This window comes from Thalassospira mesophila (assembly GCF_002115755.1).
GTDB classification, from domain to species: Bacteria; Pseudomonadota; Alphaproteobacteria; order Rhodospirillales; family Thalassospiraceae; genus Thalassospira; species Thalassospira mesophila.
Window position 1 is genome coordinate 115,343 of record NZ_JFKA01000001.1, and the last position, 55,025, is coordinate 170,367.

Below are 55,025 nucleotides of genomic sequence, written 5' to 3' on the forward strand. Positions count from 1 at the left end.
ATGTTCCAGCATGGCTTTCACATAATCTTTCTGGCGTTTGGATCGCGGCGAAATGCGACGTTTTTTGGTCTGAATCACCAGTTCCGAGCCGCCAAACATATTGGCTGTCGGGGCGGCAGGATCATCCCACGGGTTGCCTTCATCGGGTTCGGACAGCCGAATGGCAGCATCGACCGTTTCAACATCAACCCGGTCAATTTCGTGATCGCGCAAACGGGCATAAAGCTGCGATAAAACCGTTTTCGCCTGGCTGACCTTTTGCGGCGCACCGCGCACAACAACAATCGATCCCCGGCTGGAAATTTCGGTACCGGTCCCTTCGGCAAGACGCACCAGATTTTGCGCCTGTGGCCCGTAAAGCAGCTGGGACAGGGCGTTATCGCCAAATTCTATCTGATCAGTATCAAGCGGAGTCTGTTTTTGTTTCTTGATCGGGCTCTTGGCCTTTTCAGTGGTAGCACTCACGCAACATTCCTTTCCGAACTGCCATCTTCTACCAGTTCCCCCGCCAGGGAGAACGGCTTGGCAGCTGTAATTTTCAAACGCACGACACGGCCCAGATCGGCCTTCGTCAGGCCGTCCACATGAACCGGCTGCATATAGGGGCTGCGCCCCACAATCTGGCCTTCAAACTTGCCAATCCGGTCCAGCAGCACATCCATTTCGCGGCCAACGCAGCTTTGGTTAAAGGCCAGCTGCTGTTCAGCCAGCAGGTCCTGCAACCGGGCCAGACGGTCCGCCTTGACCTCCTCGGGTACCTGCAATTCCATGGCTGACGCCGGTGTGCCGGGACGGGGGCTGTATTTAAAGCTGAAAGTCTGGATGAAGCCGACCTGGCGCACCAGATCCAGCGTATCTTCGAAATCCTTTTCCGACTCGCCGGGAAACCCGACAATAAAGTCGGACGACAACGCCAGATCGGGCTGGGCTTCGCGGAAGCGTTTGACAATGTCGAAATAGGTTTCGCGGTCGTGCTTGCGGTTCATGGCCTGCAAAATACGGTTCGATCCTGACTGAACCGGCAAGTGCAAAAACGGCATCACCTTGGGCAAATCGCGATGGGCAAAAATCAGGTCGTCATCCACATCGCGCGGATGCGATGTAATATAACGAATGCGTTCCAGCCCGTCGATCTCGGACAATTCGCGCAGCAAGCGCCCTAATGTCCATTCATCACCGTCCGGTCCGGCACCGTGATAGGCATTCACATTTTGCCCCAGCAAGGTAATTTCACACGTACCATGCGCCACAATCTGGCGGGTTTCGGTGATAATATCCATGCCCGGGCGCGAATATTCCGCGCCGCGGGTATAGGGCACCACACAGAAGGTGCAAAATTTGTCACAGCCTTCCTGAATGGCGATAAAGGCCGAATATCCGCGCTTGGAAACCTGGGCGGGCAAATGGTCGAATTTTTCCTCGACCGGGAAATCGGTATCAATGATCCGGTCATTGCCAATGGCACGGTTGGCACGCGCCACCATTTCGGGCAGGCGATGATAGGTTTGCGGCCCGAAAACCATATCGACAATCGGTTCACGACGCATCAGTTCGGCACCCTCGGCCTGGGCAACACACCCGGCGACGGCGACGATCATCTTATCGATCCCGTTGGCTTCCTTGGCTTTTTTATGTTTGCGGATCCGGCCCAGATCGGAAAAAACCTTTTCGGCGGCTTTTTCACGAATATGGCAGGTATTGAGGATAACCATATCCGCACCGGCGGCCTCGTCGACCGGCTCATAGCCCAGCGGGGCCAGCACATCTTGCATGCGCTGGCTGTCATAGACATTCATCTGGCAGCCATAGGTCTTCACAAAAAGCTTTTTCGTCGCGCTCACTTTAATGATCCGTTCCGCTCGTTTCATACGCCGAAAGCGGCGTGAAACTCACGCCGCATCTCGAACATCTTTTATATCTGAGATGAGGTGGCACAATTTTGCGATCATGCAACCCGTTTTTCGGCGAAACGGAAAAAAAGCCAACATCGCGATGCGCTGGAAAATTCAGCCAAACAGGCGGAAATCTTCAAAAACGACCGCCAGCGGCGAGCACCCGATCAAATCCCCCGGACGCTTTGTGTCGAGAAGCGGTACCGAGGCACCGTGATTTGCGCCGGTCAATGCCGCCTGATGCCCCTGAATAACCAGAGACTCGCATCTGCGGGCCATTTCCTTGCGCGATCCTGCCTGCGCCAGCGTCATCGGCGGATGAATAACCACTTCCACCGTAACCTTGCCGAGGGCGAGAAACTGCCACAAATGCGGCGCCAAGTCCATATCCCCGTACCAGGAATAAAATGCCCGCAAATCCCGGCCCATCGGTGCCCCGTCCAAACGGGTGGCTGCAATCGAAACCGGCTGGATTTTCACCTGTGATCCATCGGGCAAAACGCTTTCGGCCACACCAAACAATGTCGATTTGAACGGCAAGATACGGTTGCCGTCATTACTGGTCCCTTCGGGAAACAGGATCAGCTTGTGCCCGCTGGCCAGGCGCTGGCTGATCTGGTCGGTTTGTTCACGCGCCCGCACCGGCCGCCGTTCAACAAAGGTGCTGCGCTGCAGCTTGGCCAACAGGCCAAATATCGGCCAGCTTGCCACTTCCTTTTTGGCAATAAAGCTGCCTTTGGTCATTGCACCCAATATCGGAATATCAAGATAGGACGCATGATTGGCCACCAGAACGCCCCCCCCTTCGATCAGGGGTTCACCGGAAAGCCGCACTTCGATATGCATGATTTTCAGGCATAGCGCGTGGTAAAAACGCGGTAAATCGTCTGCCAGCTTCAAATTAAAGGCAACCGCCACCATTTGAACCGGGATCAGCGAAAAAGTCAGTAAGGCATACATCAGCAGCCTTATAGCGGCACAGGGATAGCAGGTCACGATACCCTCGCGGTCCGTTCATAATGCTTGTAATAGCGTTCGGTCACTTTTTCGGTCGGCAGCACGATGCAAATATCAGTTGTGTTAAACTGATGATCAACCACCGCCCCGTCGCCAACATAACCGCCCAGCCGCAAATAACCCTTGATCAGGGGCGGCAGGTCACGCAGGGCCTGACGGGCATCGACAGCCTCGATACTGGCGCGCGCCATGCTTTCATAGCGCTCGGCCACGGCCCGCGGGCGCATATCTTCCGGCGCAAGGTGGTTATGATGCAAATAGGTCAAAACATCGCTAAACGCATCAGGGTCGGTGCCATGGAACGAGGCACATCCAAACATCAGCTTGATGTCATATTCAAAAACATAAGCCGCAATCCCCTGCCATAACAGTTGCAGGGTCGGCATGGTGCGATAACCTTCCTCGACACAGGAGCGGCCCAGCTCCATGATCTCGCCGGATTTGACCGTCGAAAGCATCGATTCGATCTGATATTCGTCCGCGCTGTAAAAGCCGCCATTCTGATTGGCAACCGACTGGCGCAACAAACGATAGGTTCCCACAACGCCGTCGGCCCCTTCGCCACGGCTGTGATCGATCACGAGAAGATGGTCGCAAAGCGGATCATAATGATCAAAATCACGTTTGGATTCCGCCATTTCAGCAGTCGGCTGTGCCCCGCGCTCTTCGTAAAAGACCTGGTAACGCAAGCGCTGGCTGGCCAGAATTTCCGCTTCGCTTTGCGCAAGGCGGACTTCCAATCGCTGCTGTCGAACGTCGCTCATCGCAACTCCCTTTCGTTCAGTTACGTTAATCTTGCGCAAGATTAACAATAAGAGCGAGTGAAGGCTTTGTTAAGAACACGTAACAAAAATATGAAAAGCCATCCGCACGTTAACACGGATGGCTTTTTTTTACACCTATTGCGCGCAGACAGCTAGAAAACCGTCATTTCCCGTCTTTAACAGGAACGCCATAAAGCTCCAGTCGATGACCGACCAGCTCGTAGCCAAGCTCGCGGGCGATCTCTTCTTGCAACTTTTCGATCTTTTCGTTCGAAAATTCAATCACCCGCCCCGAACGCATATCGATCAAATGATCATGATGTTCTTCGGTCAGCTCTTCGTAACGCGCACGTCCGTCACCAAAATCGTGCTTCTCAAGAATATCTGCTTCTTCAAACAGACGCACGGTCCGGTAAACGGTGGCGATCGAAATCTTCGGGTCAATTTCAGTGGCCCGACGATACACCAGTTCAACATCCGGGTGATCTTCAGACTCGGACAATACTCTGGCGATCACGCGGCGCTGCCCGGTCATTTTCAGGCCCGCGTCAATGCATTTTTGCTCGATGGTTGATTCTGCCAACATACTCTTGTTCTCGTTTCCGGTTCCGCCTGTCCCCAAGGCCCGCAGGCTACATACGCTCTGAAGCCTCAATATCGAGAAATCCTTGCCTGGTCGCAAGGCCGATTTCACGAAATTAACCCGGGCACCTTGCCGTTTTAATTATATATGGTTACCTCGTCATCAGATGCACCGATTACGAGGATGGAATGTCTAACAGCAGCCAAATTCTAACGCCCGATATCACAATAGATATCACAAACGATGTCTGTCCCATGACTTTCGTCAAAACGCGTCTGAAACTTGAAAAAATGACCCCGGGCCAAATTCTGGAAGTCATCCTCAAGGACGGCGAACCGCTTAAAAATGTTCCGCGTTCAGTAACCGAGATGGGCGACGTCGTTCTGGACCTGACAAAAATGGCAAATGACACCGGCACATACCGGCTGACAATCCGAAAAAACTAGCCGGTCGGGCGTTCTTCACAGGCAAAGGCCGCCAAACCATGGTTCATGCCGGGAATATTATAACAATTTAAAGATCAAGACCACACCCATTATGTGGTTTATTTTACGCCTTATTTCAATGACTTATCAATATTATTGGAAAAATTAAAAACATACCTTCACCGCACATCAAACCCGCTCCATCACCAGCGCATCCATCGCGGGCCCGCCATTGCGCCGGTAATATCCGCGCCGTCGGCCAATTTCAGCAAATCCCGATTTGCGATACAGGGCAATTGCAGCTTCATTGTCGCAGGCCACTTCCAACAGCAAGCGCTCTACACCTTGCTTTTGCAGATGTGAAAACACGTTTTCCATCAAAATATTGCCAACCCCGCGCCGCCGGGCCGCTGGCCCGACAACAATCGTGTTAATTTCCGCTTCACCCACAACGGTTTGAACCAGCACAAACCCCAGCGGAATATCATCCACGGTCGCAGTGCCATCCCCATCCCTATCGTCATGCCCGCTGCCCGGCACAAACGCCAGCAAGCCAAAAGCACCCGGTACATTTAGCAAATCGCAAATGGCATTTTCATCCCAGCAATCGTCAAACCCGGTTTGATGCAAAGCCGCCGCCACCGGCGCAAAGGCCGGGGTCAAGGCAATCACTTCGATGCGGGCGGTTTCATCCATTGCCATCACCTCTTTATCCCTTGCCCGGTCACATCCATTGCACGATACCCGCCTTCACCATCATCTCGCATCGCTCTGCTTCGCGGTCTCTGTCCGCGCAAAAACGCCATCGGGTCGAGTACCTACAACGTTTTGCGCGACCCGGCCTATGTGCCGTCCGGGTCCATACGCTGCAATTTTGCCTGTTTTTCAGCCGCCAGCTCATCCATGCGTTTGGCATCGGGCGCGCGCAAATAAAGCGGCACCGGGGGCAGGTTTTCGCCTTTTTTCCAGCGCTGGGCGGCAATCAGGGCAACATTGCCCGCACGCGGCAAACCCGGTGCCGTTCCGGCAAAAAAGTCACCCCCGCCATTGGCGGCGGCGGTTAATAAACGCGCAGTGGCATCGCCCACTAAAATGGTTGGTCCGGGCGGGGCCAGCATCAGGGCCTGGCGCGGCCCCAGACATTCGGGCGGGCTGATCGGGTTTTTGCGGGCATCAAAAGCCTGGGCAAAAATTTCGTTTCGCTTGCTATCAAGGGCAACCAGAATATTACGGCCCTGATGGTCGCGTTCGCTCACACCATAGGCCACCGCTTCAAGCGAGCTAACACCCAACACCGGAATTTTTCGCGCCAGTCCCAAACCGCGTGCGGTCGACAGGCCAATGCGCATGCCGGTAAAGGCCCCCGGCCCAACGGTAACAGCAATGCCGTCAATATCGGCAAAATCAAGCGCGGCCTCTTGCAGGCTTTTCATAATGAACGGCAAAAGATGCTCGGCCTGTCCGCGCTCCATATTTTCAAACAGCTCGCCTTTAACCTCGCCATTAACCAGAACGGCCGTGGACAGCGAGGTTGATGCCGTATCAATCGCCAGCAGGGTCGGGCCAACAGGTTTTTGGGCACCATCGCCGTCCGCCGGCATTTGCGCCGCGTTGCGATCTGCGCTATGCGATGATTTAACCATCTGCCCGGTCAGCATCTTTTTGATGTAGTCGGTAAACGTCAAGAACAGGGAGCCTCCGCCAATGGCGCTGGTCGAAATTACGCCGCAAGAATATGATGTCGAAATCGACATTGTTTATGCCACCGATCGCAATTTTACCGGGGCACCGATTTATACGCGGCCAGCATGTTATCTGCATCAGGATGCGGCGGCTTGCCTTAAAAAGGCAAGCCTGATCGCCAGACGGCAGGGTGTTAAATTTCGCCTGCTTGATGCGTTCCGCCCGCAAGAAGCCCAGCGCGCTTTGTGGAACCACACCCCGAATGCCGATTTTGTCGCCAATCCCGATTTCGGATCACCGCATGGCCGCGGTGTCGCCATTGATCTAACGCTGTTAGACGAAAACGGCAAGGAACTGGATATGGGAACCGGCTTTGATGAAATGGATATTAAATCCTGTCACGGGGCAGACGGCCTTTCACATGGCGCCGAAGCCAACCGCCTTTTGCTGCTGGGCATCATGGTCAGCGCCGGGTTCGAGTTTTACGATCACGAATGGTGGCATTACCAATTACCCAATGCCCGCAGCCGTTACCCGCTTTTTTCCGACAGTTCCCTTCGCAGTCCCATGATGGGTTAATGCACCAGCCTGAAATACCATCGTCGCCATATTATGGCTGACCCAGCCGCAAGCCACTGGCAAGGGCGCAGAACGCCTCTCGCGCCTTTGGTAACACATCTGCCGGGCTGTCGCTGGCAGCGATCCACAAGGCCGCATTTAACGCAGCCCCGCTTAACAGGCGGGCGGCGGCATCGGCATCGACCGGTTTTAAAACACCCTGATCAATCAATTGTGCCACCCGGTTGCGGGTTTCGATCAAACACTGGTTCTGGCTGGGCCATTGTGACGGGTCCCCCAGTACAGCCGGGCCGTCCAGCAGCACAATGCGCTGCACTTCCGGGTCCAGCGCCATTTCAATATAAGCAACGCCTTCGGCCAGCAGCCCGTCCCACGGGTCGGTTTTCTGGGCGCCGGTTTTTTGCGCCCGTGTCGCCATTTCACCATCAATCTGGTTAACCACGGCGGCCAGCAAACCGCGTTTGTCGCCAAAATTATGGTAAAGCGCGCCCCGCGTCAGGCCAGCTTGCGCCGTCAAATCATCCATCGATGCGCCCGCAAAGCCCTTTTCGGCAAAGGATTTTCGGGCCGCCGCAATCAACCGGGCGCGGTTTTCCGCCATCATTTCTGTTCGTTTTTTGGCGACCATGCCACGCCTCCACTCATATACGTAACGTATATTAATTGACATACGCTTCGTATCTATATATTTCACATACCTACCGTATATGAAATTCAGGCCGTCGCGGGGTGCTTAACCGCCACCCGTGCCTGTACCAAACCCCAAAGGACTTATCATTATGACGCAGCGTGAAGCAATTTTTCCCGACAATCAAAATCGCCATGCCCTTTATGACGCGCATGGTTATTCGGCGGCCATTCGGTCGGGCGACCTTTTATTTGTTTCAGGCCAGGTTGGCAGCCGCGAAGACGGCACGCCCGAACCCGATTTCAAGGCCCAGGTCGAACGGGCCTTTGACAACCTGAAAGCCACCCTGAATGCCGCCGGTGCCAGCTTTGATGACCTGATTGACGTCACCACCTTTCATACCGACCCGCAAACCCAGTTTGACACCATTATGGACGTCAAAAACAAGATATTCCCCCAGCCTCCCTATCCCAACTGGACAGCCGTGGGGGTAACCTGGCTGGCCGGGTTTGATTTTGAAATCAAGGTCATTGCCCGCATTCCTGTGCAGGCCTGAACACCACAATTGGCCGGGACACGCCAGGTCACATGGCATATCCCGGTCACCCGCGACGGCGCAACGACTCCATGACTCCATAGGGTATCGACGATGTAACTAATCGTCTTCCTTGACCGCTTCAGGATCGCCGCCAAACAAGCGCACCAAAAACAGTTCGACCGGTTTTAAAACAACCAGCACAAAAAAGGTCAGGACACTGGCCACCAGCACGATTTGCCAGGCCGCCAGCGCGCAGGCGATGCCAAGGGCCGCTGTAATCCATACTGTGGCCGCTGTTGTCAGGCCGGTAACCGTTTTATCCTTTGGCTGACGCATGATCACACCGGCACCAATAAAACCGATGCCGGTTAAAACGCCTTGCAAAATCCCCTGCACCACCCGCGAAAGGGCGTCGGGATTGTCGATCAGCCCCTCGAAATGAACCGCAACCACCGATACCACCGCCGCGCCAAGCGACACCAGGGCCAGCGTTCGCATCCCGGTGGGTTTGTCGTTAATGTCACGGTTCAGCCCGATCATCATGCCAATCACCGTCGCGGCAAGCAGCCGCAAAATCACGTCGATCAGTTCAATGTCAAAATACTGGCTGGCCGTGGCAAAATAGGGCAACTCGAACATGCTGAAATTTTCCGCAATTATTGGGTTACGCCCTGTAACGCCCCATGTTGCCGGTATGTTCCGTGCTGGTCCAAATGACACCCCATCGTCTTTATCCGAAAATTTTGCAAAACCGGCATAAAACCCGACTTAAATGCCCAAAAATCACCCGAAAACAGCATCAAAATCAAACCGGCCGCTTAGGGCGAACAACACATTGGTTAGCCAATTGTCGAAGACAGAACAAAACCGGACCATTTTGTCGATCAGATCAGGCGTTCCCGAATTTGCACAACCCCGGTTGGCCCCGGCAGAAACCGAAAGTGAAAGCGCTTTCACTTTCGGCCCAACGATGCCGTTCCCGCGCATCAGAAATTACCCGATAACGGCTTTCGAGCTTGCTTCTGTCGCCTGTGCTTCTGCTGCCAGCCAATGTGCAAAACGGGTAATCCGGCGATCCTTTTTCGGATCATCCAAACTCAGCATCACATAATCCACCCCGGTTGGGGCCATGCCCATGGGTGCGCACAGGCGCCCGGCGGCAAGGTCATCAATCACCAGTGGCAAGGACCCAATGGCGGTACCCAGCCGGTTCACCGCCGCTTGCAAGGCAAAAAAGAAATGATCAAAATATTGCTCGCTGGCCGGGCGGCCCTTAAAGCCGCTGGCTTTTTTCCAGATATCCCACGCGTCAGACCGGGTGCGGCTGTGTAACCAGCGGGCATTGCTTAAATCGCAGGCCAATATGTTTTGCCAACAATCGGGGTCGCACACCGGCCCGGCCATTTCCGCCCACAGCAGGGTGACATAATAATCATCGGGCAGGCCAAAATCACGGCGGCGGATGGCAATGTCATAACCCGATGCCAGCAAATCAACCGGGCCGCCCGCCATATGCATTTCCACATTCAAATCGGGGTTTTGTTCGCGAAAACTCCCCAAACGCGGCATTAACCAGCGCATCGCCAAACTGGGTTCGCACGACACCGACAAAATCGGCGACTGTGCATCATGGCGATGAATATCCTCGACCGCGCGGTCAAGATCCTGCAGCACCGTTTCTGCCGTGCGCAGCAACCTTTCGCCCGCGCGCGTTAAATAAACCCGCCGGTTTCGTCGCACAAACAAATCCACGCCCAGGCGTTCTTCAATCTGGGCAACAGCGCGGCTAATCGCGCCGTGGGTCAGGTTCAATTCCTCGGCCGCGCGTGAAAAACTTTGATGGCGGGCGGCGGCCTCAAACGCGGGCAGGGATGCAAGGGGTAAAAACCCGCGCTTTATGTGAATATTATTCACCATAAATCCTATTTTATTTCGATTTCCCAAGAGAAAATTTAAACTGATAATCGATTTTCTCACAGATTAAGGAAAATCAAAATGGCCGATAGTGCCTCTGTCGAAATTGTCGCTGTTGCCATTATCACGGTGCTGGCCGTCATCAGCCCCGGACCGGACTTTGCCATGGTCACCCGTATTGCCATCGCCCGTGGGCGCAAGGCCGGGGTTTTATGCGCCATTGGCATTGGCAGCGGCATTTCGGTGCATATTACCTATACCATGATCGGGCTGGGCGTGGTTTTTGCCCATAATGTGTGGGTGTTAAACACCATTCGCATTCTGGGTGCGTCCTATCTGATCTGGCTGGGAATCAGTGCGTTTTTGCCCGATTTATGGCAAAGGGCAAAACGTCACCTTGGCGTGCAGACCCCCGCTGCGGCCATTCTGGCCCATTCCGCCCCGACAGCACACCAGGCCCAAACCCCGCCACCAGCACCAGCACCAGCCCACCAAAGAAATTCGTCATCTTTCTGGGCGGGGTTCGCCTGTAACGCGTTAAACCCAAAGGCTATGTTGTTTATTGTTTCGCTGTTCAGCCAGGTCATATCGGCCGATACCAGTGCCGCTATGCAGCTTGGCTATGGTGTTTTTATCGCCCTGTGCCACATGGTGTGGTTCGCCATTGTTGCCGCCGCGCTAACCTTGCCCGCAATACAGGCAAAAATCGGCAAGGCGCGGGTCTGGATCGAACGCGGGGTGGGGGTGTGTCTGGCCGGGCTGGGCATCAAAATTCTGGCGAGCGGCTAAACCCGTACGTCATGCCAACAAGTGCTGTTTATGCCTTCGTTCAAATAAACAGCATCTCGCCATCTTTGCGGGCATCATTAAGAAATGTCACCACACCGCCCACTTCAATCGTCATCTCCGCCCGGCGTTTTTCCTGTTCCAGCCCCAACGCGCGCAGCCCCATTTCGCAGACCATAAATTTGGCCCCCAGCTCCACACAGGCCGATAACAATTCTTCAAACGTCGCCACCCCGCGTTCAGAATAGCCAAAATCAAGGCTGGTGGCGGTGGCTCCCTGGACATCGGGCCGCAAATGACGCCAGCCCGATGGCGCCAACAACGCCCGGCTGGCTTCCATGGTGAAAAACAGGGTCACCTCACGCCCGGTGGCCAGTGCCGCACTGGCCATCACCAGCGCATAATGCACCTTTTCAAAACTGCCGGAAAAAACCACCAGCGACAGTTTTTCAACGGTTTTTGTCGGCGCGGCATCAATGCTCATGGCAGCTTAGATCCTTGATTGTGGCAGCGTCGGAACATAACGGGCAGCCGGGGTCCCGCGGGACGCGGATTTTGCGAAAACTGGCCGCAAGCGCATCAACAATCACCAATTGCCCCGACAAACTGTCGCCAATCGCCATCAGCTCCTTAAGCACTTCGGTTGCCTGCATGCCGCCAATGGTGCCGACCACCGCACCTAAAACACCCCCTTGCGAGCACGATGGAATGGCATCGGGCGGGGGTGGCGCGTGATAGATACAGCGATAACACGGGTGCGGCGCGCCCAAATGGGCCTTAAATGTTGAAACCTGCCCGTCAAAGCGCAACGCCGCACCGCTGACCAGAGTTTTACCGGCCAAATAGCAGGCATCGTTTAGCAAAAAACGGGTTTCAAAATTGTCCGATCCATCGGCAATCACGTCATATTGCCCGATCAGCTCCAGAACATTTTTGGCATTCAGCCGCATCTGATGCGTCTGAACCGTGACTTCCGGGTTCATGTTCAGCATCGTCGCCCGCGCACTATCAACCTTGGGGGCGCCAATGTCGCTCATGCCATGGGCAATCTGGCGTTGCAGGTTGGAAAGTTCGACCACATCGTCATCCACAATGCCAATTGTGCCCACACCGGCCGCCGCCAGATACATCGCCAGCGGCGAGCCCAACCCGCCAGCACCCACCACCAGCACGCGCCCGCGCTTCAGCTTCATCTGCCCGGTGCCGCCCACATCCTTTAAAACGATATGGCGGGCATAACGCTGTATTTCGCTGTCGCTGAAGTCAAAATCCATATTCAGGCCTCACTGGTTACCGCCCTAGAGATAGGGTGCTGCCCCCCATTGCTCAACCACAAACTTGCATGCCAACTGTTTTATTAACATGCCGGCCAAGCGGACATTTACCCGGACATGCCAAAGGCCACCATTTCACACAACATATTGTAATTTAACACTATATCAGCGACGATTTGCCGGACATCAAAGCGGACACCAAAAATGACAAGGCCCGGAAACATTCTGGTTTCCGGGCCTTGTTTTATCCAATCATACCAACGGGAAAAAGGCTGGCTTACAGCCCTTCAAACAGCGGGGTCGACAGGTAACGTTCGGCGAAGGACGGAATGATAACAACAATCCGTTTGCCTTCATTTTCCGGCATCTGGCCCAGTTCAATGGCAGCGGCCACCGCCGCACCCGACGAAATACCCGTCGGCAGGCCTTCAAGGGCGGCCAGCTTGCGCGCCGTTGAAAACGCGGTTTCATTGCCGATTGTCATTACCCGGTCAATCAGTTTGGTATCAAGGTTGCCGGGGATAAAACCGGCGCCAATGCCCTGAATTTTATGCGGGCCGGGCGCGCCACCGGAAATAACCGGGCTGTCTTCGGGTTCAACGGCAATGATCTGCACATCGGGGTTATGTTTTTTCAACACATCGGCTACACCGGTCAGCGTGCCGCCGGTGCCCACACCGGCGACAAAAATATCAACCTTGCCGTCGGTATCTTTCAAAATTTCCTGGGCTGTGGTGGTGCGGTGAATTTCCGGGTTGGCCGGGTTGTCAAACTGCTGAAGCATTACGGCACCGTCAATTTCAGCAACCAGTTCCTCGGCCCGGGCAACCGCGCCCTTCATGCCTTTGGCAGCCGGGGTCAGGTCAATTTTGGCCCCGAGCAACATCAGCATTTTGCGCCGTTCCAGCGACATGCTTTCGGGCATGGTCAAAATCAGCTTATAGCCCTTGGCAGCAGCAACAAAGGCCAGCGCAATGCCGGTATTTCCCGATGTCGGCTCAACAAGGGTGGCGCCCGGTTTGATCTTGCCGTCTTTTTCGGCGGCGGTGATCATGGCCAGACCAATGCGGTCCTTGACCGAAGCCAGCGGGTTGAAAAATTCCAGCTTGCCCAGAATCTCAGCTTTCGCCCCTTCGGCAGCCGCAATCCGCGAAAGGCGAACCAGCGGCGTTGCACCGATGGTATCGATGATGCTGTCATAAATCTTGCCGCGAAACTCAGTCATGATTTCCTCGCATTTTTGTGTGCATTACAAATCAACACATATTGTATCTGTATTTATTCCAAGTTTACCGCAAGTCAAAGGGTCAACAAGGAATATTTACGGTTTTTTCGCACCGGGGTGCAATTTCGTAAATGTGCAATCAAACTGATATGCGAAAATTTTCTGTGGTTTGAAAATATCGCATATCCGCTTCGGGGCGAAAACCTCAGATGATAAAATCCGGCGATTCTTCAATCCCGCTGCGCAACCCGGCATCTCGCGCACGATTACACAAATCTTCGACCGTAATATGTTCAAGCTGCTGCATCATGGTATCTTGCAATTCGCGCCACAAGGGCCGAACCACTTCCTTGCCCAAAGGCGACCCTGCCGGATCTTCGATCGGGTCGTCCGATGTTTCCATCGACCGGATCACCGAAACAATATCGGCAAGGGTAATACGGCGACGTTCACGCGCCAACCGATAGCCACCACGCGGGCCGCGCACACCGGTTAAAATATCGGCGCGCACCAGTTGTTGCAGGGTCTGTTCCAGATAACGTTTAGGAATGCCCTGTCGTGCGGTGATATCGCGGCTTTGCACCGGTTCGCCCGCCGCATTATAGGCAATGTCCACCACGGCTTCGATGGCAAACAACATCTTCTTTGAAAGTTTAAGCATCGTCTCTCGTTTGCTCCCCTCGATTATGCCTGTCATCGCAGCCCGGAAACCGCGCAAAGCACCAATTTATATCCGGGTCATGCAACCCCGGTGGACCCGAAACCGCCTTCACCACGGTCGGTTGCGGTCAAATCCGCCACCACATTCCAGCCCACCTGGCTAACCGGCGCGATCACCATTTGCGCAATGCGCATTCCGCGTTCAATGCGAAAGGCCGCGTCGCCCAAATTAACCAGAATAACTTTGATCTCGCCGCGATAATCGGCATCAATCGTGCCCGGGCTGTTTAACACCGTGACACCATTTTTTGCGGCTAACCCGGAACGGGGCCGCACCTGGGCTTCAAACCCGGCGGGCAGGGCAATGGCAATGCCGGTTTCAACCATGGCGCGTTTGCCCGGTTCAATCACCAGCACATCTTCAATCGCGGCCACCAGATCAACCGCAGCCGCCTGCGCGGTAGCATAAGCGGGCAGGGGCAAATCGCGCCCGTGATCCAGTACTTTCAAATCAACAGATAAGCCGGTCATATATTTATCCTGTAACGCGTCTGTTTATCCGCCCGTTTGCCATACAAGGCATTCCGGGCCGGTTTGTTTTAAGAGTTAAAATGGCGGGTAATCCGCGCCACCAGCGATCTGGCAACAGCGGTTTTGCTTTGCCGCGGCCAAATCTCGTCGCGGGCGGGGTCAGAACCGCCAATCAGATGAATTTCATTGTTATCACCGCCAAAGGTGCCGGTTTCGGGGCCAACATTGTTGGCCAAAATCCAGTCGCATCCCTTGCGGTCGCGTTTGGCACGGGCGTGATCGACCACATTTTCGGTTTCGGCGGCAAAACCCACCACCAATGACGGGCGATTGGGCCCCGCTGTGCTAATCGTTGCCAGAATGTCGGGGTTTTCGGCAAATTGCAGGGCAGGGATAACACCGTCGCCGGTTTTTTTAAGCTTCTGATCCGCCCGGTGCAACACCCGCCAGTCGGCCACCGCCGCGGCACAAACCGCAATATCGGCGGGCAACTGGCCCTGAACGGCGGCCAGCATTTCCTGTGCCGTTTCCACCTGTACCACACGAACCCCGGCAGGGTTCGGCAATGTCACCGGCCCACTAACCAGCGTTACGTCGGCCCCGGCACGGGCCAGTTCGGCGGCAATGGCATGGCCCTGCTTGCCCGAAGATCGATTGGCAATAAAGCGCACCGGGTCAATCGGCTCGTGCGTCGGGCCACTGGTAACCACGGCTTTTTTACCCGCCAGCGGTTTGGGGCCATCTTGCAAGGCAAAGAAGTTTTGAACGGCAGCAATAATTTCGAAAGGTTCGGCCAAACGCCCGGTGCCGGTTTCGCCGCACGCCAAATCACCGCCTGCCGGGCCAATGCGCAAAATGCCCCGGCTTTCCAGCGTGGCAATATTGGCCTGCGTCGCGGCGTGATTCCACATTTCAACATTCATGGTCGGCGCGACCAGAACCGGTTTGTTGGTCGCCAACAGGGCGGTTGTTGCCAGATCACTGGCCATGCCCGCCGCCATTTTTGCCAGCAAATCGGCGGTCGCCGGGGCCACCAGCACCAGATCAGCCTCGCGCGACAGGCGAATGTGGCCCATTTCGGCTTCGTCGGTCAGGGAAAAAAGATCCTGGTAAACCTTGTTTTCGGTTAACGCGGCCACCGACAGCGGGGTGACAAATTCGGCACCGCCTTTGGTCAGAATGGCACGGATCGATGCCCCCTGATCGCGCAAACGCCGGATGACTTCCAACACCTTATAGGCGGCAATACCGCCCGAGATGATTAAAAGTATGTTTTTTCCTGTCAGCACTGTGGTTAGCCATTATTTACGTTATCGAAGTGTGGATAACCTAGCGCGTTGCGGTTCAACACGCAATAGCCGTTATTTGACAGGAAAAAACGAAATATAACCGTAAAAAGGAAATTTCGGCCGATCAGTCCGAATTTTTAAGCCCTTTGGGCACGGTATAAAGCATGCCCAGCCAGCGCCACCGGCCATTCGGCCCACCAGCGGTGCAATTGATCCGCCAGCGACCCGGTGAGACCGGGCCATCCAGACGCACTTCCACCCGTTCATCGCCAAGGCGGCTCATGGTGGCGGTACCTTCGGACGGGTAACATTTCACGTCCCGGGCCGGATGCTTCAGGGTAAAGCCAAAGGCCGGCGGGTTGCGTTGCAGGGTGTAATTGTTCGGGGTTAAATCACTAACCACCAGCGGCAATGAATTGGCCGCCAGTTCGAACCGGTCAAGCGACCCGTAATGTTCATTCAGGGCAAAACGCGGCAGGTAAAACATGTCGTCTGATCTATCAAAACCGCCACTTTGCTGACCAAAGGCGGCCTTGTACCCGGCATCACGCACAGCTTGCTGAACCTCGGTATCGGCTTCGCCGTACGGATAGGCAAACAGCTCGGGCACAAAACCCAGTTCCTGTTTGAAACGTTTGGCCGAATTTTCCAGTTCAGCCCTGGTTTGTGCAATTGGCACCGATGACAAATGGGCGTGGTTATCGCTATGCCCGCCCACGGTGACACCCTGCTTGACCAAATCACGCAGCATGTCCCAGGTCATATAGCTGCTATACCCGGCATCAAGCTGACTGGTGGAGACAAAAACTGTCACCGGTAAACCGGCCTTTTTAAACATCGGCCACGCGACACTGTAAAAGCTGCGATAGGCATCATCGACCGTAATGCCAATGGCACGATCGGGCAGGGCTTTGCCCGCACTGATGGCCGAAACAATATCGGCAACGCCCATCACATGATATTTCGATTTGCCCAATTCGCTAATATGGGCTGAAAGCTGGTCCACCCGGGTGTTGGTCGACGGATATTCGCCTTCGTCAAAGCGGTGATACATAAACACCACCGCAGAGGCCGCCGAACCGGCATTTTGTAACGCGGCTTTATTGTCATCTTTATTGGCCGTCTGGCTGGGCGGCGTGGCTTGATCGTTCGGCCCGGTTTGTGCTGACTGATTGGTCTGGGCAGGCGGCACAGTTTGTTCTGTTTGAGCCTGTGCAGGAGCCGACAGGATAAAGGCCAGTGCGGTCGCTGCTGTCAAAAGCGCGCCACGCATATATCCCCCCGTCATCCCGCCTTTGGCTGCAATGCCGGAATTGGGGATAATTTTATCTGTCTGCATCGCAATATCCATGCCATTCAATGATGTGTGCATCGTTTTCGGGAATGTTAGACACCGCCATTGTCGCGATATTGTGGCAAGGCACAATGTCCATTCTCCCGTTTCACCGCTGCATTATACGAATGCTCTTTCAAACCCGGCAGAGCTATACCATCGCACTATAACGCATTGGCTCACCTCATGATCCCGACCAAATTGGTGTCAAATGCTCCGCAAACCGCACGCGATCAGCAAAACGTCATAACTCCGGCCTTCTCATTGCCGTTTTAAGTGCCTAGGCTACGCGCATCATAGCGGACTCATCTCAGGAAAGCCCTCATCATGATTGATCAAAACGCCCTTGATATTCTTTTTAACAAGGCCCGCACCCACAATGGCTGGCTGAATAAAAAGGTGGATACCGCCCTTTTGCACACCGCGTGGGATCTGGCCGTGATGGGGCCGACCAGTGCCAATTGCGAACCGATGCGGGTTATATTTGTGCAAAGCGAGGCCGCCAAAGCCCGCCTTAAACCGTTTATGTCCGAAGGCAATGCCGCCAAAACCATGGCGGCCCCGGTCACGGCCATTATCGGCATGGATATGGCATTTTACGAAAAACTGCCGCAACTTTTTCCCCATGCCGATGCCCGGTCGTGGTTTGTTGGCAATGATGATTTGATCAAGGCCACCGCCTTTCGCAATGCCAGCTTGCAAGGGGCCTATCTGATTTTGGCCCTGCGCAGTCTGGGGCTTGATTGCGGGCCGATGTCGGGCTTTGATGCCGACGGGGTGGATGGTGAATTTTTCGCTGGCACAACGGTTAAAACCAATTTCATGGTCAATATTGGCTATGGCGATGCCTCGAAACTGTTTGATCGCAGCCCGCGCCTGGCATTTGATGACGGTGCCAGCATCATTTAGGCTAAAAACCCCGCCAAACCCCGCCGACTCCGCTTCAAACCGCCCCGTTTTTGGCCGGGGCGGCTTTTTTCATATGAAAAACACGAAACATTTCAACGAATTGAAAACTGTCATTTAAAGTTGATTTGATATTCGGGCCGACATCATCATGTTAGGCAAAATTATCGTCATATAAGGCAAATCTCTGCCGCTGTTTTGATCTGGAGAATCGCTTGGGATTCCGGCAATTGCTTGCGACCGCATTCGCACTGAACGTTCCCCCCGCTGCCATTTTGATATTGCTGGCAGCGTCGGATCAAATCACCTGGGGCCTTGCTGTGGTTTGCGCCCTGGCGGCGTATGCCGGTGTCATCGGGATTTTGCGGATTTATTTCAAGGATCTGCGCAGTGTGGCGCGCTATGCCTCAACCCTGCGCGACCATTTTCGCGGCACCCCGCCACAACATCTCTCGTTTGATGCCGCGGCCGAACTTTCATCGCTTTATACCCAGATCACAGCGGCCTTTCGCGAACGCATCCTGACACTTGAAGCCCAAACCAGCACGGATGCCGAAATTCTTGATCATTTGCCAAACCCGGTGGTGATGGTGAACCGCCAGCGCACCGTGACCGGATTTAACCAGGCGGCAAAATCGCTGTTTCATAATCTGGAAACCGGACATGACCTGACACGCTATATCCGCGATCCGATTTTGCTGGATGCATTTGATATGGTGTCATCGGGCCGTCGTACCTTGCAACATACCGAATTTGTCGTTGCCAGCGATGCCCAGCGCCATTTCGATGTGCTGACCGCACATTTACCCGCCGAAACCGGCAATCGTAACTTTGTTTTATCGTTTAGCGACCTGACCGAACTTCGCAAGGTGGAACAGATGCGCGCCGATTTTGCCGCCGATGCCGGGCATGAATTGCGCACACCATTATCGGTTTTGCTGGGCTTCATCGAAACACTCGAAGGCCCGGCCAAGGACGACCCCGATGCTTTGGGCCAGTTTTTGCCGGTGATGCGCGATCAGGCCCAACGCATGCAAAGTCTGGTTGAAGATTTGCTGTCACTGGCGCGGATCGAGCTGAACGAACATACCCCGCCGTCAAATGATTGCGATGTTGCCACCATCATCGACAAGGTTGCCGCAGGCCTGCGGGTAAAAGCAGACGCCAAAAACATGAATATCCGCGTGACATCGACGCTGGATCAAACCGCCACGATTGGCGAGGAAAAGGAACTGGTTCAGGTTTTCCAGAATCTGATCGAAAACGCCATTAAATATGGCCATCAGGACAGCACGGTCGATGTTAAAATCAGTCTGGTGAAAAACCCGCCAGCAGCGCTGGCCCGCTATCGTCACAGCCGCATCATGGCCGTTTCGGTTTGCGATCAGTCCGACGGTATTGCCCGCGAACATTTACCGCGCCTGACCGAACGTTTTTACCGGGTCGATACCGCACGGTCGCGCGCCGTGGGTGGCACCGGCCTTGGTCTGGCGATTGTCAAACATCTGGTGCAACGCCACCGCGGCACCATGATCATAGACAGCGAAGTCGGCAAGGGCTCGGTCTTTACCGTCTATCTGCCCGCGCAAACCGCCGATAATGTGCATAAGCTTTATCGGGCATGACAAATTCCCGGCTAACCCGGGAAGACTTATATGATCAGGTCTTCGGCATAGACCGTTAATACCCACTGAGGCAGAAGCGAAATGGCCTGTATCAGGCGCCCGCTTGTAAAGACAAGAACCTGTTGCGGTGGCTGGTTAAGTTTCGAGTTGTCATAAACCATGCCCCGGTCGGCACGCAAAACAGCTTCGCGGATCAGTGGCTGCCCACGATCATAGCGCGCACGGATCTTGTCTTCGGGAACATCATGCCCTCCTTCCAAGGTGCGTTCTTTGACGCGCATAACCGAAAGATCAGAACTGTCCACGCCGACATGCATAACAATGACGACATAACCACGAGCCTGAGCATTCTCGATAATTTCAAGTTTTGCGGGGTGCGAGAAAACAGTCTCGGTCACAAAGCTTTTGCCCGCAGCAAGCATTGCGGAACGGTGATCACGGGCAATTTCGGCGGCTTTGTATGACGCCTTCATCGAGGTATCGTTTAATATTTCGCGCTGGATAATGTCCGCATTGATGAAAGGCCCCGCGAAACTTGGTTCAACACGGGTGTGATAGAGCGTGGATTTACCCGCACCATTTGGACCAGCCAAGAGAACAAGGCTGGGTCTCATGCAGCGTCATCATCCTTCGCGTAGCATAAGTTACCACCTGCATCGAGGCCGACACCCAGGCCAAGCCTTCTGCGCTTTGCGAAGAAGGCTTTTTCATGCTCCGATGGTTCTGCCATTTTGGTGGTAAAAGCATCAAGCCAGGCGGCTTCTTCTTCCGCGCCAAGCCCGTTCGTGTCGAGCTTGCCTTCCAGAGCCGCAGTAATCCTTGCATGATCGAAGGTGCCGGAATGCTCAATCGCACGCCCAAGCTTAAGCCAATGGGTGATCTGGCCTGCAACAGACCGGCTGTGAATATCCGCCTCGTGGCGAACAAGTGCCATAATATCATCGGCAAGTTTCACGGATTGAGCCATAGACGCCTCCTGCACTACGATACAAAAGGTAGCAAAATGCCACCTGATCGTCAAGATTTACCACCAATGCAAACTGGTAATCCCGCCTCTAAACCAAAAGGCCGGAGCAAATACTGCCCCGGCCTTTTACGGTCGATCACGGATGGCAGGTTACCCCGCCAATCACAGAATGAATTTGGACAGATCGGTGTTTTTCGACAGTTCTTCGACCTGATCGCGCACATATTGTGCATCAATCTTGACCGTTTCACCCGAGCGGTCGGTTGCGGTGAAGCTGATTTCATCAAGCAGCTTTTCCAGAACCGTGTGCAGGCGACGCGCACCGATATTTTCAACCGATTCATTCACACTGGCCGAAATATGGGCGATTTCGTCAATCGCATCATCGCTAAATTCCAGCGTGACTTCTTCGGTACCCATCAAGGCAATATATTGCTTGATCAGGGATGCTTCGGGTTCAAGCAGGATGCAGCGGAAATCGGCTTCGGTCAGGGCTTTTAACTCAACCCGGATCGGCAAACGACCCTGCAATTCCGGCAACAGATCGGATGGCTTGGACAAATGAAACGCGCCCGAGCAAATAAACAAAACATGGTCGGTTTTCACCGTGCCATGTTTGGTGGCAACCGTGGTGCCTTCGATCAAAGGCAGCAAATCGCGCTGCACCCCTTCGCGTGAAACATCGCCACTGCGTTCGGACCGCGCGGTAATTTTGTCGATCTCGTCAAGAAAGACAATGCCGTTCTGCTCGACATTCTCAATCGCTTCAGCCGTCACTTTGTCCATATCAAGAAGCTTGTCAGATTCTTCCTCGATCAGGCGTTCAAAGGCCTCAACAACGCTCATGCGTTTGGGTTTGGTCTGACCGCCAAAGGCTTTGCCAAACATGTCTGACAAGTTGAGCATGCCCATCTGCGCGCCGGGCATACCGGGCACATCAATGGTCGGCATCGAGGTCGAGGCATTTTCCTGCACCTGAATCTCGATTTCCTTGTCCTGCAAGTCGCCTTCACGCAGCTTTTTACGGAATTTCTGCCGGGTTTCAGCCGAAGCATTATCGCCGACCAGACTATCAAGGATCCGTTCTTCGGCCTGCAATTCGGCCTTGGCGGTGACCTTGCGTTTCATGGTGGTGCGGGTCAGATCGATGGAAACTTCCAGCAAATCCCGAATGATCTGTTCCACATCGCGCCCAACATAACCAACTTCGGTAAATTTGGTGGCTTCGACCTTTAAAAACGGCGCATCGGCCAGTTTGGCGAGGCGGCGGGCGATTTCGGTTTTACCCACCCCGGTCGGACCGATCATAAGAATATTTTTGGGCAGGACTTCGCCGCGCATCGGCTCTTCAAGCTGCTGGCGGCGCCAACGGTTGCGCAACGCCACCGCAACGGCGCGCTTGGCGTCTTTTTGTCCAATAATGTGGCGATCAAGTTCTGAAACAATCTCGCGCGGGGTAAATTGCTGTGTCATGTATTTCGGATCCGGTTTTTGTACCGCGATGATCCCCATAATGGGCAACCATGCGCAAATGAAAACGTCCCAGGGTCAGGGGCTAGGCGACGTCCTTTGCCTCATCAATTTTTTCAAGCGTGACATTGCCATTGGTGTAAACGCAAATTTCACCGGCAATTTTCATCGACCGGCGGGCAATTTCTTCGGCATCCATGTCCTGATCGATCAGGGCACGCGCCGCCGACAAGGCATAATTCCCGCCCGAGCCAATGGCGATAATGCCGTCTTCAGGCTCAAGCACATCACCCATGCCGGTCAGAACCAGCGAAATATCGCGGTCCACTACCGCCATCATCGCTTCAAGGCGGCGCAGGTAACGATCCGTGCGCCAGTCCTTTGCCAGTTCAACACAGGCGCGCATGGTTTGGCCGGGGTGGCGTTCGAGTTTGGCTTCCAGCCGTTCAAGCAGGGTAAAGGCATCGGCAGTGGCCCCGGCAAAGCCGACAATAATGTCCTGCTTTGCGCCAATGCGGCGCACCTTGCGGGCGTTGCCCTTGATCACGGTCTGGCCCAGCGTCACCTGTCCGTCACCGGCAATCACAACCTGATTGCCCTTGCGAACGGAAAGAATCGTCGTGCCGTGCCAGCTTTGCTGCGATTGATCGCTCATAAAAACTTCCTGAAATTGGCCTTAACTCATTCGATCAAGAGTTAGCACGTAGAAAGTCAGGGTCAAGGGGCAGGGCGAGGCCGGGCGCACAGAGTGTGTTATTTTTAACGCTTCGTTATTTTTGCGGCCATTAGGTATGCGGTTAAACTGGCAATTGCGGTGCGATGTTGCTAAATAACCAGCTATCAGACGCATTGATTTTGCAGGAAAGGAGCCTTTGCATGCGCAAGGCCCGCGTAGAGCGCAACACCAACGAAACCCAAATCACCGCCGAGGTCAATCTTGACGGCACGGGCATCTATGATGTCCAGACCGGTGTGGGTTTTCTGGATCACATGCTTGAACAGCTTTCACGCCACAGCCTGATGGACCTGACCGTCCGTGCCAAAGGCGACCTGCATATCGATTTTCACCATACCACCGAAGATGCCGGCATTGCGATTGGCCAGGCTTTTGCCAAAGCACTGGGCGATAAAAAAGGCATTTACCGGTATGGCAGTTGCCTGTTGCCAATGGACGAAGCCTTAACCCGTGTGGCACTGGATATTTCCAGCCGGCCTTATCTGATCTGGAATGTCACGTTTAGCCGCGACAAGATCGGCGATATGGATACCGAACTGTTTCGCGAATGGTTTCAGGGCTTTGCCCAGGCCGCCGGGATCACGCTGCATGTGGAAAACCTTTATGGTGAAAACAATCATCATATTGTGGAAAGCTGTTTTAAGGCTCTGGCGCGGTCGCTGCGCGATGCCATCGAAATTGATGCGCGCAAGGCCGATGCCATTCCTTCGACCAAGGGCGTTCTGGGCGGGTCATTGTAACCGACCTGTTTGTTTTGGGCCTGTCCATCAGGCCGATATAGCCCAGAGCCGGTGACTGATACGGTTTTGGGGCGAAAGTCTGAATTTCGATGAAGGTTTACACCGTTCATATCCACCCCGGCCATGCTGATCCGCTTGAGGATGCAGTGCTGATCCGCGAAGGGTTTAATTTCTGGGCATTTATATTGTCCGGCCTGTGGGCGCTGTATCACCGGCAATGGCTGGCTTTTGTCGGCCTGCTGGTGGTGTCGGTTCTGTGCAATATTGCGGTAGATCTGGCCAATGGCGGCCCGGAAATGGATTTTTTGCTGGCCCTTGCCACCGGAATCGGTTTTGGCCTGATCGCCAATGATCTGCGTCGCCACAAACTGGCCCGCCAGGGCTGGAAAATGGTCGATATCATTGCCAGCCCCAATGAAACCGGCGCCCTGCACCGCTTTATCAGCAAAGCCGCCAACATCCCCAAAATCACGCCTGGCGCCGTTTCGTCCTATCATTCGTCCTATAACGGGAGCATCCCCACCCTATGACCGTCGCGATTATTGATTACGGTTCGGGCAATCTGCGTTCGTGCGCCAAGGCATTTGAGCGCGCCGCCCGTGAAAACAACCTTGCCCTTGATGTGGTGGTCACCAATGACCCGCATCAGGTTAAGGCTGCCAGCCATATCGTATTGCCCGGTGTCGGGGCCTTTGCCGATTGCCGGGCCGGGCTTGATGCCGTGGGCGGCATGGTCGAGATGCTTGAGCAACAGGTGATTAAAGGCGGCAAACCCTTTATGGGCATTTGTGTTGGTATGCAATTAATGGCCAAGGTTGGCCGCGAATTTGCCAATACCGATGGCCTGGGCTGGATTGACGGCGAAGTGGTTGCGATTGAACCCGGCGACCCGTCGCTTAAAATTCCGCATATGGGCTGGAATGAACTCGTGCTTGATGATGCCGGGGCCCGCCACCCGGTTTTAGCCGGCATTACCAATGGCGACCATGCCTATTTCGTGCATAGTTTTCACATGAAAATCACCACGCCGTCACAACGGCTGGCCAGTGTGAATTATGGCACCGCCATTACCGCCATGGTCGGTCGCGACAATATGGTCGGCACCCAGTTTCACCCTGAAAAAAGCCAGAAAACCGGATTAACCCTGATCGGGAATTTCCTGGGATGGAAACCATGAGCGGACCCAGCGTCACCATGAGCCCGAACGTCTTTGCCGAACATGTGACCGAGCTTTCAGCCGGTGATTTATCCGACATTGTTGACGCCTGCATTCAGGCGATAGTCGAAGGCGGCGGCTTTGGCTGGCTCACCCCGCCCGGCCGCCCGGAAATGGAAAAATACTGGCGCGGCGTTTTGATCATGCCGGGGCGGCATTTGTTTGTTTCGCGTGTGGACGGGGTTATTTCGGGCGCGGCCCAGTTGCTTGAAACGCCCTCCAACCTGGAAGCCCAGCGCCATTCCGCACAAATTACCGGGCATTTTGTTGCGCCATGGGCGCGCGGGCGCGGCAATGGCAAGGCGATTGTGCGCGCGATTGAATATTTCGCCCGCCATCAGGGCTACAGCGTTTTAAAGCTGGATCTGCGCGAAACGCAAACAGCTGCCATCGCCCTTTATCATGGCATGGGCTATGTCCGCTGGGGCATTAATCCCTATTACGCCATGATCGACGGCAAGATGGTCGAAGGTTATTACTACACCAAGAAAATACAGGAATGCGAGCAGTGAACCTTTATCCGGCAATCGATTTGAAAGATGGCGCCTGTGTCCGCCTGTTGCGCGGCGACATGGACAAGGCCACCGTGTTTAACAACGATCCCGGCAGCCAGGCCGCCGAATTTGTTGCCAAGGGCTGCCATTGGGTTCATGTGGTTGACCTTAACGGGGCCTTTGCCGGGGAACCGGTTAATGGTGCCGCGGTTGATTCCATTCTTGCCGCAGTTGGCGACAACGCCAAGGTGCAGCTGGGCGGCGGTATCCGCAATATGGAAACGGTCGATTACTGGCTTAACAAGGGTGTTCACCGGGTTATTCTGGGCACCGTCGCGCTCCGCAACCCCGATCTGGTCAAGGAAGCCTGTGCCAAGTGGCCGGGCCGCATTGCGGTTGGCATTGATGCGCGAAATGGCTTTGTTGCCGTTGAAGGCTGGGCCGAAACATCGGAAATTACCGCACTGGAACTGGCGCAAAAGTTTGAAGATTGCGGCGTATCGGCCATCATCTTTACCGATATTGACCGCGATGGCGCCATGGGCGGCCCGAATATAGACTCAACCGTTGCTTTGGCCCGTGCCATTTCCACCCCGGTCATTGCATCGGGCGGGGTTTCATCGCTTGAGGATCTGCTGGCGATCAAGGCGCAGGCCGATGCCGGTATTGATGGCGCCATTTCAGGCCGTGCGCTTTATGATGGCCGCATCGACCTGGCAAAAGCCATTGCCGCGCTGGCATAACGACAGGAAGCCGACATGCTGAAAACCCGTGTGATACCTTGCCTGGACGTCAAAGACGGTCGTGTCGTCAAGGGTGTTAATTTTGTCGATCTGATAGACGCTGGCGACCCGGTCGAACAGGCCCGCATTTATGATGCCGAAGGCGCGGACGAGCTGTGCTTTCTCGACATCACCGCCTCAAGCGATAACCGCGATACCATTTTTGATGTGGTGGCGCGCACCGCAGAAGCCTGCTTTATGCCCGTAACCGTGGGCGGCGGGGTGCGTACCCTTGAAGATATTCGCAAATTGCTGCTGGCCGGGGCCGATAAGGTCTCGATCAACACAGCTGCGGTGAACAACCCGGATTTTGTGCGCGAAGCCGCGCGCAAGTTTGGTTCGCAATGTATTGTGGTGTCGATTGATGCCAAATCCACCGGGCCGGACAAGTTTGAAATCTTCACCCATGGCGGTCGTAACGAAACCGGAATAGATGCTGTTTCGTTTGCAAAACAAATGACCGAATATGGCGCTGGCGAATTGCTGGTGACCTCGATGGACCGCGACGGCACCCAGTCGGGCTTTAACATTCCGCTGACCCGCACCATTGCCGATGCCGTGTCGGTACCCGTCATTGCATCAGGCGGGGTGGGCACATTGGACCATATGGTTCAAGGGGTTACCGAAGGGCACGCCTCGGCTGTGCTCGCCGCATCGATCTTTCATTTTGGCACTTATCGCATTCGCGATGTTAAAAACCACATGAAAGCGGCGGGTCTTCCGGTGCGCGACGCATAACGTTGCGACATTAAAACGATTTTTAAACAGTGACTGTTTCCACTGTTTTTCAAGGGCAGGACGGGCAAAATGACCAAAGCACTGGACGGCGAAATTCTTGACCGGCTGTACGATACAGTTGCCGCCCGCAAGGGTGCCGACCCCGAAGAAAGCTATACCGCCAAACTGTTTAGCAAGGGCACACGCAAAATCGCCCAGAAAGTGGGTGAAGAAGGGGTAGAAACCGTGATTGCCGCCCTTGCCGAAGGGCCGGAAAATGTCGCATCCGAAAGTGCCGACCTGCTGTATCATTTGCTGGTGCTATGGGCTGATCGCGGCGTAAAACCCGAACATGTCTGGGAAATTCTGGCAAAACGCGAAGGCATTTCAGGTATTGCCGAAAAGGCATCGCGTAGCGAAAGCTGATATAATCAGCAAAACGCACGGAGGTCCGCATGGCAGATAACAAGTCTGAGAGAGATACGGATAAAGTTCGTCGAGAAACGACAAAACTCGAGAAATTTGAAGCAAGCGTATCAAGTGACGGGCCGGTTCACCTTTTGGAGGACGATCAAACAGGTGATCGTTTTTTGCTCTATGCTGACTCAAAAGGAATTCAGGTTCAGATCCACTATGAAGGTAATTCCCTTTGGATGACACAAGCGCAGCTCGCAACATTATTTGGGCGAGATGTGTCCGTCATATCAAGGCATATCAATAACATCATTGATGACAACGAACTTGATGCAGAGAGCAATTTGCAAAAAATGCAAATTGCTTCCTCAACAAAGCCTGTAACGCTTTATAGCCTTGATATGGTTATTTCTGTTGGCTATCGCGTCTCATCACACAAAGCGACACTGTTTCGCAAATGGGCGACCCAAAAGCTGGTTCAGTTCGCCCTGAAAGGGTTTGTCGTTGATGTTGAACGATTAAAAGACCCAAATCAGAGAGACCACTTTACAGAACTTCGGGAAATCATCCGGGAGATCCGAGCTTCCGAGGCAAACCTTTATAAAGAAATTCGCCAGATTTGTTCCCTTTGCAGCGACTATTACGCGCTTGATGAATCTGAAAAGAACCTGTTTTTCGCAACTATTCAGAATAAACTGCATTATGCTGTAACCGGCATGACCGGGGCTGAAATACGAATGAGCAGAGCCGACGCAAACCTGCCTGCAATGGGGCTTAACAGTTGGTCAGGTTCTCGCCCTCGCACAAAAGATATTTATACAGCCAAAAACTATCTTGGTGACGCAGAGATAAGAGACTTGAACAGATTTACCGGCATGTTGCTAGATTACTTCGAACAAGAAACAGATCTTCAGCGCCTGGTTACAATGGATGATGCCCGCTCCGCACTGGACAAATTTATCCGTAATAACGAACGCGCTTTGCTTAACCGTCCGGGTTCGATATCAAAGAGCGATGCTGACGCTTACGTCAAAGAACAATATAAAATATTTGCCGACAAACTTCGTGCGCTATCGCAAGATTAATCCGACAGCTTGTCTAACGCACAAGACGAGTCATAACGGTCAAATTACCAATGGAAAATATCATGGCATATGATTCCGAAAACATTTTCGCCAAAATCCTGCGCGGCGACATTCCGTGCAACAAGTTTTTTGAAGACGATCACGTCCTTGCCTTTCACGACATCGCCCCGCAGGCGCCAACCCATATTCTGGTGATCCCCAAGGGCGCTTACACCAGCTATGACGACTTCGCGATGAATGCATCAGACGAAGAAATTCTGGCCTTTACCCGCGCGATTGGCAAAATTGCCGCCGCAGCCGGTGTGGTCGAAGACGGCTATCGTCTGATCTCGAACACCCGCGAGCATGGCCGTCAGGATGTGCCGCATCTGCATGTCCATATCATTGGCGGCAAAAAACTGGGCCTGATGCTGCCCCGGGACTAACGGCCATTATGACGATGATAGCGCGATATGCCAGTTAAGCCCGAAATTGCAGCGGAACGCATTTTTGCCGGCCTGAGCGGGGACTGGACCCTGCATCGGGCGATGGGCGAGACCGGCACCTTCACTGGCACAGCCCGATTTTTCATCGCCCCCGATAACCCCGAAAACACCCTGCGCTATCGCGAAGAAGGGGTTTTACAGCGCTTTGACGGCCAACATTTTGAGGGCTACCGCGAATATGATTTCGTCTTGCGCGGGCAGGCCATTGAAATGCTGTTTCGCGACCCGGTCGGTTTTGGCAATCGCTATGTCTTGCTAGATTTTAACAATATTTCTGACAATGACGTGCTTGCCGCGCAGGATCATCATCCCTGTGGAGACGATATGTATCACCACCGCATGTTCTGGCATCACAACGATCATTTCGAAACCAGAATTAAAGTTGTCGGCCCGAAAAAAGACTATGAACTCCACACCCTTTATCACCGGGCAAAAGCGGACGGTTAATCGCCTGTAACACCATTTGCACCATCAGCAATCGCGCCAGATACTGCAGCCTCGGCCAGCAGCCATTGGCGAAAAGCCGCTATTTCCGGGTCATTCTGCCGGGTTTCATCGCACATCAGGTAATAGGCGTCACTTGCCTGCAAGCTGCCCTCGGCAACAATTTCCAGATCCCCCTTTGCCAAGGCTGTTTCAATTAAAATACGCGGCAGCAGAGCAATGCCCATGCCGCTTTTAGCGGCTTCGATCAGCATGAAAAAATGCTCGAACCCCAGACCGGGCTCACCGTGAATGACCACGTCATTGGCCAAACCCCATTGGTGCCAGGCGCGGGGGCGGGTGGTGTGTACCAACCGCGGATAACGCGCCAGCAACGTTGCCCTGTCCACTGTATCGGACTGCTCATTTTTGGCGACCAAACCGGGGGCGGCGACAACAATTTGTTGTTCTTCCAGAATTTTAAAACTGGCAAAGCCCGGCCAGTGACCATTGCCAAAATACAGCCCCACATCCATTTGATGCACCCCCAAATCCGGCATCCGGTTTGGCGTGGCAAAATTTAACGACAGGGTTTCAATGACAGGCCGAATATTGGGAAACGCGGCTTGAAACCGGGCCAAACGCGGGATCAGCCACGCGGTTGCCAATGTTGGCAAAGCGCCGATTACCAGTTTACGATCAGACCCGCCATGGGTTAACAAATCGAGCGTGGCGGCTTCAATTTCATCAAATGCCTTTTGCAAGGCCGGTAAATAGGACCGCCCGGCATCGCGCAACATCAGTTGCGGCCCGTTGCGATCAAACAAGGATATGCCCAGCCGTGCTTCCAGATTGGCGACCTGCTGGCTGATCGCACCGGGGGTTACGGCCAGTTCCGCGGCCGCACGGGCAAAACTGCCATGTCTTGCTGCGGCCTCGAACGCGCGCAAGGCATTTAACGACGGGGTGGCAGGGCGCAGGGCCATAACGATAGTTTTCCTGTTGATATAATCAGAACTTCTGACTTTTTAGCCATTATCATTCTGATTTACAGTCATGACCAGCGATTACCGTTAATTTTTCTGGAAATTAAACCCATGCAAATCCCGCCGTTTCACCTGGCATTTCCGATTAAATCCATTGCCGATACCCGTGCGTTTTACATCGATATTCTGGGCTGTGACGAAGGAAGATCGACCGAAAACTGGATCGATTTCGACTTTTTCGGCCATCAGCTTTCCGCCCATGTCCGCGCCGATGCCGGGCAAAATGCCGGAACCGGCACCGTCGATGGCGATGCTGTGCCGATCCCGCATTTTGGCGCGGTTCTGGAATGGCAACAGTGGCATGACCTGGCGGATCGTTTGAAAAATGCCAAGGTAGCTTTTTTGCTGGAACCAAAAATCCGCTTTGTTGGCGAACCGGGCGAGCAGGGCACCTTTTTTGTCACCGACCCCGCCGGAAACGGGCTGGAATTTAAAACATTCCGCGATCCGGCCATGATTTTTGCCCATTAACCAGCCGTCGGGCTACGAAGGTCGCCCTGCGCAAATGCCACATTTCAATCTGGTCCATCTGGTCCGATGTTATGCCGGACCGGATTGCCCGCGGAGTTCAATTGCACAGGCAGTTCGTCGGCGGCATGAACAATATATCAAGCTGGTTATGGCGTGACGGCACCGGCCAAAGAAGGCTATCCTTGGCTAACAATAGCCACCGCAAAAACAGATAAATTGCCAAAAACCGCACGATGGGGGAACGCCACCAACTGGTGTGCGTTATAATTTAACCGCCCAAACAACAAACAAATTAAAAACAACCAAGGAGAGCAGCATGCCTGCGTCCGCCCCGTACAAAATCCTGATTGCCGCACAAGGCGAGGAACGACGCTGGAAAGAGGCGATGACCGCCCGGCTGCCCGATGCCACCATTTATACCCAGGATGAAACTTACGACCCGGCAGAAATTGATTTTGCCATGCTGTGGAAACAGCCCCAGGGCATGATGAAAAGTCTTGCCAATGTGCGCGGGATTTTTTCGCTGGGTGCTGGTGTGGAACATGTGTTATCCGCCCCGACCCTGCCAAAAAATGTTCCGATTGTCCGCCTTGAAGATGCTGGCATGGCCCAGCAGATGGTGGAATATCATATGTATGCCGCCCTGCATTTCATGCGCGATTTTGACCATTACATGCGCTCGCAAAATGAAGGCGACTGGCATCCGCGCGACGTGGCCGAAATTGGCGATTTCCGCGTTGGCGTGATGGGCCTGGGCGCACTGGGTGCTGCCGTTGCCTCCCGGCTTTCCGAACTGGGCTTTACCGTTTCGGGCTGGAGCCGGCGGATGAAAGCCATGGAAGGGGTCACAACCTTTGCCGGGGCCGAAACCCTTGATGAGTTTTTGGGCCAGACCGACATTCTGATTTGCCTGCTGCCGCGCACCGGGCAAACCGAAGGGCTGCTTGATACTGCGCGCCTGTCCAAATTGCCCGGAAATGCTGCCATTATCAATGCCTCACGCGGGGCGCTGATTGTTGAAGAAGACCTTTTACGCCTGCTCGATACCGGGCATTTGCGCGGGGCCTTTCTGGACGTTGCCGTCAACGAACCGCTGCCCTCTAGCCATCCGTTCTGGAACCACCCCAAAATCCGCCTGACCCCGCATATCGCGGCCGCCACCCGGATTGGCCCGGCGGTTGACCAGATCGCCGAAAATATTGCCCGCATTGATAAGGGTGAAACCCCGCTTGGCCTGGTTGATCGCGATATCGGCTATTAAAACCGCGGACCGACATACCTTGTGCGCAGCGACAGATGCACAAAAGCTGAATTTCCCCGCAATCAAACCGGTTGCGGGGATTTTTATGGTTAAAACGCCGCAAAATCGGCTTTTCCTTGCCAAAAACCCGTTTCAATCTGGAATACAGCCCCGAATTTCCGTAAAACACAGGCAATTAATGCGTTTAACAAGGGTTTTGCCATGACACAACCAACACAGCCGGTTTTTCGCTATGCCGTCCGGTCCGATTTACCCGCCATTGTCGCCTTGCTGGCCGATGACGAAAAAGGCAAAACCCGCGAAAATCTCACCGATCCCTTGCCCGATATTTATGGCAATGCCTTTGACGCCATGGAAGCCACCAACACCGATGCCTTGCCCAATAAATATCTGCTGGCCATTATCAATGATCAGATTGTCGGTTGCCTGCAACTGACCCTGATCCCCGGCCTGTCGCGGCAGGGCCGGTTGCGCGCCCAGATCGAAGGGGTTCGGGTGTCCTCATCGTGTCGCGGGCAAAAAATTGGCGAAGCCATGATTTTACGCGCCATCGACATTTCCCGCGATCTTGGCGCATCGTTGATGCAATTCACCACCGATAAAACCCGCGCCGATGCCCACCGGTTTTATCAACGCCTTGGTTTTGTTGCCAGCCATGAAGGCATGAAACGCGATCTGTAAAGGCGGTGTAAAACCGGGAAACTCGCAAGCAGAACAATGCCACATTTCGGGTTCAGGGTGTATTCTTAGCGCAAACCGGGAACACCCGGCACGTTGCAACGTTTCAGATAAACATCGCAATAGCCCGAGGAGAGCATGATGAACTTGTCAGAGTTACAAGACAATGCGGTTGAACATGGTTTTACCCACAGCTTTGTCTGCACCGAAAGCGGCGTCAAACGCGATGGCGATGGCCCGGTTTACCCGGTCAAGGATCTTCGCATTGTGCACAGCAACAGTGTCGATACCGGTACCGATCCCGGCGATGACGCCACCCTTTACATGATTGAAGCCAGCGACGGCAGCAAAGGCACGCTGATTGTTCCGGCAGGTTTTTATGCCGACCCGCACAAGGCAAAAATCATTGATCAGCTGTTGCACCGTCATTAGGACAAGACTTGAGCCATCGCAAAGGCCGCAGCAACAGGGCGCGCACAGCATGCAGCCCTAAAATCGGCAGCATTGATGACAAAATCGGCAAAAATTCATATTTAAAACAAACTATTTGCCGCAAAATCACCACCTTCTGGCGGACATATGAAAGTGCGTCATGACGAAAGCTGCGCGGGTTAAACCGCCGCCGGAGAGATGGAAAATGCGATGTCCGATTTGTTGCCGTTTTTGCGTGCCTGGGTCAGCGACCCCAGACGTGTTGCCGCGATCAGCCCGTCCGGGTCTGCCCTGACCGAACTGATGACCCGCGAAGTTAACCCCCAGCATGGCCCGGTGCTGGAACTTGGTCCTGGTACGGGTGTTTTCACCCGCGCCCTTTTGGCCCGTGGCTTTGACCAGCAGGATTTAACCCTGATCGAAGCGGGCAAGGACTTTGCCCATACCCTGGCCAACCGGTTTCCCGATGCCAGAGTGGTGTGCATGGATGCCACAAGACTGGGCAAAGCCAACCTTTACCCCGAGCATAATCTGGGCACCGTGATTAGCGGCTTGCCGTTGCTGTCGATGAATGCCCGTCAGGTGATGGGAATTTTGGGCGGGGCGTTTCGCTATGCCCGTCCGGGCGGCTATTTTTACCAGTTTACCTATGGCCCGCGATGCCCGGTTCACCCTAATATTCTCAACCGGCTGGGGCTGAAAGCCACCCGCGTGGGTCACACCATGCGCAATGTCCCGCCCTCCAGTGTCTATCGCCTGTCACGGATCGATGACACCTGGTTTGGCTAACAGGTAAATTTTAACAAAAACAATGCGTTGATAATGATCCCACCTGAACCACCCCCGCCGCCTGCTCACTCAGCCCAATAATTCGTTACACCTGCATTCAAATATCAGCCTGTCCGGCCGGATCGTGCATCGTCGTGCAATTGCCCGATGAACCATGCTTAATGCTGCGTGGCCTCGCGGGTTATTTGTGGCGATACACCATTTTTCGATAGATTAACGCCTCGGCGATGTGGCTGCGCGTCACAATATCGCTGTTGCCAAGATCGGCAATGGTGCGGGCCACACGCAAAACACGATGATAACCGCGCGCCGAAAGCTTCATGCGCCGGGTGGCATCTTGCAATAAGGCGCGGCCTTCCGGGTCGGGGGTGGCAAAGCGTGTCAAAACCTCGCCATCGGCCAGTGCATTGCAGCTTACCTTGTTGCCAGGGCCATAGCGATTGATCTGGCGGTCCCGCGCGCGCAAAACCCGGGCGCGGACCGTGGCCGTGGTTTCGCCATTGGCCGGGGCGTCAAGTTCGTCGGGGGTGACGGCGGGCACGTCGATTTGAATATCAAAGCGGTCAATTAACGGACCGGACAACCGCGACTGATAATCCTCGCCGCAGCGCGGTGCGCGGCTGCACGCCGCATGTTCATCGCCCAGATAGCCACAGCGGCACGGGTTCATCGCGGCAATTAATTGCACCCGGGCGGGATAGGTAACATGGGCATTGGCACGCGCAACCGAAACCTCGCCGGTTTCAAGCGGCTGACGCAGGGCATCAAGCACATTGCGCTGAAATTCCGGCAATTCATCAAGAAACAGCACCCCGTGATGGGCCAGTGAAATTTCACCGGGCCGTACCCGATGCCCGCCACCAACCAAAGCCGGCATGCTGGCCGAATGATGCGGTGATCGATAGGGACGCATGCGCACCAGCCCGCCTTCGGGCAAAATCCCCGATACCGAATGAATAACCGTGCTTTCAAGCGCCTCGGTAGGGGAAAGGTCGGGCAGCAAACCGGGCAAGCGCGCCGCCAACATCGATTTTCCCGAACCGGGCGGGCCGTTCATTAATAAATTATGTCCGCCTGCGGCCGCAATTTCCAGCGCCCGTTTGGCACTTTCCTGCCCCTTGATATCACGCAAATCGGGCTGATCGCTCGCCGGTGAAAGCGCTTTCACTGGTACCGGGCGCGGTAAAATCTGGCTGCCTTTAAAATGATTAATCAGGGATATCAGGCTCGGGGCGGCCAAAATGTCAAAATCCCCCGCCCACAGGGCTTCGGGCCCATTGGCCTTGGGGCAGATAATACCGCAATCGCGGCTTGCGGCCTCCATTGCCGCGGGCAATACCCCCCCCACCGCCGAGATCGAGCCATCCAGCCCCAATTCGCCCAGCACCACCCACGACGACACATCCTCAAGGCTGATCACATCCATCACAGCCAACAGACCCAAGGCTATCGGCAGATCAAAATGCGATCCTTCCTTTTGCAAATCGGCCGGGGCAAGGTTGATGGTGATGCGTTTGGGCGGCAGGGACAGACCCATAGCCGACAGCGCAGAACGGACCCGCTCACGGGCCTCGGAAACGGCTTTGTCGGGCAGGCCGACAACGGTAAAGGCAGGCAGCCCGCTGGCCATTTGCACCTGCACATCCACCGCAATGGTGTTAATGCCGGCAAAGGCCACGGTCGTTACATGTGCAGTCATGATCAAGCCTGTCTAATCCCCAAGACCATCACTTTGGCGCTAAAAGGAAAAACAGGCAACCGGCACGTGCAGATTTGAAAAATCATGCCCGGAAAGGACGGGGCGTAATGCCGTCAATGTCAGAAAAACCATCAAACAAGACGGCTTTTGAAAACCTTCGACACATTCTGCACGGCCATCTGAAATACCAAACATGCCGCATTTTACGATATAAAATCAGCAAGCTGATCTTATATCGATTCCGGGCCGCGTTGATTATTTACTATCGTCTTTGGGATCGGCAACATCATCGTCTTCGATGTCGTCATCATTTTCGTCTTCAACGTCGTCGCCAATTTCGTTGGCAACAACACCGCCTTCACGCGGCACCAGAAATTCCTTGCGGCAAGGAACGGCTTTGCCTTCAACCACGGTCCAGCCGAAATTGCGCATTTTACCGAAACTTTCGCGTTTCATGGTAATGCCGCTGGCCTTGTGCAGGCGGACTTCATCGGGGTTTTCCCCTTTGATTTTACGGGCCCGTGCCCAGGCGCGTTCACGAACAGCTTTGGAAATTGGGGTCATGACATCCTGATCATTAAATGCGGCGCAAGCCACACGTGAAAGACAGCCGCCCTGTATAGACGATTTTCAAAAATGCGACAGGGCGATTATCGGGCGATGATAACGTTTATCGCAGTATATCCCAACCATCGCGGTTGGACGAAAAATCACGGTGTCGGGTTATTTTGGCAAATAAAACCGTGTTTCAACCAGTGCGGCCCGGTTGCCAATCTCTCCGCGCCACGCCATCAGGGCTGGTGGCAAGGGAAACTGATTTTCATCGGGCCAGCGAAAAGCCAGATATTCCAGCGCCGATGCCACCGCAATTTCGCCAATGCCGGGCAATTGCGCATTAAGAATATCGACCTGTTTGTCCAGGGCTTCAATCCCCGATGTCACCGCCTCGGCCTGGCGCTGCATAACAAAATCGGATCGTTGGTCATTGGGGCGTTGCTGATCGGCAAACAAACGGCCGGTTGCGGCCATGATGCCATCGGCCAGCGCCTGAAGTTGCAAGGCCTGCCAGCGGGTGGGGCCGGTAATGGGAAACAGGCGGCGGTCGGTTTTGCCGGTGCTGCGCGCCAGTTCGTCGAGAAAATCGCAGATAACAGCCGAGTCATAAAGAACCAACCCGTCATCTGTTACCAAAGTTGGCACCTTGGCCAGCGGGTTAACCGCCCGCAGGTTTTCATCGGTCCAGGGATTGATCAGGATTTCTTCGGTATCGGCAAGCAGGCCCAGTTCACGCAGGCAAATACGAACTTTGCGCGCAAAGGGCGAGGTCGAAGCATAAAACAAACGCATCTTTTATCCTGATGAGAGTTAAACACAGAAAACGGACGGGATTATTACAATCAAAATTTAAAATTTCAGCCAAGCCCGGCTAAATCGGAAAATCCGGGGTCAACCCGGAATGTTCGAGATGCCAGTTGGCATGCCATGATGATTGATGGCGTGACAGGGTTAGATAATTGCGCTCGGCCACGTAAATGGAGGATTGACCGGGCAGGGGGCACAGCCGGGTTGGCCGACCGGGCAGCGGGTTATCACCCAGCCATGCCAGAAAGCCCAGACAGCGGGCAAAGGCATTTGCCGGGGCATTATGGGCAATGCCCGATGCCACCAGTTGATGGACAATGCGCGAGCGGGTTTCAAAAACGCCGCGGGTGGCAAGGTGGATTTCGCCCGACAGGATCGTGACATCATGATCATCGGTCGTGGCAATATCTTCGATCAGTTCCAAAAACCGGCACCATTCGCGCCGGTGTGCGCGGCTTTGCCATTGATCGCGCAGATCATCCTCGTATTTTTGCGCCCGTGGCATCACCTGCAAAATTGCTTCAACCACCGACAGGCGCGGACCAATCGCCGGGACGCTCGACATCAGCAAAATCCGGTTTGATTGCGGCACATTGCGCACCATTTTTTCCAGCATGTGCCAGCCAACATCGCCCATTAACGCATCGCGCCGCCGTTCGGATCGCAAATCAGGGGCAATAATAGTGATACCGGGATAATCATAGCGCCAGCCAAGCGAGCGCGCAGTTTTATCGTAAATGCCCTCGGGCAGGGTGCTGCCATCGGGTGGGATACATAATTGCATCAGCATAAAAGCATAACGCGCCGCATCATACATGCCGCGCGCTACCGCCATTTCCTGAAACCCGCCCGCGTGGCTGCCCCAGCCATCAAAAATATCATGGTCATCCCACATCATGACCGAGGGAACGCGCGCCATCAGATAGGCAATCTGGGGCAGAGAATAGACGATGATGTAATGATCGAGATAGAATTTCAAAACCGCATCGGCCATTTCATCGGTAAATATCGCCGATTTTTTAGCGCTGTTCGATGCCTTGTGCCACGCGGTGATATCGGGGTGACACTGCCACACCATATCGGCGTAAATCTGGTCGCCGCCATGCAATAACAGTGAAAACGGTTTCACATCGTGACCGTGACACAGATCGGCCCACAGGGCATTGCGCTGGGCAATTGGTCGGTCAAGATCGCCTTGCTCCTGCCCGTTGCACGACACAAAAGCCAGATCAAGATTGTCGCCAAAATCGGTTGAAACAGGGAAATGTTCTTCGCCCAGGTCATACCAGGCACCGGCTTGCTGGGGCAGGGTGAAATCATAACGCCAATAGCTGCGGTCAAACTTTTCCGCCAGTTTAACCGGCATGATGCGGCCTTCGCCCATTGGCGATAACACCGGCGGCGTATCGTCATGATAGGTCACAAGCAACGCCGCAATTTTGGCCGATCCGGCATAACAGCCCCGGCCAAACAAAAACGGCCCCGCCAGCCAGGGAACAGATGTATCGTCGAGCGCCTCGTCCATGTCACCGCCTTTTTAACCGGTTATATCACCTGCCCGGAACCGGTGATACGCAGCAAGACCACACCATGTTCCGTAAAAACAGCTTTGATATTGAATAAACTTTTCAAAGGCTGCCTGCCCGCTGTGACAGCATCGTGGCAAACTTTGCGGTTTAGCAGCTGAAATTGCCAGTTCTCGATAAGGTCAACTTGTGGGGAGCTGAGGAGACGGGACCAACAAAAACCCCTTTGGCCGATTACCTCGGCCAAAGGGGTTAAAATGATAGGTCGGGCAAAATTTAGCACAAAAACCGGCACATTTTGCCATCAGATCGCAAAATATTAGCCCAGACGGGTCTCAATTGCATCCCAGATCAGGGATTCCAGCTTTGATCCGTCAAACCGGTTGATTTCCTGAAGTCCGGTTGGCGAGGTGACGTTAATTTCAGTCAGGTAATCGCCAATCACGTCGATACCGACAAAAATCAGATCGCGCTTTTTAAGTTCCGGTCCGATGCGCTCGCAAATTTCATTTTCACGAGCGGTCAGCAGTGATTTTTCGGCAACACCGCCCACATGCATGTTCGACCGCGCTTCGCCATCAGCCGGCACCCGGTTAATCGCGCCTACCGGTTTGCCATCAATCAGAATGATGCGTTTATCGCCCTTGCGCACGGCAGGCACATAGGCCTGCACCATCAGGGGTTCGCGCGACTGAACGGCAAACAGCTCCACCAACGAAGCCAGGTTTTCATCATCGGGTTTGATGTGGAAAACCCCAGCCCCGCCATTGCCAAAAAGCGGCTTAACGATCAGGTCTTTGTGCTGTTTGCGAAAATCGCGAATGCGGTCAAGCGACCGGGTTATCAGGGTAGGGGGCATCAGGTCGGGAAAATCGGTGACAAACAGTTTTTCCGGCGCATTGCGCACATGACCCGGATGGTTAACCACAAAGGTTTCCGGGTGGATTGCTTCTAGCAAATGGGTGGCGGTGATGTAATTCATGTCAAAGGGCGGGTCCTGACGCATTAGGATAACGTCGGTTTCGCGCGCCAGATCAATGATTTTGGGTGCGCCCAGATCATAATGATTGCCATGTTCATAGCGCAGCATCAGTGGGCGAACCTGCGCCTTGACCCGGCCCTGATCATAAAACATGTCGTCGGGATGATAATGATAGAGCTGATAACCCCGTTCAAGGGCTTCCAGACCCATGACAAAGGTCGAATCGCCCTTGATATTGATATGTTCAACCGGGTCCATCTGGATGGCGACAATACGGCTCATCTTCCGGGTATCTCCTTGTCGCGGTTGCCAATAAAGGCGTTTTTCCGCCAATTGTGATCATTTGCAGGCACACCTTGACCAGACTGGCCTTGGTCGCCAAATGATGCGATATGTTAAACGTTTGATGAAATTACTATCACCTGCCATCGGCTTTTCGCAATCGCCATTGCGTGAAGCGGATTTGATAAACAGGCTACATAAATGGGTTCAGATTTGCGCTTCGCCAGTATTTCGAAAAAACTAGCCACAATCCTTCGTCCGCTTGCGGCATCTCGTATGCTGGTCGGCGCTGTTGTGGCCACGGTGCCATTTGCAGGTACCACATTGATGATGGCACCTTCTGCCAAGGCAGCTGATGCCGCCACCATCGTTGCGAAAAACCAGCAAGACGTTGCGCGGATCGAAGATTATTTGAACGCAATCACCACCCTGAAAGCCGATTTTGTGCAAATCTCGTCGGATGGTGGATCGGCCAAGGGCACGCTTTATATGCAGCGCCCGGGCAAGATGCGGTTTGAATATGACCCGCCTTCGCAAATTCTGCTGGTCGCGACCGGTCATGATTTCATTTATTATGACAAGGAAATCAACGCGCCGACCTATTTTGATATCGACGAAACCCCGGCCGGGCTGATTTTGGATGATAATGTGTCGCTCAGCCGCGACGTTAATATTGTCGATTTTCGCAAGACTGCGGAAACCATTCGCGTCAAGCTGGTGCGTAAGTCCGACCCCGGTGCGGGCGATGTCACCCTGGTATTTCAGGATAACCCGATGCAGTTGCGCCAATGGGTGGTCGATGATGCCACCGGTATTGAAACAACTGTCACCCTGTTTAATGCCGAAGAAGGCATGAAACTGGATCAAAAATTGTTTGAGTTTAAACGCATCTGGATTGGCAACGGTAATTAGGCTGACTTGGGCAAAAACGGGGAGGCCTGTGTTACACGGCCTGCTCAAACCGGCCACAAGGGCACTATAGCCCGCCTGCCATGCAATAAATTTATAGCCGCCATGTCAGGATCGATACTGGAAATTCTCCAGATATGTTCCCATATCAATGACTGTTACAAGGCTTCCTGATTTTCAGGAAGACCGGTTTGAGGAATGGTTTCCCCTACCGTTCCTCAACACTCCAGATTGATGGAGCGCTGGCGTCCGGTTACCCCCCTGGCCGGACGCCTCTTTTTTGTCCGCAGCATATTTATGCCCGACCATATATCGGTCGCACGCCGACCCGTTTCCCGATCAAAAAGCCGAATTTGCGCTGTCCATACCGATAAAGAATGATTTTTTTCATCTTTATTAAAGATATTGGCAAAAGCAGCATCGCGGCTTCACCGGCTGTTAATTTTCATTGCCTATCAAGTAAGATGCGTGATGAAAATTGCCTGCCCGTCCGCAAACGATGTGGACACTGGTATTATGCGTACCGCCAGACGGCCCCGAAAATGGCACCACAACAGGACCTGACCAGACAAATGATCAACGACTTCATGAAATCACTGGCCCAGTTTTCGGACCCCCGGTTTCGCCGTGTGGTCCTGATCGGGGTTGGCGGTGCCATCCTGACCATTCTGGCCTTATGGGGTGCGATTGGCTTTGGTTTGAATTCCGTCACCTTTTTCACCGATGGCGGCTGGCTAGAAACGGTGGCCGACTGGCTTCTTGGTGTCGGGCTGGCAGTTCTGGTCTTGTTGTTGTTCCCGTCCATGACCGTTCTGATCAGCAGCCTGTTGCTTGACCAGGTGGCCGAGGCGGTTGAAGACAAACATTACCCGCATTTGCCCCATCCCCGGCCTCAGCCGTTTTTTGAAGCCCTGATCAACGGCCTTAAATTTGCCCTGACGGCGTTGTTGCTCAATATTTTAATCCTGCCCTTGCTGATCACGGGGCCGGTTTATATTGTCGCCTTCTATGCGATGAACGGCTATTTGCTGTCGCGAGAATATTTTGAACTGGTGGCTGCGCGTCGGTATGATGTGCAAACCATGACGGCCTTTCGCAAACGCCGCCAGATGAAATTGTGGATTGCCGGTGTCGGCCTGACATTCCTGATGACGGTCCCGTTTGTTAATCTGGTTGCCCCGATTATTGCCACGGCCTTTATGGTTCATTACTGCATTCGTCTTGGCGCCTTTCAGCCCGATGTGGCCGCCTGACAATGTTGAACGTGATCCAATTATTTCGCAAAACCAACCCTATGGCGTTACCTCGCGCCAGAAACTGCAAGACAAGGATTGACCAATCCCATGTTCGGTAAGAAAAAAGCCAACAAAACAGTCGACAGCAGACCCGCTTCGTCGGATACATCTTTGGAACCGGCAGTTACCGGCAAAGCAAATGATGCGCCGACCCGGCCCGAGGTAAAGACCGCGTCATCGCCGGTGGAAAAACCGGCAGAGACACCTGAAAAACGTAGCGAGCCGCGCCTGTTTACCCAGGCGCGCACCAAGGATGAACCCGCAATGTCCAGCAAACCCCATTCCACCAACTTCCGCCCGGAAATTCACAAACGCCCGTTGGAAATTCCAACCCGCGGCAGTGCCAACCGTCCCAGCAGCCCGGTTTCAAACACCGAAGGCAAAAAGCTGATCGTTGGTCGGGATATTCGGCTGTCCGGCGAAATCGGGTCTTGCGACGTTCTGGTCGTTGAAGGCCATGTCGAAGCCCAGATCAATGACTGCCAGCGCATTGAAATTTGTGATGGTGGCACCTTTGTTGGCACCGTCAAAGTTGACGAAGCGGAAATCAGCGGCAATTTCCAGGGCGAACTTAATGCCCGCCGGGTAATTATTCTGGGGACTGCCGATATTAAAGGCGCGATTAATTACGGCAGCCTGCAAATTGAAAATGGCGCCCGGATCAAAGGCAGCCTTGATTATATTGAAGGCAATGATGACCCGTCGAGCCGCCAGGCCCCGTCGGCCGCCATCACCATTCCACGCAAAAGCGACGATACCTGACCCGTGCGCGGCGCAATTTGTTTAAAACTCATCCCTGATTTTTCCGGTGCGCTGATAACCAGCGCCCGGAAACGGCTTGCCACATTTATGTCCGTGGTTTCGCTGTCGGTTATGCTGGCCGCTTGTGCGGGCAATGCCGTGGGCCCCGGTGCCACAAATACCAGTTACGGCAAAAATACCCTGAACGGGGCTTCCTATAATGACGGTGCCCCGCGCGACCGCCGCGCCGATGCGGCGAAAATACCCCCGGCTGCAAAACCAGCGGCCAAAGGCCCGGGTCGTGTGCCCAATAACCAGGCGGCATCCCTGGCGGCCCGTAAACCGCCGATAAAACCGGCGATAAAACCCAAACAAACCGCCGCCATCCCGTTTGTTCAGATCAAGGCCGCCAGTCTCGCCAATCTTGAGGGCAAGGCCGTTGAAGCCAAACTGGGCAAACCGGAAATGCAGCGCGGTGAAGGATCGGCCAAGGTTTGGCAATATCGGTCTGACCGTTGCGCGCTGGATGTTTTTTTCTATCCGCAAGGGGGTAAGAAACAACCTGTTCTGGTTCACATGCTGGCACGGCTACGCGACGGAAATGGCGAAATTGACTTGCAAGATTGCCTCGACGAAGTGGTAAAAGACAAGCAATCGCACAAGGGGTGAATATCCCCGATGCAGATACACCTTTAAATACCGAAGAACCTGCCATTCCTTGGTCGAATCTTTACCTTTGCACGCCACATTGGTGGGTAATGATTTCTTCGGTTTATAATGTGATGAAAACCGGGCTGTCCAAAACCGGATTTATGCGGATGTGTCAGCTGTTTTGATCGCAATGTGCGCCTGTCGGCCCGAAATGCCGGCACCAAGATCCTGATAACCACAGATTAGTTACGCGGATACCATGGAAAAAGCAGTACATCGTCTCGTCAAAAGCATTCTTCTCTGCGCAATTGCCATGATGGTGTGGGCGACCGGCAGCGGTTCGGCCTTTGCGCAAAACTCCCCGGAATTGATCGACGTCTATAGCAAGTGGGAAGCCTATACCTATACCGAAAAAGGCAAAAAAGTTTGCTATATGGGCAGCCAGCCAACCTCGGCCAAGGGTGACTATACCCAGCGCGGGAAAATCTATGTGATGGTAACCCATCGCCCCGCCCTGAAACTGTTTAACGAGGTCAGCTTTATCACCGGCTATACCTTCAAGAAAAACAGCGAGGTTGATGTCCGGGTCGATTCGAATCGTTTTAAACTGTTTACCTATGACGATTCAGCCTGGGCCGTGAACAGCGAAGAAGACCGTAAACTGGTCAAGGCCATGAAAGCCGGCATTAAAATGTCGGTCGTTGGCTATTCATCGCGCGACACGAAAACCACGGACACCTATTCACTTTCCGGTTTTACCGACGCCTATAAAGCGATTTCAAAGGCTTGCGGGGCCACTCCCGTTGATTAAAGCCTGATATAACCATTGCAGTTTCGCCCGACCGACCAGAAACAACGGCATGGCCCTGTTTCTACCTGATGGCTGCAATGTGAATTTTATCGTTTATAATGAACCGTCGCTCCGCTATATGCGGGGCGATTGGTTTTTTTTAACAAGATCTGGCGCCCCGGCAATCTGCCAGCGGAACCCTGTTTTCACGCCCGGCCAAAACATAACAATCGCGGCGATATTGCAGGATCGAATGTCATGACCATATGACCCGTGGACTGAATATGTTATGGCTGCTGGCGTTAACACCGCGCATTTGCCCGTGCCAAAACACTAAAAACACCCCTTGCAAGACAAGAGAGAGACCGGAATGACCGACAGCGATGTCTTACGCGCATCTAAAAGCGATATGTCCCCCTTGCAACAAACTGTTGATCAGGGGACAGGCATTGATGCGGCCAATTCCGGTATCCTGAGCGAAAATTCGCCCAAACCCGCCATGCCGGCAACGCCCAAAACACCCGGCCTGTCTGATTTTGTCGCGCGCGCCAAAAGCGGGCTGACAGCAGATGGCCGCAAGGATTTAATCGGCATGTCGCGCGAGGAACTGACCGAAGTTCTTACCGCCATGGGCGAAAGCAAGTTCCGCGTCAAGCAACTGTGGAACTGGATGTATAACCGCGGTGTCACCAGCATTGATGGCATGACCAATATTTCGGTCAAGCTGCGCGACCGGCTTAGTCAGGATTACATCATTGGCCGCCCGGTTTTGACCGCGGATCAGAAAAGCTCGGATGATACCCACAAGTGGCTGATGCGCTTTGGCGATGGAAATGAAGCCGAAGCGGTTTACATCCCTGATCGCCACGAAGACCGGGGGGCTGTTTGTGTGTCCTCCCAGGTGGGCTGCACGCTGACGTGCAAGTTTTGCCATACCGGCACCCAGCTTTTGGTGCGCAACCTGACACCGGGCGAAATCATCAGCCAGTTCATGGTCGCACGCGACAGTTATGGCGAATGGCCAACCCCGGCCAATGGCATTCGCCGCCTGTCCAACATTGTGATGATGGGCATGGGCGAGCCGCTGTTTAACTATGAAAATGTCCGCGATGCCTTGCGCATTGCCATGGACGGCGAAGGCATTTCCATTTCGCGCCGCCGCATTACCCTGTCGACATCGGGGGTGGTGCCCGAAATTGTCCGTGCGGGTGAAGAACTCGGCGTTGGCCTGGCAATTTCGCTGCATGCCCCGGACGATGATTTGCGCAATGAAATAATGCCAATCAATAAAAAATACCCGTTAAAAGAATTGATGAATGCCTGCCGCCATTATCCCGGCATGTCCAATTCGCGGCCCATCACGATGGAATATGTGATGTTAAAGGGTGTGAATGACCAGCCCGAACAAGCCCGCGCGCTGGCCAAGCTGGTGCAGGGGGTGAATTGCAAGTTTAACCTGATCCCGTTTAACAAATGGCCGGGGTCGGATTATGAATGCACGCCAACAGCGGGTATCAAGAAATTTGCCGCAACCTTGAATGAATGTGGTTATGAAGCACCGATTCGCTGGCCGCGCGGCCGCGATATTCTGGCAGCCTGTGGTCAGCTTAAATCGGAAAGCCAGCGTTTGCGCAAATCGCGCGCGTGCCAAAGCGATACCCCCAATAGCGACACTGTTGCTGCCCAGTAAGTTATTCTGGCGCAACCGGCACTGAAAATTCCGATAAATATTAACGGGCAGGAATTGTTTCCTGCCCGTTTTTTAATGGCACTAATGGCTGCAAGACTGGTTACAAAACCGCATAGTGATTATCGCCCAGCCCATCGTAGCCAGCCGCATGACGGGTGGCAGATAACAAATCATAGGGATAGCCCGCGACAAAGGCGAAGGCTTGCTCCAGCGCGGTGATATCATCATCTGACAACACAATATCGCCCGCCGTCAGGCCCCCTGATAGTTGATCAAGGGTGCGGGGGCCCAAAACCGGAAGGGTATTTTTGGCCAAAAGCCAGGCCAGAGCAATTTCGGCCCGGCTTTTTTGCAATCTGTCTGCGATCTGGCCCAATACAAACAGGGCATCCGCATATTCAGGGTTTTCCGCCGTCTCTTTTGCCAAAACACCACCAAAAAGTGGCGACCACGCCATAACAGCCATCCCGGTTGCTTGGGCAAAGGGGATAAATTCGCGTTCGATCGTACGTTCAAGCAGGTTATATTGCATCTGCATGACGCTAACCGGGCTTAGGCCGCGCCATTGCGCCATCATGCTGGCCGATGCCATGCGCCAGACCGGCATGTTTGACAGACCAATATATAAAATCTTGCCCGCCCGTACCAGATCATCCAGCCCGCGCATAATTTCATCAATTGGCGTAATACCATCATCAAAGTGAACGAAATAAACATCGATATGGTCGGTTTTAAGCCGTTTCAAGCTGCCTTCAACCTCGGCCCTCATGGCCTTGCGATGGTTGCCGTGCGCCGCACGGGCCGGGGTGCTTAACGGGGTCCGGCAATATTTTGACGCGATGACAAAATCATCGCGTTTTGACGGGTTTAAAAATTCCCCCACCAGTTGTTCGGCAATACCGCCCTGATACGCGCTGGACGTATCAATAAAATTTCCCCCGGCATCGGCAAAATGATGCAGTATTTGCAGCGCTTCGGCGGGATCGGATTTGCCATTGTGCATTTTTCCCATTCGGGCGGTTCCCAGCACAAATTGCGAAACGGCAAGGCCGGTATTGTGCCCTAATAATCGATATTTCATCTTTCATCTCCACATGTCATGGCTGCCCGACACATAGAAGGATTGATAAAAATTGGGAAGAACGCACAATATTCACAGTAACTTACCAGAAAGTAAGGCCGCGTGTTTTAGCCCCGGTGGATCAGCCGCCCGGGTTTCAGATGCGCTTTCGGCCCTGTCTGGGCGCTGGAAAGTGGAAATTCTGTTTTCATTATTAGCCTGTCAGACCTGCCGCTATTCGGAACTGGAACGCAATATTACCGGTATTTCGCAAAAAATGCTGGCCCAGCAACTGCGCGAACTGGAACGCGACGGCTTGATCAACCGCCATATTTACCCCGAGATCCCGCCCAAGGTTGAATATAGCCTGACCGAACTGGGCCAGTCCCTGCGCGTACCATTGCGGATGTTGCGCGAGATCGGGGTGGCTATGCATAATCGGGAATGAACACCAGACGTTTAATTGATCCCTAAACGCCTGCATAACCTGACATAATTTAATAATAGATACTTTTAATTATACTTGTTTATAAATTATCTACTATTTAGCCCCAACTGGCCTGAAGCTTGCGCGGTCGTTCGGGGCCGGATAAAGAGACCTCATCGATTTCGGTATTCATCACCAAAATACCGCCGAGCCCGCCCTGGGCCAGTTTGACCAGGCGCTGACCGATCTGTTTTTCATCCAGGCCGATGATGTAATCATCGCGGGCGGCACTGTTGATAAAATCAATGGTGAAGGCGTGGGTAAAGCCCTGATGCAAACCATCGCGGTCAAGATTACGCCCCCCGACGAAGCCCAGCATACCTTCGATGGTGGCCGCCATTTCTTTCATACCGAAAAAAACGGCCTCGGTTTCAGCCGGATCGGCGTGATAAGGCACCTGTACCAAAACAATATGACGTATCATCACATTGGTCCCTGCCTGCTATTTTGATGAAGTCTCCCCTGTTTGATCCTGCCGGTTTGTCGAGGTTTGATCAATCGAAATGCTGCGGGGCAGCAAAAGGTAGGTTTGGCCCTGGCGGTTCATATGCCCGGCGTGAAGGGCGGCTTTTTCACCGGGACCAAAAAAGATATCACCGCGCACCGGCCCGCGAATAGCCCCCCCGGTATCTTGCGCGATCATAAGCTGATGAAACTTGCGATCTACATTCATCGCATCACGGGTTTCCAGCCAGATCGGTACCCCCATGGCATGAAAACGCCGGTCAACCGCCAAGGAGCGTTCGGTTTCAAGCGGCACGCCCTGCGCGCCAATCGGCCCGGCATCAGGGTCGCCGGGTAACTGGCGAAAAAACACATAGGACGCATTAAGGTTCATGACCGCATCAGCCTGATCGGGGTGATCTTGCAACCATTGGCGAATGGTTTGCAGCGAGACCGTTTTCGGCGTTAACGCGCCGCGTTTGATCAATTCCCGACCAATGGCAAAATAGGCTTGGCCGTTGGTGCCGGAATATCCCACCTTTAGGATGCTGCCATCCTCAAGAACAACCCGGCCGGACCCCTGAATTTGCAGGAAAAACGCATCCACTGCGTTATCGACCCACACCAGTTCAAGGTCACGGTTCGCCAGGGCACCGGCTTCAATCTCGGTCCGGTCATAATAGGGGACCACTTTTTTGCCCGTCACACGCCCGACCACGGTTTGGCCCTTTAACGCCGCGCGAAAAGCGCCAAGGTCAATATCGACCATATCATCGGGTTTAAGATAAAGCGGAATTTGAAACCGGTCATGGCGGGTGAGGCTGCCGCGTAATTCGGGTTCGTAATAGCCGGTAAACAGGCCGACCGGGTCGTTATTGTTCCCGGCACGCCACGGCAGAAATGCAGTTTGAAAAAACACACGTAAATCTTCGCTGCGCACGGTTTGCGCATTAATCGCCAGTGCCGTTTCGCACGCAGGCCGCCATTGGGCAACCGTCCCCACGCGCGGGTCCGGCCCGATATCCTTGTCGTCTGCCCGCTTTAAGATCCGCACACAAGAGCGCTGGAACGCGACCAGGGCTGGCTGCATATTATCGCTTTGCCAGCCGTCAAGGTCGCTAAAACGGGCCGGGGACAGGGTCAGATGGTCCGGTTTTTCCAGCGGGGTAATATAATCGGCAATTTGGGGCCAAAAAAACCAGACGGCACTGCCTGCAAGGATGATTGCGATAAAACCCAGAAACGCACCAAACAACAGGGGGGATCGTTTTTTATTCAAAAAAGCCGCCATGAAACAAATCGGGACCAAAATTCAGATTCTCACAGTGTCAGCTCAAACGGTTAAAAAACCAAAAGCACGGCACCCGCGCATTGATAAAAATGGCAGCTTATAAACAAAAAGGCGGCTTCACCTGTCGGGAAGCCGCCTTTTTATCATCTTAAATCCGCAAAAAAGCTGCTATCAGCTTTCGTCAGCCGGTGTTTCAGTGGCGACAAGCTGCCAGTTCGGATCGGAACTTTCCATATTGCGGGCAAATGTCCACAAATCCTCGACCTCGATCACATTATTGGGATCACCCGAAATCACATCGCCCGCCTTGTTGCGCACAATCGAAACTTCCTCGGAGACAAATTTGATCGTGATGTAAGCCGTGCGGCCTTCAACAGTGGCCTCATGGATCACGGCAGATTTAATACCAACCAGAGTGGTTTCTTCATGCTCGTCACTGGTGGCACGGTCATCAATTGCTGTGGCGAAGTTTTTATAAACCTCGGGCGACAGCAAGGATTTCAGCGTGTCCTTGTCGCCCTTGGCAAAGCTTTCAACAATCATTTCAAACGCCATGCGCGCCCCGTTCAGGAAGTCCTGCTGGGTGAAAGATTGGTCGGCAAGCTGGATCTGCGTTAAGGCCGGGCTGGAAACCGGATTTGCAGTTTCATTTTTTCGGCTGGAATCGGGCAGGCGATAAACATTTTCATCGCCAGTTGAACCAGCCCCTTCTTTCTGACCAGGACCGGCGGCATCTTCATGGGTCCGACGCCCGAAAACGTCGGTTGGTCCCTGTTTTTCATTGCCGGTTTTGCGGCCCAGCACACTACGCAGGCGCAAAATCAGAAAGATGGCGATCAGCGCAAAAAGAATAATATCAAAATATTGCAATTCCGGACTCTTGTTTTGGGGGTGTCGACGGACGGCAACCGCCATCATACAGCCTGTGTTCGTGAAATGGTATGACCTTATCTGAATGCAAGGGCAACTATCGAACTCAGAAAAATGTGATCAACTTCACCAAGACGCCGTCAAACATGCTAAAACCGGGCGGCATTGCTGGCACGCTGCCGTATTTTCGTCCAGTTATGTCAGTATCGCACCAGCTTAGGTTAGAACCTGTTACCATTTAACGCAGAATTTTGCCTTTAAGCCAATTCTGTTTATTTCCAAATAGCCAGCGCCAGACGGAGCAATTATGGGCTTTATTCTTTTTGGCATTTTTGTCGTGATGCCGATCGTCGAAATCGCCGTTTTTATTCAGGCCGGCGAATTGATCGGTTTATGGCCGACCATCGCAATTGTTGTTTTAACCGCAATTCTGGGCACATCGCTGATGCGATCCCAGGGATTGAAAACGCTGGCCCGTGCCCAACAAGAGCTTGATCAGGGCGAAATGCCGATCGGGCCGATGTTTGACGGGGTTTGCATTTTAATTGCCGGGGTTTTGTTGCTGACCCCCGGTTTTGTCACCGACACCATGGGCTTTTTATTGCTGTTCCCGCCTTTGCGCCGCGCGGTTGGCGCCGGATTGATCCTGAAAATGATGAAATCGGGAAAAATGCGAATGTCGTTTGGCGCAGGTTCTGCCCGCCAAAACGACCCGTTTGGCGGGGCTGGTAATAGCAGCAGAAATACAGGCGCATCCCGCGGCCCACGCGGCGGCCCTGTGATTGATGGCGACTATGAAGATCTCGATCAGCAAAAAGGCAGTATGGATGAACGCCCTGATCAGGATAACGACAATGATCGGAACCTGCCTCCGCGCTAGCCAGGCAAGATCGCCCAAAAACTGTTCGATCTGCAATATCAAAAGCCGGGGGCATGTCGCCCGGCTTTTTTGTGCAAAATTGTCAAAGCCAGCCAGATTAAAAACATCCTGATGGCATATCAATATCAGGCAAATCATCGTTGCTTGCGAATCTGGCTTAAAAACCGCCTTGCGGCTTGCCTTGATCTTGCCCGTCTGTTCCATCCATGCTAGGCCATCAGGCGTTATTTTCGGGGCACCAAAACCCGGGAACCGAACCTTACGGTGTCAGAAAAAAGCCGCCTTTAGTCACCATGACAGTGTGCCTGATCGGGAAATTTCCCGGCCATTGGCCGCTGGTTTAATCCGGACTGAACGGCTTTTTCCTGACCAAATTCCAAGATCTTAGGGAGTTATCTTCTAATGGCTGAAAATACCACCGGTGCAGAAGGCACGGATGCAGCACCGCAGCAGGCTGGCAATCCGATCACCATTCATGCCCAGTATATCAAGGATTTGTCGTTCGAAAATCCGAACGCGCCGGAAAGTGTTGCCCTGCAACAGCAGCCCAAAATCAACATTGATGTTGATGTTCAGGCCCGCACCACCGAAGACCAGCGTTTGCACGAAGTTGTTTTGAAAATCGACGTCAAAGCCGAGATTGCCGACAAGGCTGCTTTCGTGATTGATCTGCAATATGGTGCCGTTGTCACGCTGAATGTTCCTGAAGAACATCGTTTGCCGGTCCTGCTGATCGAAGTACCGCGCTTGCTGTTCCCCTATGCTCGCAAGATTGTTGCCGATCTGACGGCAGATGGTGGCTTCCCGCCGCTGATGATGCATCCGATTGATTTTGCCGACCTGTTTCGCAAAAAATATGCCCAGGCTGCCGACAGCACCCCGGCCGGAAACGCCTGATCAATCGCGATTATCTGACTTTAAAATCAGAAAAATATACCAAAATGCAAAAACCCCGCCATTCATTGGCGGGGTTTTTATATGTCAGACAATATCAAAAGCTGAGTTTCAATATCAAAACGGCTTTGCAATCACCATAAAGACAATAATGATCATAAGGATGGTAGGCACTTCGTTGAGGATACGATAAAACTTTGCCGATTTGGTATTGGTGCCAGCGGCAAAAGCCCGACGATATTTTGACAGCATCATATGAGCGATGGTCATAAGCACCACGCAAAGAAGTTTCACGTGAAACCAGCCTTCGGTCATGGCTCCGGTCACACTGATCAGGTAGCCGCCGAAAATCCAGGTCGCGATCATCGCCGGGTTCATGATGGCGCGCAGCAAACGCCGTTCCATGATTTTGAATTTCTCGTCGGCTTCCGAACCAGGGGTCACATCGCAATGATAAACGTAAAGCCGGGGCAGATACAGCATACCCGCCATCCAGGCGATAACGCTGATCACGTGCAGGGATTTGACAATGCTATATAAATCCATCGATCTCTCGGTTGTGATTTTTTAAAAGCAGACTGATTAATACGGCTAACCCGGTTGTTTGGCCGTTGCACAAACATGATCATCGGGACACCACCAGCCACGGGTTTGGCCACTATCGGTATCAACACCGTTCTGGTCGAGGGCAGACTGCGTTTCTTCAATCACATTTGCGAGACCGGCAATGAATTTTGAATGTGAACACACGGTGCGCACCCGTTCATAGACCGGAATTTTCAAATGATCGGCAATTTCGCGATATTCGATATCCAGCTCGACCAGGGTTTCGGAATGTTCGGTGACAAAGGCAATCGGTACAATCACCAACGGCACAGCATCCTTGCCAGCCCGTTTAATTTCTTCCTCGGTGGAGGGTCCTATCCATTCCATTGGTCCGACCCGGCTTTGGTAACAGACCAGCCAGTCCAAACCGGGAATGGCCATTTTATCGACCACGGCCTGAGCTGATTTTTCAATTTGAGACTGATAGGGATCGTTGCGCCTGGTAATCACCGCCTTTGGCACACCATGGGCCGAAAACAACAGGCGCGGGGCGCCTTTATTCTGGTCCAGGGCGCGTTGATACCCTTCCTTCACCATATCGGCCGTTGCGTCGATAAAGCCGGGATTGGTGGGGTAGCAACAGGCTGTTTTCATCGGAATGCTCAGATCGATATCCCGACAGACTTCTTTCCAGTCCTTGACCGATGACCCGCTGGTGGTGGTGGAAAATTGCGGATAAAGCGGCAGCAAAATCATTTCATCCGCACCCCACGCCTTAACCTGTTTTGCAGTTTCGTTTGCAAACGGTTTCCAATAGCGCATGGCAATGAAACACCGGTTTTCAAAGCCGTTATCGCTGTCATTCAGGCTGGTTTGCAGGGCATTGGCCTGATCCTGGGTCAGTTCCAGCAAGGGAGACTTGCCACCAAGATGAGCATAAATTTCCTGGGCAACCGGGGCCCGGCGCGATGAAATCAGCTTTGCTAACAAATAACGAAACGGATTGGGCAGGCTGATAATCGCCGGGTCATTGAACAAATTGAATAAAAACGGTTTTACAGCTTCGGGACTGTCGGGACCACCAAGGTTGAATAAAATGATCGCACGTTTTTTTTGAACTTGATCGGACATCGAAAAATCCTTCTGGCGTTCCAGAAAACCGGAAAACACGTGTAAGCCGTAAATCACAAAATCCGTCCCGTTCCCGGGGCGAAGGATGACGGGAACCATCCCCAAAAGCAATGAAGTTAGCCTTCATTACGAATTGATTTTTCCAATGGATTTCATCGATTAAAGAAATCATCCGCCGTTGCGAATAAAATCCACCAGCTTTCCAACATTTTCAGGCGGTGTTTCCGGCGTAATGCCGTGACCAAGATTGAAAATGAACGGACCATTGCCCAGGGTGGTTAAAATCCGGCGCGTCTCGGCCAGCATTTCATCCCCTCCGGTAATCAGATACATCGGATCAAGGTTGCCCTGAACCGGGCCCAGTTTTTGCAGATTTTCCGCCACCCATTTAAGCGGAACGCCACTATCAAGCCCCACCGCATCAACACCGGTCAGATTTTTAAAATCCAGTAAATGCAAACCGGCTCCCCTTGGAAAGCCAATGATCGGCATATCGGGGTATTCAGCCTTGATGTTTTGAACGATTTTACAGGTTGGTTCGATCACCCAGCGATGAAAACCGTTTTCGGACAATACCCCGCCCCAGGTTTCAAACAACTGGATGACTTCTGCCCCGGCCTTGATCTGGGCCAGCAAATATTGCGTGGTTGCTTCAACCAGAATGTCGATCAGTTTTGCAAACCCGTCGGGATCGCCATAGGCGAACCGGCGAATATTGGCAAAATCCTTGCTGCCTTTGCCTTCAACCATGTAAGTCGCAACCGTCCAGGGGGCACCGGCAAAGCCGATAAGTGTGGTATGTTCGGGAATGGCGGACGACAGTTTGGCAACTGTTTCGTAAATGGGGCCTAACACATCGTGAATACCATCGATATTCAGGCGTGTAAGGCCAGCCTGGTCGCGAATGGGGTCCAGTTGGGGGCCTTCACCCTGTTTGAAGGCCAGATGCTGCCCTAGCGCCTGTGGAATGACCAGGATGTCGGAAAACAGAATGGCGGCATCAAAATCGTATCGCCGTAACGGCTGCAAAGTTACTTCGCAGGCCAGATCGGGATTGTAACAAAGATCGAGGAACGAACCTGCTTCACCGCGGGTGGCACGATATTCGGGTAAATAGCGGCCTGCCTGACGCATCAGCCAGATCGGCGGTGTTGGCAGGGTTTCACCGGCTAACGCCCGCAGAAACAGTTTTTTTTGGTTCGGCATATGTCTGTCCAGTTCCTGTTTTTCGGTCCCCGGTCCACGGTGCCCAAGACGGGTCGTGGCCTATCCATTCGTTTTTTCCACCGTCTCTCTAGCAAAACCATTTTAAATAAAAAAGGATGTTGTTTGTTAGTGGATGCCTGTGGATAACCGGGATTAAATTTGGTGCACATCTTATCCACATTCCGACTCGGATAATTTGATCCGCCGCAATCGATCTTGGGGAAAACTGGGGACGACTCCGAACGACTCTCAGGCCCTGCCTTGGGAAAAGACGATTTTGAATAATGGGGATAATGGGGATTAAACTGGTTTTGTGCCCGTTATCCCTGCTATCAGGTAAAAAATTTTCCGGTTATCCAGAGCGGGACAAGTGGTTTGAGGAAAATTGTAAAGGGTTGCGGATAAAATTCGTCTGATGAATTTTGCCCGAG

General features: G+C 53.6%; 64 protein-coding genes (1 of these 64 cut by a window edge). 30 read left to right on the top strand and 34 right to left on the bottom strand.

The features are described from left to right. From TMES_RS00460 to TMES_RS00480, 5 genes are all read right to left on the bottom strand, one after another. Positions 1 to 465, bottom strand: partial view of a PhoH family protein gene (locus TMES_RS00460; protein ID WP_143589492.1) — the 5' end (the start) only. The gene continues 657 nt to the left of window position 1, outside the view; 465 of the gene's 1,122 nt are visible here — the first part of the coding sequence; the start codon lies at positions 463 to 465; the stop codon falls past the left edge of the window. Next, the gene (gene miaB, locus TMES_RS00465; protein ID WP_281253439.1) at positions 462 to 1,841 is read right to left on the bottom strand and encodes a tRNA (N6-isopentenyl adenosine(37)-C2)-methylthiotransferase MiaB; all 1,380 of its coding nucleotides are present in this window, start codon (positions 1,839 to 1,841) and stop codon (positions 462 to 464) included. Before miaB ends, TMES_RS00460 begins: the two co-directional genes overlap by 4 nt. Positions 1,842 to 2,006: 165 nt before the next feature. Continuing rightward, on the bottom strand, positions 2,007 to 2,852 hold the full coding sequence (locus TMES_RS00470; RefSeq protein ID WP_245835140.1) for a lysophospholipid acyltransferase family protein: 846 nt from the start codon (positions 2,850 to 2,852) through the stop codon (positions 2,007 to 2,009). A gap of 32 nt (positions 2,853 to 2,884) precedes the next feature. After that, positions 2,885 to 3,673: a l-ornithine N(alpha)-acyltransferase gene (gene olsB / locus TMES_RS00475; RefSeq protein ID WP_085578406.1), complete on the bottom strand. Its 789-nt coding sequence runs from the start codon at positions 3,671 to 3,673 to the stop codon at positions 2,885 to 2,887. A 163-nt stretch (positions 3,674 to 3,836) separates the two neighbouring features. After that, the gene (locus TMES_RS00480; protein WP_085578408.1) at positions 3,837 to 4,259 is read right to left on the bottom strand and encodes a Fur family transcriptional regulator; all 423 of its coding nucleotides are present in this window, start codon (positions 4,257 to 4,259) and stop codon (positions 3,837 to 3,839) included. Positions 4,260 to 4,444: 185 nt separating this feature from the next. Here TMES_RS00480 and TMES_RS00485 point away from each other — a divergent pair, with 185 nt between their 5' ends. Beyond that, complete coding sequence (locus TMES_RS00485; RefSeq protein ID WP_085578410.1) at positions 4,445 to 4,702, top strand: sulfurtransferase TusA family protein; 258 nt, start codon at positions 4,445 to 4,447, stop codon at positions 4,700 to 4,702. A 168-nt stretch (positions 4,703 to 4,870) separates the two neighbouring features. Here TMES_RS00485 and TMES_RS00490 read toward each other — a convergent pair whose 3' ends face one another. Both TMES_RS00490 and tsaB read right to left on the bottom strand, forming a co-directional pair. Next, positions 4,871 to 5,383, bottom strand: a complete 513-nt coding sequence (locus TMES_RS00490) for a GNAT family N-acetyltransferase (RefSeq protein ID WP_085578412.1) — start codon at positions 5,381 to 5,383, stop codon at positions 4,871 to 4,873. 140 nt (positions 5,384 to 5,523) lie between these two features. Beyond that, the gene (tsaB, locus tag TMES_RS00495) at positions 5,524 to 6,366 is read right to left on the bottom strand and encodes a tRNA (adenosine(37)-N6)-threonylcarbamoyltransferase complex dimerization subunit type 1 TsaB (RefSeq protein ID WP_085578415.1); all 843 of its coding nucleotides are present in this window, start codon (positions 6,364 to 6,366) and stop codon (positions 5,524 to 5,526) included. A gap of 19 nt (positions 6,367 to 6,385) precedes the next feature. On the opposite strand from tsaB, the gene ddpX reads away from it, so the two are divergent. Then, entirely contained in the window at positions 6,386 to 6,943 is a 558-nt protein-coding gene (ddpX, locus tag TMES_RS00500; protein WP_085578417.1) for a D-alanyl-D-alanine dipeptidase, read from the top strand. Between the two features lie 31 nt (positions 6,944 to 6,974). Here the strand turns inward: ddpX and TMES_RS00505 are convergent, their stop codons facing one another. Next, positions 6,975 to 7,571: a TetR/AcrR family transcriptional regulator gene (locus TMES_RS00505; RefSeq protein WP_085578419.1), complete on the bottom strand. Its 597-nt coding sequence runs from the start codon at positions 7,569 to 7,571 to the stop codon at positions 6,975 to 6,977. A gap of 151 nt (positions 7,572 to 7,722) precedes the next feature. Between TMES_RS00505 and TMES_RS00510 the strand changes: the two genes are divergently transcribed. Further along, positions 7,723 to 8,127 (top strand): RidA family protein, encoded by a 405-nt coding sequence (locus TMES_RS00510; RefSeq protein ID WP_085578421.1) that lies wholly within the window; start codon positions 7,723 to 7,725, stop codon positions 8,125 to 8,127. A 99-nt stretch (positions 8,128 to 8,226) separates the two neighbouring features. On the opposite strand, the gene TMES_RS00515 is transcribed toward TMES_RS00510, so the two are convergent. Together TMES_RS00515 and TMES_RS00525 are read right to left on the bottom strand one after the other, a co-directional pair. Beyond that, a complete protein-coding gene (locus tag TMES_RS00515) occupies positions 8,227 to 8,748 on the bottom strand; it encodes an MgtC/SapB family protein (RefSeq protein WP_085578423.1) in 522 nt (173 codons plus the stop codon). Between the two features lie 354 nt (positions 8,749 to 9,102). Beyond that, positions 9,103 to 10,026 carry a LysR substrate-binding domain-containing protein gene (locus TMES_RS00525; protein ID WP_211275853.1) on the bottom strand — a complete coding sequence of 308 codons (924 nt, stop codon included), beginning with the start codon at positions 10,024 to 10,026 and terminating at the stop codon, positions 9,103 to 9,105. A 78-nt stretch (positions 10,027 to 10,104) separates the two neighbouring features. Between TMES_RS00525 and TMES_RS00530 the strand changes: the two genes are divergently transcribed. Next, positions 10,105 to 10,812 carry a LysE family translocator gene (locus tag TMES_RS00530; RefSeq protein WP_085578427.1) on the top strand — a complete coding sequence of 236 codons (708 nt, stop codon included), beginning with the start codon at positions 10,105 to 10,107 and terminating at the stop codon, positions 10,810 to 10,812. 40 nt (positions 10,813 to 10,852) lie between these two features. Here the strand turns inward: TMES_RS00530 and TMES_RS00535 are convergent, their stop codons facing one another. The 7 genes from TMES_RS00535 to TMES_RS00565 all read right to left on the bottom strand — a co-directional run bounded on the left by TMES_RS00535 (position 10,853) and on the right by TMES_RS00565 (position 17,127). Continuing rightward, positions 10,853 to 11,293: a DsrE/DsrF/DrsH-like family protein gene (locus TMES_RS00535; RefSeq protein WP_085578429.1), complete on the bottom strand. Its 441-nt coding sequence runs from the start codon at positions 11,291 to 11,293 to the stop codon at positions 10,853 to 10,855. Further along, entirely contained in the window at positions 11,283 to 12,083 is an 801-nt protein-coding gene (locus TMES_RS00540; RefSeq protein ID WP_085578430.1) for a HesA/MoeB/ThiF family protein, read from the bottom strand. The genes TMES_RS00535 and TMES_RS00540 overlap by 11 nt, the downstream gene beginning before the upstream one ends. Positions 12,084 to 12,360: 277 nt before the next feature. Next, positions 12,361 to 13,308, bottom strand: a complete 948-nt coding sequence (gene cysK / locus TMES_RS00545; RefSeq protein ID WP_085578432.1) for a cysteine synthase A — start codon at positions 13,306 to 13,308, stop codon at positions 12,361 to 12,363. Positions 13,309 to 13,513: 205 nt separating this feature from the next. Then, a complete protein-coding gene (locus TMES_RS00550) occupies positions 13,514 to 13,969 on the bottom strand; it encodes an RrF2 family transcriptional regulator (RefSeq protein ID WP_085578434.1) in 456 nt (151 codons plus the stop codon). A 77-nt stretch (positions 13,970 to 14,046) separates the two neighbouring features. Beyond that, entirely contained in the window at positions 14,047 to 14,499 is a 453-nt protein-coding gene (gene dut / locus TMES_RS00555) for a dUTP diphosphatase (RefSeq protein ID WP_085578436.1), read from the bottom strand. A gap of 68 nt (positions 14,500 to 14,567) precedes the next feature. Next, entirely contained in the window at positions 14,568 to 15,788 is a 1,221-nt protein-coding gene (gene coaBC, locus TMES_RS00560) for a bifunctional phosphopantothenoylcysteine decarboxylase/phosphopantothenate--cysteine ligase CoaBC (RefSeq protein WP_085578438.1), read from the bottom strand. A 124-nt stretch (positions 15,789 to 15,912) separates the two neighbouring features. Then, positions 15,913 to 17,127, bottom strand: coding sequence for a polysaccharide deacetylase family protein (locus tag TMES_RS00565; RefSeq protein WP_245835142.1), 1,215 nt, complete (start codon positions 17,125 to 17,127; stop codon positions 15,913 to 15,915). A 321-nt stretch (positions 17,128 to 17,448) separates the two neighbouring features. Between TMES_RS00565 and TMES_RS00570 the strand changes: the two genes are divergently transcribed. Both TMES_RS00570 and TMES_RS00575 read left to right on the top strand, forming a co-directional pair. Continuing rightward, positions 17,449 to 18,030, top strand: a complete 582-nt coding sequence (locus TMES_RS00570; RefSeq protein WP_085578442.1) for a malonic semialdehyde reductase — start codon at positions 17,449 to 17,451, stop codon at positions 18,028 to 18,030. 227 nt (positions 18,031 to 18,257) lie between these two features. After that, positions 18,258 to 19,652, top strand: coding sequence for an ATP-binding protein (locus TMES_RS00575; protein WP_245835143.1), 1,395 nt, complete (start codon positions 18,258 to 18,260; stop codon positions 19,650 to 19,652). 26 nt (positions 19,653 to 19,678) lie between these two features. Here TMES_RS00575 and TMES_RS00580 read toward each other — a convergent pair whose 3' ends face one another. The 4 genes from TMES_RS00580 to hslV all read right to left on the bottom strand — a co-directional run bounded on the left by TMES_RS00580 (position 19,679) and on the right by hslV (position 22,744). Then, complete coding sequence (locus tag TMES_RS00580) at positions 19,679 to 20,266, bottom strand: ATPase (RefSeq protein WP_085578446.1); 588 nt, start codon at positions 20,264 to 20,266, stop codon at positions 19,679 to 19,681. Next, a complete protein-coding gene (locus TMES_RS00585; RefSeq protein WP_085578448.1) occupies positions 20,263 to 20,619 on the bottom strand; it encodes a TA system antitoxin ParD family protein in 357 nt (118 codons plus the stop codon). Before TMES_RS00585 ends, TMES_RS00580 begins: the two co-directional genes overlap by 4 nt. Before the next feature lie 162 nt (positions 20,620 to 20,781). After that, positions 20,782 to 22,092: an ATP-dependent protease ATPase subunit HslU gene (hslU, locus tag TMES_RS00590; RefSeq protein WP_085578450.1), complete on the bottom strand. Its 1,311-nt coding sequence runs from the start codon at positions 22,090 to 22,092 to the stop codon at positions 20,782 to 20,784. An 82-nt stretch (positions 22,093 to 22,174) separates the two neighbouring features. Continuing rightward, a complete protein-coding gene (hslV, locus tag TMES_RS00595) occupies positions 22,175 to 22,744 on the bottom strand; it encodes an ATP-dependent protease subunit HslV (protein WP_085578451.1) in 570 nt (189 codons plus the stop codon). Positions 22,745 to 22,965: 221 nt separating this feature from the next. On the opposite strand from hslV, the gene hisB reads away from it, so the two are divergent. The 10 genes from hisB to TMES_RS00645 all read left to right on the top strand — a co-directional run bounded on the left by hisB (position 22,966) and on the right by TMES_RS00645 (position 29,205). Continuing rightward, entirely contained in the window at positions 22,966 to 23,565 is a 600-nt protein-coding gene (gene hisB, locus TMES_RS00600; protein WP_085578453.1) for an imidazoleglycerol-phosphate dehydratase HisB, read from the top strand. An 89-nt stretch (positions 23,566 to 23,654) separates the two neighbouring features. Continuing rightward, positions 23,655 to 24,095 carry a DUF2628 domain-containing protein gene (locus TMES_RS00605; protein WP_085578455.1) on the top strand — a complete coding sequence of 147 codons (441 nt, stop codon included), beginning with the start codon at positions 23,655 to 23,657 and terminating at the stop codon, positions 24,093 to 24,095. Continuing rightward, complete coding sequence (hisH, locus tag TMES_RS00610) at positions 24,092 to 24,742, top strand: imidazole glycerol phosphate synthase subunit HisH (protein WP_085578457.1); 651 nt, start codon at positions 24,092 to 24,094, stop codon at positions 24,740 to 24,742. The genes TMES_RS00605 and hisH overlap by 4 nt, the downstream gene beginning before the upstream one ends. Next, positions 24,739 to 25,293, top strand: a complete 555-nt coding sequence (locus TMES_RS00615; protein ID WP_085579724.1) for a GNAT family N-acetyltransferase — start codon at positions 24,739 to 24,741, stop codon at positions 25,291 to 25,293. The genes hisH and TMES_RS00615 overlap by 4 nt, the downstream gene beginning before the upstream one ends. Then, complete coding sequence (gene hisA, locus TMES_RS00620) at positions 25,290 to 26,018, top strand: 1-(5-phosphoribosyl)-5-[(5-phosphoribosylamino)methylideneamino]imidazole-4-carboxamide isomerase (RefSeq protein WP_085578458.1); 729 nt, start codon at positions 25,290 to 25,292, stop codon at positions 26,016 to 26,018. The genes TMES_RS00615 and hisA overlap by 4 nt, the downstream gene beginning before the upstream one ends. A 15-nt stretch (positions 26,019 to 26,033) precedes the next feature. Beyond that, positions 26,034 to 26,795, top strand: coding sequence for an imidazole glycerol phosphate synthase subunit HisF (gene hisF / locus TMES_RS00625; RefSeq protein ID WP_085578460.1), 762 nt, complete (start codon positions 26,034 to 26,036; stop codon positions 26,793 to 26,795). A 69-nt stretch (positions 26,796 to 26,864) separates the two neighbouring features. After that, positions 26,865 to 27,200: a phosphoribosyl-ATP diphosphatase gene (locus tag TMES_RS00630; RefSeq protein WP_085578462.1), complete on the top strand. Its 336-nt coding sequence runs from the start codon at positions 26,865 to 26,867 to the stop codon at positions 27,198 to 27,200. A 29-nt stretch (positions 27,201 to 27,229) separates the two neighbouring features. After that, the gene (rhuM, locus tag TMES_RS00635) at positions 27,230 to 28,273 is read left to right on the top strand and encodes a RhuM family protein (protein ID WP_085578464.1); all 1,044 of its coding nucleotides are present in this window, start codon (positions 27,230 to 27,232) and stop codon (positions 28,271 to 28,273) included. A 62-nt stretch (positions 28,274 to 28,335) separates the two neighbouring features. Then, entirely contained in the window at positions 28,336 to 28,698 is a 363-nt protein-coding gene (locus TMES_RS00640; RefSeq protein ID WP_085579726.1) for an HIT domain-containing protein, read from the top strand. Between the two features lie 27 nt (positions 28,699 to 28,725). Further along, positions 28,726 to 29,205 (top strand): DUF6314 family protein, encoded by a 480-nt coding sequence (locus tag TMES_RS00645; protein WP_245835144.1) that lies wholly within the window; start codon positions 28,726 to 28,728, stop codon positions 29,203 to 29,205. Here the strand turns inward: TMES_RS00645 and TMES_RS00650 are convergent. Continuing rightward, the gene (locus tag TMES_RS00650) at positions 29,202 to 30,167 is read right to left on the bottom strand and encodes a LysR substrate-binding domain-containing protein (RefSeq protein WP_085578466.1); all 966 of its coding nucleotides are present in this window, start codon (positions 30,165 to 30,167) and stop codon (positions 29,202 to 29,204) included. The genes TMES_RS00645 and TMES_RS00650 overlap by 4 nt on opposite strands. A gap of 111 nt (positions 30,168 to 30,278) precedes the next feature. Between TMES_RS00650 and TMES_RS00655 the strand changes: the two genes are divergently transcribed. The 5 genes from TMES_RS00655 to TMES_RS00675 all read left to right on the top strand — a co-directional run bounded on the left by TMES_RS00655 (position 30,279) and on the right by TMES_RS00675 (position 33,858). Beyond that, complete coding sequence (locus TMES_RS00655; protein ID WP_085578468.1) at positions 30,279 to 30,698, top strand: VOC family protein; 420 nt, start codon at positions 30,279 to 30,281, stop codon at positions 30,696 to 30,698. A gap of 316 nt (positions 30,699 to 31,014) precedes the next feature. Beyond that, positions 31,015 to 31,959: a 2-hydroxyacid dehydrogenase gene (locus TMES_RS00660; RefSeq protein ID WP_085579730.1), complete on the top strand. Its 945-nt coding sequence runs from the start codon at positions 31,015 to 31,017 to the stop codon at positions 31,957 to 31,959. A 201-nt stretch (positions 31,960 to 32,160) separates the two neighbouring features. Continuing rightward, positions 32,161 to 32,640, top strand: a complete 480-nt coding sequence (locus tag TMES_RS00665; RefSeq protein WP_085578470.1) for a GNAT family N-acetyltransferase — start codon at positions 32,161 to 32,163, stop codon at positions 32,638 to 32,640. Between the two features lie 135 nt (positions 32,641 to 32,775). After that, complete coding sequence (locus tag TMES_RS00670; RefSeq protein WP_245835145.1) at positions 32,776 to 33,069, top strand: phosphoribosylpyrophosphate synthetase; 294 nt, start codon at positions 32,776 to 32,778, stop codon at positions 33,067 to 33,069. 210 nt (positions 33,070 to 33,279) lie between these two features. Beyond that, entirely contained in the window at positions 33,280 to 33,858 is a 579-nt protein-coding gene (locus tag TMES_RS00675; RefSeq protein WP_085579734.1) for a class I SAM-dependent methyltransferase, read from the top strand. Between the two features lie 181 nt (positions 33,859 to 34,039). Here the strand turns inward: TMES_RS00675 and TMES_RS00680 are convergent, their stop codons facing one another. The 5 genes from TMES_RS00680 to gshB all read right to left on the bottom strand — a co-directional run bounded on the left by TMES_RS00680 (position 34,040) and on the right by gshB (position 39,709). Continuing rightward, positions 34,040 to 35,557: a YifB family Mg chelatase-like AAA ATPase gene (locus TMES_RS00680; protein WP_085578472.1), complete on the bottom strand. Its 1,518-nt coding sequence runs from the start codon at positions 35,555 to 35,557 to the stop codon at positions 34,040 to 34,042. A gap of 255 nt (positions 35,558 to 35,812) precedes the next feature. Beyond that, positions 35,813 to 36,121 (bottom strand): hypothetical protein, encoded by a 309-nt coding sequence (locus TMES_RS00685; protein ID WP_085579736.1) that lies wholly within the window; start codon positions 36,119 to 36,121, stop codon positions 35,813 to 35,815. A gap of 159 nt (positions 36,122 to 36,280) precedes the next feature. Then, entirely contained in the window at positions 36,281 to 36,904 is a 624-nt protein-coding gene (locus TMES_RS00690; RefSeq protein ID WP_085578474.1) for a glutathione S-transferase family protein, read from the bottom strand. 79 nt (positions 36,905 to 36,983) lie between these two features. Continuing rightward, positions 36,984 to 38,444, bottom strand: coding sequence for an alkaline phosphatase D family protein (locus TMES_RS00695; RefSeq protein WP_085578476.1), 1,461 nt, complete (start codon positions 38,442 to 38,444; stop codon positions 36,984 to 36,986). A gap of 320 nt (positions 38,445 to 38,764) precedes the next feature. Then, positions 38,765 to 39,709, bottom strand: coding sequence for a glutathione synthase (gene gshB / locus TMES_RS00700; RefSeq protein ID WP_085578477.1), 945 nt, complete (start codon positions 39,707 to 39,709; stop codon positions 38,765 to 38,767). Between the two features lie 201 nt (positions 39,710 to 39,910). Between gshB and TMES_RS00705 the strand changes: the two genes are divergently transcribed. The 6 genes from TMES_RS00705 (at position 39,911) to rlmN (ending at position 45,785) form a co-directional block, all read left to right on the top strand. Then, positions 39,911 to 40,621, top strand: coding sequence for a LolA family protein (locus tag TMES_RS00705; RefSeq protein WP_245835146.1), 711 nt, complete (start codon positions 39,911 to 39,913; stop codon positions 40,619 to 40,621). A gap of 539 nt (positions 40,622 to 41,160) precedes the next feature. Beyond that, the gene (locus tag TMES_RS00710) at positions 41,161 to 41,871 is read left to right on the top strand and encodes an EI24 domain-containing protein (RefSeq protein ID WP_245835147.1); all 711 of its coding nucleotides are present in this window, start codon (positions 41,161 to 41,163) and stop codon (positions 41,869 to 41,871) included. A gap of 153 nt (positions 41,872 to 42,024) precedes the next feature. After that, on the top strand, positions 42,025 to 42,675 hold the full coding sequence (locus tag TMES_RS00715; protein WP_245835148.1) for a bactofilin family protein: 651 nt from the start codon (positions 42,025 to 42,027) through the stop codon (positions 42,673 to 42,675). A gap of 87 nt (positions 42,676 to 42,762) precedes the next feature. After that, the gene (locus tag TMES_RS00720; protein ID WP_143589494.1) at positions 42,763 to 43,323 is read left to right on the top strand and encodes a hypothetical protein; all 561 of its coding nucleotides are present in this window, start codon (positions 42,763 to 42,765) and stop codon (positions 43,321 to 43,323) included. A 241-nt stretch (positions 43,324 to 43,564) separates the two neighbouring features. Next, complete coding sequence (locus TMES_RS00725) at positions 43,565 to 44,116, top strand: invasion associated locus B family protein (protein ID WP_085578483.1); 552 nt, start codon at positions 43,565 to 43,567, stop codon at positions 44,114 to 44,116. Positions 44,117 to 44,594: 478 nt separating this feature from the next. Beyond that, on the top strand, positions 44,595 to 45,785 hold the full coding sequence (rlmN, locus tag TMES_RS00735) for a dual-specificity RNA methyltransferase RlmN (RefSeq protein WP_085579742.1): 1,191 nt from the start codon (positions 44,595 to 44,597) through the stop codon (positions 45,783 to 45,785). Between the two features lie 100 nt (positions 45,786 to 45,885). On the opposite strand, the gene TMES_RS00740 is transcribed toward rlmN, so the two are convergent. Next, entirely contained in the window at positions 45,886 to 46,866 is a 981-nt protein-coding gene (locus TMES_RS00740; RefSeq protein WP_085578487.1) for an aldo/keto reductase, read from the bottom strand. Positions 46,867 to 46,918: 52 nt separating this feature from the next. Between TMES_RS00740 and TMES_RS00745 the strand changes: the two genes are divergently transcribed. Further along, complete coding sequence (locus tag TMES_RS00745; RefSeq protein ID WP_085578489.1) at positions 46,919 to 47,293, top strand: winged helix-turn-helix transcriptional regulator; 375 nt, start codon at positions 46,919 to 46,921, stop codon at positions 47,291 to 47,293. A 97-nt stretch (positions 47,294 to 47,390) separates the two neighbouring features. On the opposite strand, the gene TMES_RS00750 is transcribed toward TMES_RS00745, so the two are convergent. From TMES_RS00750 to TMES_RS00760, 3 genes are all read right to left on the bottom strand, one after another. Then, entirely contained in the window at positions 47,391 to 47,756 is a 366-nt protein-coding gene (locus TMES_RS00750; RefSeq protein ID WP_085578491.1) for a Dabb family protein, read from the bottom strand. Between the two features lie 18 nt (positions 47,757 to 47,774). After that, a complete protein-coding gene (mltA, locus tag TMES_RS00755) occupies positions 47,775 to 49,055 on the bottom strand; it encodes a murein transglycosylase A (protein WP_245835149.1) in 1,281 nt (426 codons plus the stop codon). Between the two features lie 183 nt (positions 49,056 to 49,238). Next, the gene (locus TMES_RS00760; RefSeq protein ID WP_143589495.1) at positions 49,239 to 49,937 is read right to left on the bottom strand and encodes a Tim44/TimA family putative adaptor protein; all 699 of its coding nucleotides are present in this window, start codon (positions 49,935 to 49,937) and stop codon (positions 49,239 to 49,241) included. A gap of 307 nt (positions 49,938 to 50,244) precedes the next feature. Between TMES_RS00760 and TMES_RS00765 the strand changes: the two genes are divergently transcribed. Then, complete coding sequence (locus TMES_RS00765) at positions 50,245 to 50,817, top strand: FxsA family protein (RefSeq protein ID WP_085578497.1); 573 nt, start codon at positions 50,245 to 50,247, stop codon at positions 50,815 to 50,817. Positions 50,818 to 51,219: 402 nt separating this feature from the next. Then, the gene (gene secB / locus TMES_RS00770) at positions 51,220 to 51,714 is read left to right on the top strand and encodes a protein-export chaperone SecB (protein WP_085578499.1); all 495 of its coding nucleotides are present in this window, start codon (positions 51,220 to 51,222) and stop codon (positions 51,712 to 51,714) included. 114 nt (positions 51,715 to 51,828) lie between these two features. Here the strand turns inward: secB and hemJ are convergent, their stop codons facing one another. The 3 genes from hemJ to hemE all read right to left on the bottom strand — a co-directional run bounded on the left by hemJ (position 51,829) and on the right by hemE (position 54,594). Then, complete coding sequence (hemJ, locus tag TMES_RS00775) at positions 51,829 to 52,257, bottom strand: protoporphyrinogen oxidase HemJ (protein WP_085578501.1); 429 nt, start codon at positions 52,255 to 52,257, stop codon at positions 51,829 to 51,831. Positions 52,258 to 52,302: 45 nt separating this feature from the next. Then, on the bottom strand, positions 52,303 to 53,388 hold the full coding sequence (hemH, locus tag TMES_RS00780; RefSeq protein WP_085579744.1) for a ferrochelatase: 1,086 nt from the start codon (positions 53,386 to 53,388) through the stop codon (positions 52,303 to 52,305). A 168-nt stretch (positions 53,389 to 53,556) separates the two neighbouring features. Then, positions 53,557 to 54,594 carry a uroporphyrinogen decarboxylase gene (gene hemE / locus TMES_RS00785; protein WP_085578503.1) on the bottom strand — a complete coding sequence of 346 codons (1,038 nt, stop codon included), beginning with the start codon at positions 54,592 to 54,594 and terminating at the stop codon, positions 53,557 to 53,559. Between the last annotated feature and the right edge of the window lie 431 nt (positions 54,595 to 55,025).

What these genes read in the sequence shown, in the direction of transcription:
- TMES_RS00510 (WP_085578421.1), top strand. Translation starts at nt 7,723, where the DNA reads ATGACGCAGCGTGAAGCAATTTTTCCCGACAATCAAAATCGCCATGCC.
- TMES_RS00665 (WP_085578470.1), top strand. Translation starts at nt 32,161, where the DNA reads ATGACACAACCAACACAGCCGGTTTTTCGCTATGCCGTCCGGTCCGAT.
- TMES_RS00540 (WP_085578430.1), bottom strand. Translation starts at nt 12,083, where the DNA reads ATGGATTTTGACTTCAGCGACAGCGAAATACAGCGTTATGCCCGCCAT.
- TMES_RS00720 (WP_143589494.1), top strand. Translation starts at nt 42,763, where the DNA reads ATGTCCGTGGTTTCGCTGTCGGTTATGCTGGCCGCTTGTGCGGGCAAT.
- TMES_RS00470 (WP_245835140.1), bottom strand. Translation starts at nt 2,852, where the DNA reads ATGTATGCCTTACTGACTTTTTCGCTGATCCCGGTTCAAATGGTGGCG.
- hemH (WP_085579744.1), bottom strand. Translation starts at nt 53,388, where the DNA reads ATGTCCGATCAAGTTCAAAAAAAACGTGCGATCATTTTATTCAACCTT.
- rhuM (WP_085578464.1), top strand. Translation starts at nt 27,230, where the DNA reads ATGGCAGATAACAAGTCTGAGAGAGATACGGATAAAGTTCGTCGAGAA.
- hisF (WP_085578460.1), top strand. Translation starts at nt 26,034, where the DNA reads ATGCTGAAAACCCGTGTGATACCTTGCCTGGACGTCAAAGACGGTCGT.
- TMES_RS00645 (WP_245835144.1), top strand. Translation starts at nt 28,726, where the DNA reads ATGCCAGTTAAGCCCGAAATTGCAGCGGAACGCATTTTTGCCGGCCTG.
- TMES_RS00650 (WP_085578466.1), bottom strand. Translation starts at nt 30,167, where the DNA reads ATGGCCCTGCGCCCTGCCACCCCGTCGTTAAATGCCTTGCGCGCGTTC.
- TMES_RS00670 (WP_245835145.1), top strand. Translation starts at nt 32,776, where the DNA reads ATGATGAACTTGTCAGAGTTACAAGACAATGCGGTTGAACATGGTTTT.
- TMES_RS00530 (WP_085578427.1), top strand. Translation starts at nt 10,105, where the DNA reads ATGGCCGATAGTGCCTCTGTCGAAATTGTCGCTGTTGCCATTATCACG.
- TMES_RS00660 (WP_085579730.1), top strand. Translation starts at nt 31,015, where the DNA reads ATGCCTGCGTCCGCCCCGTACAAAATCCTGATTGCCGCACAAGGCGAG.
- TMES_RS00525 (WP_211275853.1), bottom strand. Translation starts at nt 10,026, where the DNA reads ATGGTGAATAATATTCACATAAAGCGCGGGTTTTTACCCCTTGCATCC.
- TMES_RS00725 (WP_085578483.1), top strand. Translation starts at nt 43,565, where the DNA reads ATGGAAAAAGCAGTACATCGTCTCGTCAAAAGCATTCTTCTCTGCGCA.
- dut (WP_085578436.1), bottom strand. Translation starts at nt 14,499, where the DNA reads ATGACCGGCTTATCTGTTGATTTGAAAGTACTGGATCACGGGCGCGAT.
- rlmN (WP_085579742.1), top strand. Translation starts at nt 44,595, where the DNA reads ATGCCGGCAACGCCCAAAACACCCGGCCTGTCTGATTTTGTCGCGCGC.
- TMES_RS00615 (WP_085579724.1), top strand. Translation starts at nt 24,739, where the DNA reads ATGAGCGGACCCAGCGTCACCATGAGCCCGAACGTCTTTGCCGAACAT.
- TMES_RS00710 (WP_245835147.1), top strand. Translation starts at nt 41,161, where the DNA reads ATGGCACCACAACAGGACCTGACCAGACAAATGATCAACGACTTCATG.
- hslV (WP_085578451.1), bottom strand. Translation starts at nt 22,744, where the DNA reads ATGAGCGATCAATCGCAGCAAAGCTGGCACGGCACGACGATTCTTTCC.
- TMES_RS00750 (WP_085578491.1), bottom strand. Translation starts at nt 47,756, where the DNA reads ATGATACGTCATATTGTTTTGGTACAGGTGCCTTATCACGCCGATCCG.
- TMES_RS00640 (WP_085579726.1), top strand. Translation starts at nt 28,336, where the DNA reads ATGGCATATGATTCCGAAAACATTTTCGCCAAAATCCTGCGCGGCGAC.
- hemE (WP_085578503.1), bottom strand. Translation starts at nt 54,594, where the DNA reads ATGCCGAACCAAAAAAAACTGTTTCTGCGGGCGTTAGCCGGTGAAACC.
- TMES_RS00685 (WP_085579736.1), bottom strand. Translation starts at nt 36,121, where the DNA reads ATGACCCCAATTTCCAAAGCTGTTCGTGAACGCGCCTGGGCACGGGCC.
- TMES_RS00765 (WP_085578497.1), top strand. Translation starts at nt 50,245, where the DNA reads ATGGGCTTTATTCTTTTTGGCATTTTTGTCGTGATGCCGATCGTCGAA.
- hisB (WP_085578453.1), top strand. Translation starts at nt 22,966, where the DNA reads ATGCGCAAGGCCCGCGTAGAGCGCAACACCAACGAAACCCAAATCACC.
- gshB (WP_085578477.1), bottom strand. Translation starts at nt 39,709, where the DNA reads ATGAGCCGTATTGTCGCCATCCAGATGGACCCGGTTGAACATATCAAT.
- olsB (WP_085578406.1), bottom strand. Translation starts at nt 3,673, where the DNA reads ATGAGCGACGTTCGACAGCAGCGATTGGAAGTCCGCCTTGCGCAAAGC.
- TMES_RS00675 (WP_085579734.1), top strand. Translation starts at nt 33,280, where the DNA reads ATGTCCGATTTGTTGCCGTTTTTGCGTGCCTGGGTCAGCGACCCCAGA.
- hemJ (WP_085578501.1), bottom strand. Translation starts at nt 52,257, where the DNA reads ATGGATTTATATAGCATTGTCAAATCCCTGCACGTGATCAGCGTTATC.
- TMES_RS00485 (WP_085578410.1), top strand. Translation starts at nt 4,445, where the DNA reads ATGTCTAACAGCAGCCAAATTCTAACGCCCGATATCACAATAGATATC.
- ddpX (WP_085578417.1), top strand. Translation starts at nt 6,386, where the DNA reads ATGGCGCTGGTCGAAATTACGCCGCAAGAATATGATGTCGAAATCGAC.
- TMES_RS00505 (WP_085578419.1), bottom strand. Translation starts at nt 7,571, where the DNA reads ATGGTCGCCAAAAAACGAACAGAAATGATGGCGGAAAACCGCGCCCGG.
- TMES_RS00480 (WP_085578408.1), bottom strand. Translation starts at nt 4,259, where the DNA reads ATGTTGGCAGAATCAACCATCGAGCAAAAATGCATTGACGCGGGCCTG.
- cysK (WP_085578432.1), bottom strand. Translation starts at nt 13,308, where the DNA reads ATGACTGAGTTTCGCGGCAAGATTTATGACAGCATCATCGATACCATC.
- TMES_RS00695 (WP_085578476.1), bottom strand. Translation starts at nt 38,444, where the DNA reads ATGGACGAGGCGCTCGACGATACATCTGTTCCCTGGCTGGCGGGGCCG.
- TMES_RS00550 (WP_085578434.1), bottom strand. Translation starts at nt 13,969, where the DNA reads ATGCTTAAACTTTCAAAGAAGATGTTGTTTGCCATCGAAGCCGTGGTG.
- TMES_RS00655 (WP_085578468.1), top strand. Translation starts at nt 30,279, where the DNA reads ATGCAAATCCCGCCGTTTCACCTGGCATTTCCGATTAAATCCATTGCC.
- TMES_RS00565 (WP_245835142.1), bottom strand. Translation starts at nt 17,127, where the DNA reads ATGCAGACAGATAAAATTATCCCCAATTCCGGCATTGCAGCCAAAGGC.
- TMES_RS00680 (WP_085578472.1), bottom strand. Translation starts at nt 35,557, where the DNA reads ATGACTGCACATGTAACGACCGTGGCCTTTGCCGGCATTAACACCATT.
- hisH (WP_085578457.1), top strand. Translation starts at nt 24,092, where the DNA reads ATGACCGTCGCGATTATTGATTACGGTTCGGGCAATCTGCGTTCGTGC.
- TMES_RS00585 (WP_085578448.1), bottom strand. Translation starts at nt 20,619, where the DNA reads ATGGCTCAATCCGTGAAACTTGCCGATGATATTATGGCACTTGTTCGC.
- TMES_RS00605 (WP_085578455.1), top strand. Translation starts at nt 23,655, where the DNA reads ATGAAGGTTTACACCGTTCATATCCACCCCGGCCATGCTGATCCGCTT.
- TMES_RS00580 (WP_085578446.1), bottom strand. Translation starts at nt 20,266, where the DNA reads ATGAGACCCAGCCTTGTTCTCTTGGCTGGTCCAAATGGTGCGGGTAAA.
- secB (WP_085578499.1), top strand. Translation starts at nt 51,220, where the DNA reads ATGGCTGAAAATACCACCGGTGCAGAAGGCACGGATGCAGCACCGCAG.
- TMES_RS00535 (WP_085578429.1), bottom strand. Translation starts at nt 11,293, where the DNA reads ATGAGCATTGATGCCGCGCCGACAAAAACCGTTGAAAAACTGTCGCTG.
- TMES_RS00630 (WP_085578462.1), top strand. Translation starts at nt 26,865, where the DNA reads ATGACCAAAGCACTGGACGGCGAAATTCTTGACCGGCTGTACGATACA.
- TMES_RS00705 (WP_245835146.1), top strand. Translation starts at nt 39,911, where the DNA reads ATGGGTTCAGATTTGCGCTTCGCCAGTATTTCGAAAAAACTAGCCACA.
- hslU (WP_085578450.1), bottom strand. Translation starts at nt 22,092, where the DNA reads ATGACACAGCAATTTACCCCGCGCGAGATTGTTTCAGAACTTGATCGC.
- TMES_RS00515 (WP_085578423.1), bottom strand. Translation starts at nt 8,748, where the DNA reads ATGTTCGAGTTGCCCTATTTTGCCACGGCCAGCCAGTATTTTGACATT.
- TMES_RS00570 (WP_085578442.1), top strand. Translation starts at nt 17,449, where the DNA reads ATGATTGATCAAAACGCCCTTGATATTCTTTTTAACAAGGCCCGCACC.
- TMES_RS00490 (WP_085578412.1), bottom strand. Translation starts at nt 5,383, where the DNA reads ATGGCAATGGATGAAACCGCCCGCATCGAAGTGATTGCCTTGACCCCG.
- TMES_RS00740 (WP_085578487.1), bottom strand. Translation starts at nt 46,866, where the DNA reads ATGAAATATCGATTATTAGGGCACAATACCGGCCTTGCCGTTTCGCAA.
- TMES_RS00690 (WP_085578474.1), bottom strand. Translation starts at nt 36,904, where the DNA reads ATGCGTTTGTTTTATGCTTCGACCTCGCCCTTTGCGCGCAAAGTTCGT.